The sequence below is a fragment of the Dethiosulfovibrio peptidovorans genome (assembly GCA_002748665.1).
GTDB classification, from domain to species: Bacteria; Synergistota; Synergistia; order Synergistales; family Dethiosulfovibrionaceae; genus Dethiosulfovibrio; species Dethiosulfovibrio peptidovorans_A.
This window is the reverse complement of record PDTB01000027.1, coordinates 1-54,019: the sequence shown is the minus strand read 5'-3', so window position 1 is coordinate 54,019 and position 54,019 is coordinate 1. Positions and strand designations below refer to the sequence as shown.

Sequence of the window (54,019 nt, the reverse complement as noted above, 5' to 3'; positions counted from 1 at the left end):
TCGGCATCAATACCGCGAATCGCCATATTCATCTTTGCCAGACGAAAGGTTGTATAGTTGGATTCCTGCCCGTAAATGGCAATATCCCGCTTCACGCCATTAGGGACACCGTTACCATTGCCGTTTCCGCCTGCATGGGCCTGAATGAACTTAATCGCCTGAACAAACATACCACCCGAACCGCAGCACGGGTCATAGACTCGCCCACTGTAAGGCTCCAGCATTTCAACCAACAGCTTTACCACACACTGCGGCGTATAGAATTCACCGCCGCCTTTGCCTTCTTTTTCAGCAAACCTGGCGAGAAAATATTCATATACGCGACCCAGAATATCTTTCTTTCTGCTCTCGGCATCACCAAGGCCAATAGTGGCAATCAGGTCGATCAGCTCACCAAGGCGTGATTTATCCAGCGCAGGCCGAGCATAATCTTTTGGCAGGACGCCTTTGAGGGTTTTGTTGTCCCGTTCAATGGCGGTCATCGCCTCATCGATCAACTGACCGATTTTCGGGTCTTTGGCCTTGCCCTGCAGAAAAGCCCAGCGGGCTTCTTCAGGCACCCAGAACACGTTGTCCGCCAGATATTCATCACGGTCTTCCGGATCAGCAAATTCTTCAGCCTGCAGTGCTCTATATTTTTCGGAAAAAGAGTCGGAGATGTATTTCAAAAAGATCAGGCCAAGCACCACATGTTTATACTCGGCAGAATCCATCGTGCCACGCAGCTTGTCAGCCGCCATCCACAGTTTATCTTCAAAGCCGAGATTTGCGCCTGTCTCTGTGTGTTCACGCACAGGCAGACCGGTATTATTGCTCATCATACTCTCCTGTAATTTTTATATTTTTACCGTTCCTCTTGCCGTATCGCTAATACTAGCTTCAATTGTATCATTAAACAAAACAATCGTATGCTACAAAAAATAACTGTTTATTTCAAACATAAACATAGCCCTATTATAAGTAGGGCATATGACTTCCTTTTACGGAGTCAATAAAAATCAGGATTGACAAAAGCCTTTCTGTTTCTCATAAAGCAGACCCCATAAAAACACCTTATCGGTTCCACCGTATTCGCCAGCTCAAAGTCTCATGGCTTTGGGCTCTGGATGCCATCGGTCTTGGGATATGCTTTTCTCAAAACCCCTGCCACTCTTCGTCTCTGTGAAGACTCCTTCCTCTTAATACAGGCCAACAAGATGTCTTGACGGGCCTCAAACCGCCAGGATTCTAAAGTCCTGGCTCAAGCCTTCAGAGAGGCGCACGGCTCCATCCTCCGTGACCAGGTAGTCATCCTCGATCCTCAGGCCTCCCCGATCAGGTATGTAGATTCCAGGCTCGATCGTCACAACGTCCCCGACTGCCAGGCTGTCAACGGATCGGGGAGACAGTCGGGGAGATTCGTGGATCTCCACGCCCAGGCCGTGCCCCAATCCATGGCTGAAGTACTGGCCATAGCCTGCTTCTTGGATGACTTTTCGTGCGGCTTGATCCACCTCCAGACACGAAGATCCCGGCACGATGGCCTGAGCTCCCTGAGCATGGGATTCTTGAAGTATGTCGTGGATTTTGAGAAATTCGGGGTCGGAGACGTACCCCAGAGCAAAATTTCGGGTCAGATCGGACATGTAGCCTTCGCAGGACGCCCCAAAATCGACGGTCACCCACTCTCCTTCGCAGACCTGTTTCGTGGAAGCCACGCCGTGAGGCATGGCGCTTCGCACCCCAGAGGCCACGATAAAAGGGCTCCTGGGCCATCCGCCCTCACCGCCAAGGGAGACTATATGGGCCTCCAGACGCTTGGCGATCTCCAATTCGGTCATTCCGGGACGAATCTCACGAAGGGTTCGGTCGTACGCTGCAGCAGCGATCCGACAGGTCTTGGTAATAAGGGCGACCTCCACGTTGTCTTTGGGTCTTCGGAGCAACGAAACGGCGCCTTTCATATCCTGTAAGGTAGCAGAGAGTTTTGACAGGCGCTGATACACGCTGTAGGTCACAGCATCTCCCTCGAATCCACACCGGGTGACACCACATCGGCGCAGGAGTTCCCCAACCATGTCCAGGAGAGTTTGTTTTTTGCCATGGGGGACAATTCGGAAGGGACTCTGGGCGGCTGCTTGTGCCACATATCGGCCATCGGTAGCGAGGACAGCGTCCTTCTGGGTGATCAGGAGGGCAGCGGAGCTTCCTCGAAACCCCGAGAAGTAAAAGAGATTTTCAATGCCGAAACTCTCGACACTTAAAAAGAGCACGCCGTCCACCGTATGTCGGAGCATCTCATCCCGAAGCCGGTCAAGTCTGTTCCATAGGTGATCGAAGGCCATGGTTATTCTCCTCTCGTCTCCATTCTGAGAATTCGCCAGAGTTCCTCCTCGGTGGAGACGGTCAGGTTTCCCGGCCCATCGGTGATCCGTCCTACCAGGGTTCCGGGGATGCCCTGCCTCGACAAAATCGACAGGGCCTCGTCTTCATGTTTTTGAGGGACAACCGCCAGGAGGACCCCAGATGAAATTAATTTCAATGGATCAAAGCCCAGCTTGTCGGCAACCCGACGGGTGAGATCGTCCACCGGGAGAGCCGAGACATCCAGGTCAACGGCGATACGACCAAGTCGGGAGAGCTCGGAGATCCCACCCATAAAACCGCCCTCCGTCGGATCGTGCATGAACGAGGCCAGATGGCGGATAGCCCGGGCCTCAGGTATCACCGAGATACGATCAAGCCACAAGCAAATCTCGTCGATCTCCCCCGGGGCAAGACACCCCAGCAAGTCAGGCCTGTCGTGGGCAAGGATGGCCATTCCCTCCAAACCGATATGTTTCGTGGCCAAAATAGCGTCACCCGGTGCCATGTTATCGGAGCAATACCGGTACTCGGTCGTTCCGATCATGGTCCCCATAACCACCGGGTTCACATGTCGATCGGTGATCTCGGTGTGACCGCCGACAACGGCAACGCCCAGGTCCCGACATTCTTCGTCGATCTCGGCCATGATCATCTCGGCAAAGGGACGGCCGAGAGCCACGGGGACCAGCAGGGTCACCACAAGATACGCGGGATCGCCGCCCTTGCAGGCGATGTCGTTGGCGTTGACGTGGACCAGGTATCGACCTGCCCCTTCCTGGGCACCCACGATGGGATCCGACGAGACGGTGAGCAGGCGTTCATCCGGCCACCGAATGAGAGCTGCATCCTCCCCGATTCCCGGCCCTACCAGGACCTCAGGACGTGACGCTCCTCGATAGCGAAGGATTTGACTTTCCAGCTCCTCGGGCGGCAGTTTGCCGATGTGACCGTCAGCGCTCATGGCTTTCCCTCCGTTCTCTCATACTGTACAGACAACCACAGTAGTCCTGGCGGTAGATACCCAGCCGACGGCTTTCCCGGACCGACCGAAGGAAACCATCTTTTTTTCTCCAGATCCGATCCTCCCACATAAGGCCCTCTGCCTCAGCCTCCATACGACCGATTCTGTTAATTTCATTGGGATTTTTGTGAGGGCTGATCGTCAAGGTCGTGGTGATTCGGCCAATTCCCAGCTCAACGGCAGCCCGAGCCGCAGCTCGGATCTGAAGTCCGTAGCAGAGAGAGCAGCGTCGGCCCCCTTCGGGCTCGTCCTCCAGTCCCTGCACCGCCGAAAGCCAGGGCTCTGGGGTATAGGAGGACGGAAGGAGGCGCCCATGGGAGTTGGTGTGTACGATTCGGACGGCTTCCAGGCGGCGGAGAAATTCGTCCATCGGATGAATGTTGCCGCCGTAGAAGAAAGCCGTCACGGCGTATCCCTCGTCGGTCAGATCCGGCCAGGGAATCGTAGCGTCAGGGCCGCAACAGACGTGAAGAAGGATCTCCTTACCAGTACTCATCCGGGGCCACCTCCTCAGACAGCGTGGACGCAAAGACGAGAAACCCCGTGTGCCCCACCATAGTATCGTCGGGGCGAAGCCGTTCCGGGTTGGTTCGCCACCGACGCTGAAAGGTCTCGATCACCGACAGATCGGCACAGCCCTGCTCTCTGAGGCAGGAGAGAGTACTTTCCACCTGGTTCACCGTGGGGACCAAAATCCCCACCCGGCCACCGGGTACAATGGACGGGAGGACCGACGGAAGCACCTTCCAGGGACACCGAACGTCCACAAAACAGGCGTCCATATCCTGCTCGGCGATGGGGGCCATCTCCAGGTCGGCCAGGCAAAACCGGACCCGGTCACCAACACCCCACCTGTGACAGTTTTCCCGGGCCACAGCCTGATGCTCCTCCCGAAGATCGTAGCTGACCACTGTCCCCTCGTCTCCCACCATGTGGGCCAGGACCACCGTCATTCCCCCGGAACCCGAACCGCACTCGAGAACCGACGCTCCCGGTCCCACGTTCAGGGAGAGGAGGACCGCCCCGATGTCCTTAGGGTATACCACCTGGGTCACTCGGCGAATCTTGGTACAGAAATCCGCCAGAGTCGGGCGAAGCACGAAAAAAACCGTTCCTTTAGATGAGATCACCTGACCGCCGTACCCAGCGGCCAGGATATCGTCGTGATAAATCGCCCCCAGTCGACTGCCGAGCGTACCACCGGAAGTCACACGAACCAAAAAGGCGTCACTTTTTTTATTGGAGGCCCAGAGTCGGGCGTATCCCCCGAGAGAGATGGTCCGACCGTCGATCACCGAATCAGGCTCTCCACAGCGGTAACCACATCCTCGGCGGTAAGCCCCATGGCTCGGTAAACGTCGGCACTGGGTCCCGAATCGCCATATCTGGTGACCCCCATAAAGCGCCAAGAAGACCGTGCTCCCAGCTCAGCGGCAGCCAAACTCCACAGAGCGCCCATGCCGGTTCTGGCACAGTGATCCTCCAGGGTGACAACCCTTCCCGTTGAGGTCGCGTCTGCAAGGGCCTTCTGATCGACCTCCAGAGGACAGGAGACGGCGTAGACCTTGACATGCACGCCCCTCTCGGCCAGACGATCTGCGGCCTCCAAAGCTCTGGCCGTCATGGCCCCCAGGGCCAGAACAGCCCCGTCGTCGCCGTCTCGAAGGCGAATCGCCTCGCCGTATCGGAAGGGTCGCTCCCCGAAAAAGGGCTCGCCGTCAAGACCGGCAACCGGAACCATGGTGCTTCGCCCCATGGCGAGGCACACGTTCCCCGGCTCGGTCAGGGCCCACCGGGTCGCCCGGTCGGTCTGGTTGGGATCGACTGGCACCACGAGCTTCCAGCCAAAGGTGTTGGCGAGAAGGGAGATGTAGTCGATGGACTGATGGGTCATTCCGTCCTCCCCCACGTCGAGCCCCACGTGGGTGAGGACGAGCTTAAGGTTCGTCCTGTTGATGTCGTTGAGGCGCTGCTGGTTATAGACCTCGGCCAAGCCGAAGGCACCGAAATCGGCCCACACGGGGACGACCCCGCAACAGCTGGCAGCTCCTGCCACCGTCGCGGTGCCGTGTTCCTGGATCCCGCACTGGACGAATCGGGCAGGAAGGGCCTTCGCAAAGGCAGCGGTCTTGACAGAACCGGACAGATCGCAGTCAAAAACCAGGATAGGCGTCTTGCCTGCCACTCCGATATTGAGCTCCCCCACGTCGGCCAGAGCGTTCCCGAAGGCAGATCTGTTATCAGTCTTTCCATCAAGGCCATAGGTGTTCGGGGTACCGAGCTCCAGGTTCACTAAAGGAAGCGGAATATCCTCATACCCGGTCACGACGGGCTCAGCACGATCCGCCACCCGAGACAACCAATCGGGCTGGTCAAGCTCCTCCATGGCCTGACGGTACAGGTCCCCCGTGGCAGCCTTGCCATGATAGTCCGGCTTGTCCTCCATAAAGGAGACTCCGTCACCCATGACGGTGGAACAGAAAATCACCGTGGGAGCTTCCTGGGCACGAGCCTGATCCATGCTTTCGTAGATGGACGCAAAATCGCGACCGTCGGCCTTGAGAACAGTCCAGCCGTCTGCCTCCCAGAGAGCCGGGATGTTCACCGGCATGACCTCCTCCACCCGACCGCTGATCTGAATATCGTTACAGTCCACCAGCACGGTGATGTTTTTGACCCCATGAGCCACGGCGATGCGTCGAGCCTCGGCCACCTGTCCTTTGGGCTGTTCGCCATCTCCCATGAGCACGTAGACCCAGCGGTCCGCCCCCCTGGCCTTCAACGCCAGGGCAAACCCCACGGCGGCGGCCAATCCCTGGCCGAGGTTGCCGCTTCCCCAGTCGATTCCGGGGACGGTGCGCTCTACGTGTCCCTGAAAGGCACTGCCGCATCTCCTGAAACCGGCGATAACGTCAAGAGGATCGACAAAACCGTGATATGCCAGGGCAGCATACGCCCCGGGAGACGTGTGGCCATGGCTGATGACAACGTGATCCCTGTCGATCTCCCGCCAGTTTTCGGGCGACAGATCCGCCTGCTCGTAGGCGGCCATGTACAATCTCATACTCGACAGGGAGCCGGCGGGATGCCCGCTTCCGGCTCGAGCTACCATGGACACAGCCCAGCCGGAACACTGCCGGAAACCTTCCTCCAACTCCCTCAATCGTTCATCAGTCATAACGGTTTTTTTCATGAATATTCGTCCCTCCCAACCCTTCGGGTCATCCTCGAACGTGAACGCCCCGAGCTCGAAGCCATGAGGCGATGCGATCCCGATTGTCCCCCTGCAAAACCACAGCGCCATCCTCCACGGAGGAGCCACACCCCAAAGCCTTGCGAAGCTCCCGAGCCACCTGAGCCAAAGCTTCCGGCAGGAGAACCAGCGCCTCGACCACCGTGACGGTCTTTCCCCGTCGCCCCTTTCTCTCGATCCGAAGCCCTGCACGCTGCCCCCGGAGGATTTCCGCTATTTCAGGACGTCCCGAAGACGGTGAGACCGATGGGGCCTCTTTATCCGGTTGGGCAATTGAAAATCCCAGGGCCTCGGCCGCCTCGGCAAAGTGGGACTCATGAACGACGCCGTCGTCCCATTGATCCGGGGAGCGTTTCTCCCTTTTGGGTCCTCTCGCCATCATCGAACCTCGTACCCACCCGAGACACAGATTACGGAAAAATCCTCACCGGGCTCGAACTGCACCGTCATCGACTGGCCCTCAGCCATGGCCAACATCCGCCAATATACCGACGCCGCAGTTTGAGCACCATCCAGAGGGCTGGTCTGAGCTGCGTCGTACATCTCCTGAATCAAGCGTCTGTCCAGCATGAGCGATCAGGACTCCCCCATATGATGCCAATTCACAACGTCGATATCCCGATCGGCGCAGAGGCCACGTATGGTGTCCTCTTCACCGCAGGGATATTCACAGGCCAACCCGCAGCTCGACGACAGGCTCCGGGGCACCGGGATGATCTTTACAGCAAGATCGGCCTTTCGACAGACACGCTCAAACAACAGAGCCATACTGGTGACATCAAAAGTGGCAAGGCAACGCATGTATTCCAACACCTCCAACGTAACTTCGTTATGATACCCCCACGGAAAGCCAGAGGCAAGGCGAAGCTTGCCAAAGAGGATCCCGCCCTTTGATCAGACCGTCAACGTACCAGCCAGGTTCAAACGGAAAAACTCCTCCCACGTCAGGCCAGAAGCAGCAAGACTTGACGTAGTCTTCAGCCCGCCGCCGGTCAGGATTACTGTATCCCTCTGATCCGGTCTCACAACTACGGGGACAGAGCCCCTGAGTCGATCCTTTCATAGCCATCCCTGAACAAATGACGTATTATTAGAGCCACACGAAAAACCCAACCTTGCATAGAAAGGGACTTAACGCTATGACGAAAGACGACAGGAGCCTGGACGATATCTCCTACAGGCTCTTTTTCGACCGAACATTCGACCCCATCGCCCTGTACCGGCTGGAGGGGGAGATCATCCGCTTTCTCGACGTGAATCCAGCGTACGAACGGGTTATGGGCGTCTCGAAAGACGACGTGGTGGGAAAAACCTTCCCCCAGGTCTGGCCCACAACGGAAGCATGCTGGCATCGGATTATCCTCGACAGCTTGGAAAAGGAGACGTCGGCCCACTGCGAAAGCTATTGCCGGGAGATCGACAAATACCTGGAAGCCATCGCCTTTCCCATCCCTCCTGACCGGGTGTCGGTGATCTTTCTGGATCGCACCAAATGGAAAAAATCCGAGGAAAAACTTCGGGAGAAACAGGAACTGCTTCTGGAATACAGAGAGGAGCTCCGAGGTCTCGCTGCCCAGCTGACCCTGTCGGAGGAGCAAACTCGACGGGCCATCGCAACCCAGCTCCACGACACCATAGGGTACTCGCTTGTCTCGCTCCTCCATCGTCTTCAGTCCTTTCGGGAGAACGGGATCTCCCCGGAAGCCATCGATCAGGCTATCCAATCGGTGGAGGCCCTCATTGAGGACAGCCGGGACCTCATGTTCCAGGTGAGTCCCCCTACCCTGTACGAACTGGGTCTCAACCCGGCACTTGAGGCCCTGGCAGAGCGGCTTCTCAAGCCAGAGGCAATCGCCTACGACTTTCAGGGAGGCAATCTGACCCATCAAGCCGACAACCAGATATGTATCCTCCTCTACCAGATGACCAGGGAACTCCTAGTCAACGTGATCAAGCACGCCCAGGCATCCCATGTATCCATTCGGGTTCACCGGGGACCGGGCAAAATCCAGGTCGTCGTGGAGGACGACGGCGTGGGCTTTCCTCACCCCTTTACGCTGAAATGGGGGCAGCTTAAGGGGTTCGGCCTCTTCAGCATCCGAGAGCGCCTTCATCCCATCGGCGGGTCCATCAAGATCATCTCCGAACCAGGAGCCGGAGCCACTATCGCCATGACCGCCCCCCTGTTCATGCCCCACCCACATGGGGCAGCGAAGGCACCGTCATGATCTCCCTGGTCCTGGCCGACGACCACGAACTGTTTCTTGAGGGCCTTCAAGACATCCTGAACAAAGAGCCGGATCTGGAAATTCTGGCTTTGGCCCGAAACGGCAGGGAGGCCCTGGAACACGTCCTCCGACTTCGCCCCAAAGTATTGGTCATGGACATCACCATGCCGGAGATGAACGGCGTCGAGACCGCACGGCGAATCAGATCATCGAGGAAGGATCTCCCCATCCTGGCCCTGTCGATGCACGCCGACAAACGCTTCATCGCAGAGATATTCCGGGCCGGTGCGTCGGGCTACGCCCTCAAGGAGGGCAGCTCCACCCAGCTCATCCAAGCAATCCGAACCGTGGCGTCTGGAGACGTGTACCTCTCGCCCAAGATCGCCTCCATATTGGTACAAGAATATATCAAGCTCCTGGACATGGACATCCCTTCTCCTGCATCCCTCCTCTCCGATCGGGAACGAGAGGTCTTGACAATGCTGGTGCGAGGTGACACCTCCCGGGCCATCGCCGAAGGCCTCCACATCAGCAAAAACACGGTGGACACTCATCGACGAAAAATAATGGAAAAGGTGAACTGCGGCAGTATCGCCGAACTCACCCGCTTCGCCATTCGGGAAGGCCTGGCCGATCTGACGTGACAAAACCACGGATGACCGAAGTGGGTCCCCAAACAAAAGTTGAAATGAATCAAGGGAGGGCTTCTGCCCTCCCTTGATTCATTTCAACGGCAAACCTGAAGATCTGAATCTGAGTCTCCAACGTTTCTCTCCAGAACAAGGGCCTTTGCAGCAGTTATACGCTCCTCGTCAGATTCATAGGGACATAAAAATCACGTTTTTCATGACGGAGGAATCACGCTCTTACCGATAGAACTGTACATCATACCCCTCTACAATAAAACGAACAAAAGGCGTTTTCCCGTCGCGACCTCATACGAAAGGGGACATGGTCTATGAAGCTTGAGATAGGTGAGTTTCACGTTAAAGATATCGTTTTCGGCGAGGCGCTCTCGTACGCTGACGGCATCCTGACCGTCAACAAAGAGGAGCTCCTCAACCACGTCAAGGAGGAGGAACCGGGCATCACGACAGCCGACCTCAGGATCGTCCATCCAGGAGACAGGGTTCGTCTGTGCCCCGTCAAAGAGGCCGTCGAGATGCGATGCAAGGTCTCGGGCAAGAGTCAGGGGATCTTTCCCGGGGTCACCTCCCCTCTGGGACAGGCCGGTCACGGTCGGACTCACGCCCTGAAGGGATGCAGCCTGATCGTTGTGGGCGAGCACATGGGCGGGTTCCAGGACGGCGTTATCGATATGGGCGGTCGCTACCAGGATCAGACCATCTTCGGCAACATGGTGAACCTGGTGTTCGTGGCCGATACCAACGAGGATTTCGAACGCCATGAGCAGCAGAAGAAAAACAAGGCTCTTCGCTGGGGTGGCATGAAGCTCGCCGAGTTCATCGGCCAGTGCGTCAAGGACATGGCGCCCGAGTCCATGGAGGTCTTCGAATTACCGCCGGTAACCGAACGCTCAGCCAAGGAGAACGAGCTTCCCGGGGTGGTCTATGTCCTTCAGCCTCAGACCCAGATGGAGGCTATGGGGTACAACACCCTGATCTACGGCTGGGACGGCAATCACATGCTGCCGACGTTCATGCATCCTAACGAGCTGTTGGACGGCTGCATGGTCTCGGGAAGTTTCATGCCCACGTCGTCCAAGATCTCCACGTACGAGTTTGGAGTGAACCCGGTGGTGAAACGACTCTTGGCCGAGCACGGCAAGACGATCAACTTCCTGGGCGTGATCATGTCAACCCTAAACGTGAAGATGACCGAGAAGGACCGGTGTGCCAAGATGCTTGCCCAGATGGCGTCTAACCTGGGAGCCGTGGGGGCGATCGTAGCCGAGGAAGGCTACGGAAACCCTGACGTAGACTACACCGCAGCCCTGGTCGAGCTGGAGAAGATCGGCATCAAAACCGTGGGCATTTCCGACGAGGCAACGGGCCGAGACGGCGGTTCCCAACCGTTGGTGTCCATGAACCCCATGACCGACGCCCTGGTATCGACGGGCAACGTATCACAGCTGTTCGAGCTGGAGCCCATGGAGGTTATTGGAGAACTGGAGGCCCTGGCCCGAGACGGCAGTTCCGGTGGATGGGAGGGCTGCGTTCGTCCCGACGGTTCGGCCACCATGGAGAACAACGGCATGTTCTGTTGCAATCACATCAGCGGGTTTTCCCGGAAGACCTGCGCCGATTTTTAGGGGTGGGGTGAGATATCATGGCGATGAAAGCTATTCACTATATCAATCAGTTTTTCGGTCAAGTTGGAGGCGAGGAAGCCGCCGATGCAAAACCGACTTTCCACACAGAGTTGGTCGGCTGCTCCAACATGCTCAACGGCATGATGCCCGACGTTCAGGTAACCCACACGATCATCTGTGGAGATAACTACGTCACGGGACACACCGACGAAGCCATGGCAGAGATCCTGGGATGGCTTGAGAAGGAGGAGTTCGACATATTCTTCGCCGGGCCGGCTTTTATGGCCGGACGGTACGGAGTGGGATGCGGCCTGGTGTGCAAGGCCGTCAAGGAGAAGTTCGGCGTACCGGTGATCACGTCCATGAACGAGGAAAACCCCGGCGTCGAGCAGTTCAGATCGGAGGCGTACGTGTTCCACGGTGGACGAAAGGCCACATTCATGAAGGACGATATGGAGAAGATGGCCGCCTTCGCCCAAAAGATCGCCAGGGGAGAGGATCTGAAACCCGCAGCCGAGGAGGGCTATTATCCCCGGGGCGTCCGTTTCGAAATCCCCCATCCCAAGGGGACCATGGCGGCGGACCGGGTCGTGGATATGCTCATCAAGAAGCTCAATGGCGAAGCCTTCCAGAGCGAGCTGGTGGTCCCCAAGACGGATTCTATCCCCCCTGCACCTCCCGTGAAGGATCTGAGCAAGGCGACCATCGCCCTCGTTTCCTCCGGCGGGGTGGTGCCAGTGGACAACCCTGATCATATCCAGTCGGCCTCGGCAACCAAGTGGGGCAAGTATGACATCTCCAAGAGGGACAATCTCCCCCAAGGGGTCTTCAAGACCATCCACGCCGGCTTCGACCCGGCTGCCATGTGTGCCGTGCCCGACCGGGGCGTGCCGGTGGATGCCATGAGATTCTGGGAAAAGGAAGGCAAGTTCGGCAAGCTCCACGACTTCTTCTACGTCACGGTAGGAACCGGGACCACCCAGGCCTACGCTGCCAAGTTCGGCAGGGAGATCGCTCAGGAGCTGAAGAACGCCGGCGTGGATGCTGTGGTTCTGACGGCCACCTGAGGAACCTGTACTCGTTGCGGTGCAACGATGGCGAAGGAGATCGAGCGTGCGGGATTCCCCGTGGTGGTGATGTGCAACCTTCTGGACGTGGCCAAGACCGTCGGGTCCAACCGGATGGTGCAGACCGTGTCGGTCCCCTATCCTCTGGGAGATCCCGAGCTGAGCCCCGAGGACGAATGGGCCCTGAGAAAACATCGGGTCGAGGTGGCCCTGGATTCTTTGAACAAAGAGGTCGAGGAACCCACCGTGTTCCCCACAAAACTCTAGTCTAAATCGATGGAAGCCGGGGAGGGGACACGCCACTCTCCGGCTTCATCCTTTCTCGTATTTCACACAAACCCATGAGAGGAGCTCTGAGCATGAACGAAAACAAGCATAAGAGCAATTCCGTTTTTATCGTATCCATCGGGATTACCCTGGGGGTAGTCCTGTGGGGTCTGGTCTCTCCTGAGAGCTTCGGGGCATTCGCTGAAAAGCTGTTCAGTGTCCTGACCGACAAGTTCGGGTGGGGCTATCTTCTGTCCATGAATATCTTCGTTATTTTCTGTCTGTTCATCGCCTTCAGCCGTTTCGGCAAGGTCAAGCTGGGGCCCAAAGACTCCAAACCCGAGTTCAGGAATCTGTCGTGGTTCGCCATGCTTTTCTCGGCTGGCATGGGGGTCGGTCTGGTGTTCTACGGTGCTGCCGAGCCCATCTACCACTTCGGATCAATGCCCTTTGGGGCTGAGCCTGGATCGGTACAGGCAGCCCGAGATGCCATTCGGATATCCTTCTTTCACTGGGGGCTTCACCCCTGGGCGGGATACTCGGTCATCGCACTGTCCCTAGCCTTCTTCCAGTTCCGAAAGAACGCTCCGGGCCTGATCAGCAGTATTTTTCTGCCTCTCGTAGGCGAAAAAGGCGTTCGAGGTCCCTTTGGAAAGACCATCGACGTGCTGGCCATTTTCGCAACTCTGGCGGGGATCACCACGTCTCTGGGGCTTGGGACCCTCCAGCTCAACAGCGGGCTGAGCCAGGTTTTCGGCCTTCCCAAGAGCACGGTTATCCAGATCGCCATCATCGTCGGTTTGGCCATTTTATACACCGGCTCAGCGGTACTCGGTATCGAAAAGGGCATCAAGAAGGTCGCCGACTTCAACCTCCTGATCTGTGGAATCCTCATGCTGGCCCTTTTCCTTGTGGGACCAACCCTGTCCATCATCGAATCCCTCATGACCGGAGTGGGCGATTATCTCTCCAACGTGGTCTCAGAGAGTTTCACCATGGCCCCCTACGGAGGGGAGTACAAGACGTTCCTGGGAAACTGGACCCTCTACTACTGGGCCTGGTGGATCGCATGGGCTCCCTTCGTGGGATCCTTCGTGGCCCGAATCTCCCGGGGACGGACCATCCGGGAATTCGTTGCCGGTGTATTTGTCGTCCCTGCTCTGGGAAGTTTCACCTGGTTCGCCATTTTCGGCACCTCCGCACTTAACCTGGAGATCTCCAAGGGGATCCAGATTTCCCAAAAAATTCTGGGGGACATGTCCACGGGCGTTTTCGAGATGTACGCTCATTACCCCCTTGGATCCGTGATGTCCATCCTGATGACCGTCCTGATCACCACGTTCTTCGTCACCTCGGCCAACTCCGCCACCTTCGTCCTCTCTATGTACTCCGCCCACGGGGACCTCAACCCACCGAAGAACAAGATGGCCGTCTGGGGCATCCTCATGGGAGCTCTGGCGGTGGTCCTTCTCATGACCGGCGGACTGCAAAATCTTCAAACCATCTCCCTGGCAGCAGCTCCTCCCTTCGCTATAATCATGGTGATGGCCTGCTGGTCTCTTTACAAAGGTCTTTTGGCAGAAGAGGTCGAGAAAACTCTGTGATACTGCTCATCCTCGGGTGACTTTCCCTAAGCGTGCCAGACACGAACATAAACCACTTTAGCTCGGTGACAACGTTCCACGATCGCCATTTCAAGAAACAGCCTGCGGAGCTTGAAACTCTCAACTATACTTTTACTGGAACAGAGAGCTACCCTTATATTTTAAGGAACATCGGACTTTTAACACAAAGATCGCTCCGTCTCACAATAGGGACGGAGCGATCTTTGTGTTTTGGGCTCTCGTGTAACTCCCTTAACGCTTCGGGACGAACGATTTCATGGCGGCTCTGAGCTCATCGTCGAGAAACGTTCGGATCGCTGCCCTGCCAATGACCTTCGCTCCAAGAACGAGGGCCCGATGGGCCTCTGGAGCGGTGACAGCGGCGGCAAAATCCACGGTGTGAAGCGGATACCTGTGGGGCATGATGGCCAGCAAAGGCTGGAGCCCCGGACACCGCTGGGAGACGTTCCCCACGTCGGTGGACCCAGACGGAGCCGTTGGAGGCTCGAAAGGAATATCAAGCTCCCGGTAGATCTCCTCGATCAAGGCCTCCCCCGGCGGATTAGGGACCATCTCGTCGAAGCTGGACTCGAAGGTCTCCCATACAACCTCCGTCCCAGTGGCGAGGGCAGCTCCCCTAGCGCAATCCAGACATCTGGCCGTCAGGCCATCCAGATAGTCTCTCCTGGATGCCCGGAACTCAAAGCGACAGATGGCCCTGTCCGGGACGATGTTCGGTGCAACTCCACCGGAATCCACCACGCCGTGAATTCTGGCCTCTGGAAGCGTGTGCTGCCGAAGCATATCCACAGCATGAAACATCAGTTGAACGGCGTTGAGGGCATTTTTCCCCTCCCAGGGAGTGGCGGCGGCGTGGGCGGCCTTGCCAGTGAAGGTAAAGCGATAGCCATCCATGGCCAGGGAGCGAAAGGCCGCCGAGCTTGAGCCTCCAAAGGAATGGATCATGATGGCCAGGTCGTAATCGTCAAAAAGCCCTGCCGCGGCCATGGCACACTTGGCACCGTCCGTCTCCTCCGCCGGTGTCCCGACGACATCGACTGTGCCAGCAATGTCGCCGACGATCTCCCCGATCGCCAGACCAGCCAAGACGGACATAGCTCCGTGGACACAGTGTCCACAGGCATGCCCCAGGCCTGGCAGGGCGTCGCATTCGACGAGAACAGCGACCTTCGGAGCACCCTCGCCTTTTCGTGCCAGAAAGGCCGTCGGAAGCCCAGCGTAAGGACGCTGAACCGAAAACCCCGCATCAGAGAGCAGTGCGACGATTCGATCCGTCGCCTGAAATTCCTCGCCGGAGAGCTCGGGGTGAGCTGCTATCCAGTCCGACAGACCTATAGCTTCGCTCTCGTAACGTAGGATGACACCGTCGAGCTTCGTCGAAAGCCGATCATAGAGGGGGTCAATCATCTAACTCACCCCCAGGGCCACAGCCGCAGCGACAAAGAGCCCCTGAAAGAGGAGGGCGATGAGGAAAAAGGGCACGAAGAACCGATACCACTTGGTGAGAGGCACGTGGGCAATGGCACACATGACCGGGATGAGGGCCGTCGGCCACATCAGGTTGGACAGGCCGTCGCCGAACTGAAAGGCAAGGACGGCAACCTGTCTGGATATGCCTAACACGTCGGAGAGAGGGGCCATAATAGGCATGGTCACCACGGCCTGACCGCTTCCCGAGGGGATCACGAAGTTGATCAGGTTCTGGACGACCAGCATCCCCTCGGCGGCCAGCCATCTGGGAAGACCTTGGAGGGGGAGCGAGAGATAATACACCACCGTGTCGATGATGTGCCCCTCGTTCAGAACGATGAGGACACCCCTGGAAAGCCCGATGAGCATAGCGCCGAAGACGATGTCCTTGAATCCCCGAACGTAGGCGTCAGCAAGCTTGTTGGGAGAGAAGCCCCCGATAAAGCCACAGACGACCCCCATGGCCACGAAAGTCCCGACGAGCTCGTTGAAATACCAGCCCTTCTGGGTGACGCCCCAGACAAGGATCGCGATCGCCACCACGACGACTCCACAGATGGCGCTGTTTTGTGCGTTGAACGGGGTGTTGACCAGTTCGTCGTGGTCGAGCTGGAGATCCCCCATGTCAAGACCCATCATGTAGCCCGACGAGGGATCCTTCCTGATCCTTCGGGCATACCGGACGATCCACCAGGAGGCCAGAGCCTCCATGACCACCCAGGTCACGATGCGGAACTGCCACCCCGACAAAAAGGGAAGCCCTGAGAAGTTCTGGGCCAGGATCACAGTGAAGGGGTTCATCACAGCCGCCGTATATCCGATGCCGATGGCCAATCCGACGGTGGCCAGCCCGACAATAGCATCGTACCCCATGGCGATGGCCATGCCAACGAAGAGGGGGATGAATCCGAAGGTCTCCTCAAACATGCCAAAAACAGAGGCCATCATGCCAAAGACGTAGACGAAGACGACGAGAATATAGTCGCTTTTGTCATCGAAGAGACGAAGCAGCCAGCCGATGAAGGCGTTGAGCGCCTTGGTCTCCAGGACGACGAACCAGGAGGCGTAGGCGAGAAAGACGAAGAAGACGATGGCTGCAGCGTCGATCATCCCCTTCTGGATGGCGATGAAGGTCTGGAAAGGTCCAACCGGAGTGGATTCAACAGGGGCGTACGACCCAGGAACCACGACGGTTCTATGGACGGCCTCACTCATCTCCCTCTTAAACTCCCCAGCCGGGAGCACCCAGCTGGCCAACGCCACGACGATGGTCAGAGAGATCAGCAGAACGTAGACGTGAGGCATGGCAAACCTCTTCTTCTGTTCGCTCGGTGTGCCAATCTGTTTCGACCTCATCTTTCCATTCCTCCTTCGAGAAAAATTTTTTCCTGACGTTCCTCCATCGAGATAATTGTGTTTAAAAATGTCCATTTCCCAGGCGAAGAAACGACAAGAATTGAGCAATTCTAACACAGTCCATGGTGACATGTCAAAGCGATAAAGGAAGAGCCGCCCTGGAAACTCTGTAGGTTTTCAATATATCCGTTACACAGAGAGGGCAAAGACACCTCGTCCCTGCTGTTGGCTCAACATCGGACTGGCCTCTTGGGGAAACAAAATGTCGGGAAAAAAGAGGTCTCCTCCGTGAGAAATGGGAGTGGTGACGGAAAACGGGACACGTGGACGTGTAAGGAGATGAGAAACGAGGAGAGAGATCTCCTCGGGAGTGCAGGAACAGGAGGCGAGGAGATACGTCGGTCATCCGGCCACACCGGAGTTCCCGGGGGATGCCGCTTCTAGGTCAGAGAAAGGCGATCGCCCCCCGGTAATGGCACCAACTCCAGCTTAGACAGACCTGTCAGCCATCATCGGGAGCAGTCGCATATGAGCATGTCGCAGATCGCAGCCCAGCAGGAGATTTCAGCCATCACCACGCACGTGGAGACCCAAAGGTCAGCGGCTCGAGTCCTCCTGAAGACGGTGCCTCAGGGCCTGAGCACCGGTTCGCCCCCTTTCGCAGGCTGTGACCACCCCATCGATAAGGGCGGTCCGAAGACCTCCGGCCTCGATGACCCGAAGGGCCTCGATGGTGGTCCCCGCCGGAGTACAGACCCGGTCCTTGTACACCGCCGGATGCTCGCCTCCCTGAAGGACCAGTTCCGCTGACCCGATGAGGGTCATGGCGGCCGCCTCGAGAGAGACGTCGGCCCTCAGCCCCGAGGCCAGGCCACCCTGGATGAACGCCTCCAGGACGGTAAAGACGTAGGCTGGCCCTGAACCGGCCACCCCGATGATCCCGTCGAGATCCGCTTCGGCCATGGAACGAACCAACCCCAGATGGGTCAAACTCTCTTCCAGGAGGGCCCGGTCGTCCTCTGACACTCCCTCGGTCACGGCATACCCCGTGAAGGCCCTGCAGACCCCGGCACATATGTTAGTCATGGCTCGGGCCCAACGGGCGTCAGGAGCGGCCTGGTCCAGGAGAGCCAGGTCGACGCAGGCCGCCAGAGAGCAGCAAAACCGATCGCTCAGGAGCGGAGCTTGTTCCCGAATTGCGGGAAGGATGAGATGAGGCTTCAAAGCCCAGAAGATCAGATCGGCCTCCTCTATGGCCTGAGAAACGGTCTCGGTCACAGTGGCACCCAGATCGGCCATGGCGCTCTGTCGCTCTGGATTCGTATCGAAGACAGTTACATCAACGTCACGACGGCGCAATCCCTCAACCACCGCTCCACCCAAAGCACCAGCTCCGATTACCGATATTTTTAACTCATTACTCATTTAGGTTGCTCCTTTCGTCCTGCCAAGATGTGGCGACGCCACTCGAACATGCCAAGCGCGGCCGCAACCCCGGCGTTCAGCGAACCGACCTGACCAGCCATGGGAATTCGCCTCAGGTCGTCACACCGTTCCGAAACCAGTCGGGACAAACCTTCGCCCTCTGCCCCGACGACCAGGAGCAGCCGCTCTGGCAGGGGCTCAGACCAAATATCGCTCCGAGCCCGGTGATCCAGTCCCACGACCCAATATCCGTCCTTTTTAAGCTCCTTCAGGGATCGGGTGAGGTTGACCACCTGATACAGGGGAAGCCGAAACGCCGCACCAGCACTGGTCTTAACGACCGTCCCCGTGACCCCCACGGAGCGCCGTCCCGGGAAGATCACCCCGGATGCCCCGGCGGACTCAGCGGTTCGGATCACGGCTCCAAAGTTATGAGGATCCTTCACGTGGTCCAGAGCTAGAAGCAGGTCGGTCCCATCCCTGTGAGGGCGTTTTCCCAGAGATCGAGCCTGAGGCATGAGGACCCGAGCCACCACCCCCTGATGTTTTTCTCCCCGGGTCATCTCGTCCAGAACGGAACTCCCCGTCTGGACGACCTCCACACCACCGATCCCGGCGGCCTCCAAGAGCCGAGTCCTAAAGGAAGACTCGGTTCCTGAAGCCAAAAAGATCTTCTCACAGGATCCCGGCGCGGCATCTAAAACGGCAAAGACCGGGTTCCGCCCCCAGCAAAGTTTGTCGGTATCCCGTCCCCCATCATTCGAGGATCCTCTACCGTACCGCCGTTTCACGGTCCAGACCTCCTCTCGTTCATATACCGATGGATATGGACGCCGGTATACCCCGACTTCCGATACGCCAGGTCCTCTGGAGACCCAGCGTCCACGAGGCGACCGCCTCCCAAGCCTCCCTCTGGCCCCAGATCGATAACGTAGTCCCCGGAACAGATCACGTCAAGATTGTGCTCTATGACGACCACACTGTTGCCCTGCTGAACCAGCCGACGGAGGATACGGATCAGCTTGAGCACGTCGGTATAGAACAGACCGGTGGTGGGTTCATCCAGAAGATACAACGTTCCCTGCCCTGTCCGTCGTCCCAGCTCCTTGGCCAGCTTGACCCGTTGAGCCTCGCCACCGCTCAGAGTGAGGGCCGACTGGCCCAGTCGGATATATCCTAAACCGGCGTCCTGGATGAAGGCCAACCGGGAGGCGATGGCCGGAATCTCACTGAAATGGTTTGCAGCCTCGTCCACGGTCATCTCCAGGACATCGGCGATATTCCTGCCCCGATGGGTGACCTCCAGGGTTTCCCGATTATACCGTTTACCACCACAGACGTCGCAGTCCACGTACACGTCGGGCATGAAGAGCATGGAGACCTTCTGGACCCCTGCACCACCACAGGCCTCGCATCGACCACCTCGAACGTTGAAACTGAAGCGGCCGGGACGAAAACCCCGGATCTTGGCCTCGGGAAGTTGGGCGAAGAATTCCCGAATATGGGTAAACAACCCCGTATACGTAGCAGGATTGGACCGGGGCGTCCTGCCGATGGGGCTTTGGTCCACCATGACCATTTTTTTAATCGATTCCCAACCCAGAATATCCCTATGCACGCCAGGACGAATTCGATAGGTCGGATCCATACGTCGACGAATGCCCCGATAGAGCACGTCATAAAGCAGCGTGCTCTTACCCGAGCCGGAGACGCCCGTGAGGCAGACGAGACACCCCGTGGGTATCGATACATCCAGGTCCGCCAGGTTGTTTTCCTCAGCCCCCAGGATCCTGATTTCGTCAGCCCCAGGTATAGTCCGCCCATCAGTGTATAGCCCCGAGACGTTTCCAGAGAGATAGGGCCCCGTCTGCCCCGCCGATCCGTCAAACTCGGACCGAGTTCCCTGCCGAACCACGTACCCGCCGCCCTCACCGGCATCGGGCCCCATCTCTACCAAATAGTCGGCGGCGTTCATCACATCCCGGTCATGCTCCACCACGACCACGGTATTACCCAGATCCCGTATAGCTGAAAGGGTACCGATGAGTCTGTCGGTGTCCCGAGGATGAAGGCCAATAGTAGGCTCATCAAGGACGTAGAGCACCCCGGTAAGTTTGGATCCTATCTGGGTCGCCAGACGGATTCTCTGGCTCTCGCCACCGCTCAGGGTATCGGCCCGACGGTTGAGGGAGAGATACCCGGCTCCCACCTGGACAAGAAAATCCAGGCGCTTGATCAGTTCCATAATGACCTGCCCCACCACCTGTCGTTCCCTATCATCGAGCTCCAGGGCTCGAACGGTCTCCAGAAGGCGGTCCACAGGCATGGAAACCAGATCTCCCAGGGTCCATACCCCAACGAAAACGCTCAAGCTCTCGGGACGAAGTCGAAGCCCAGAGCATCTCTGACAGATATCCTCCGCCTGATACTGACCAAGCTCGTCCCGAACGATCTCCGAGTCGCTCTCCCTCCAACGGCGCTCCAGCCATGGCAGAAGCCCCTCATATCGCCCCATATATTCCGACACCTCACCACCCCGCTCGTAGGTGAGCCGAAGCCGCCGATCTGAACCGTACAGGACCATCTCTCGAAGCTTCTTGGAGAGCCTGCCGTAGGGGCGAGTACCGTCGATTTTTTCAGACAGAAGCAAGGTCTCCAGTCGACGAGTCATGTAGTGGTTCTTCCTCCAGGGCAGAAGAGCTCCGTCCAACAGGGGACGATCAGGGAGTACGGCCAGATCCTCGGAAAAAGATCGATGGCTCCCGATACCGGAGCACTCAGGACAGGCGCCACTCGGACTATTGAACGAGAAAAGTCGGGGTTCCAGGTCAGGGAAGGGCGATCCGCAGTCGGGACAGACATACCGCTCGGTGAGCCGACGAGACTCGATGCCCTCGAACTCCAGAAGGACGAATCCCTCGCTCAGATCCAGACAGACCTGAATGGCCTCAGCCAAACGGCCTTGACGATCTTCCATGACTTTAAGGCGATCCACCACTACTTCAACGTCATGGGGCTTTTTTTTATCAAGCTCCAGGTCCTCCTCCAACCAGTACACCTCACCGTCCACCCGCACCCGAAGGAAACCTTTTTTCCGAAGGCCGACAAACAGGTTTCGGAAAGCCCCCTTTTTTCGCCGAACCACCGGAGCCATGACCTCAACCCGGCTTCCGCCATGCTCCCGAAGGACCATATCCACCATCTCATCCACGCTGTGACGATGAAGCTCGGCCCCACAGTCGGGGCAGCGAGGTACTCCGATCCTGGCGAAAATGAGCCGGAGGTGATCGTAGATCTCGGTAACGGTGCCTACCGTGGATCGAGGATTGTGGGATACCCCTTTCTGCTCGATGGATATGGCCGGGGAAAGCCCGTCGATATCGTCCACATCGGGTTTCTTCTGGACACCCAAAAACTGCCGGGCATAGGCCGACAGGGATTCAACATACCGCCGCTGTCCCTCGGCGTACAGGGTATCGAAGGCCAGGGAAGATTTTCCCGATCCCGATGGACCGGTGACCACCGTGAGTGTGTTCTTCGGGATATCGACCGTGACGTTTTTCAGGTTATGTTCTCTTGCGCCGGCGATTCGTATTCCGTGCGACACGAAGTGAGGTACCTCCTCTGATAGTCATCAACATGTCACGGAGGCTGGCAGCTCGCTCGAACTGAAGTTTCTCCACGGCCTCCCACATGAGTTGTTCCAGATCCCGTTCCTCAAGGCCCTCCAGAGATTCTTCCCAGACGTCGGGGTCCTTGGGCAGGGCGTCTTTCATCAGCTCTTCGGGCAACAGGGTTCGGATCTCCCGTCGAACCGTCTCCGGCACGATACCGTGACGCTTGTTGTAAGCGATCTGGAGCTCTCGCCGTCGGCTCGTCTCGTCCACCGCCCTGGCGATGCTGTCGGTGGTCACATCAGCATAGAGAACCACCGTCGAGTTCACGTTACGCGCCGCACGCCCCATGACCTGGATCAGGGACCGATAGGACCGGAGGAATCCTTCCCGATCAGCATCCAGGATGGCAACCAGGGTAACCTCCGGCAGATCCATACCCTCACGGAGAAGGTTGACGCCCACGAGAACCGAGACCTCGCCGGATCGAAGTTCTCGAATGAGATCAGCTCGTTCAAAGGTGTTCAGCTCCGAATGGATGTATTTGGCGTTGATCCCCAGATCCTTCAGATACCCGCCCAGATCCTCCGCTCCTTTTTTCGTCAGGGTGGTCACCAAAGCCCGCTCGTCCTTGGCCACCACAACCCGAAGACGCTCAAGCAGGTCGTCGACCTGCCCCGTGGCCGGAACGACGAAGACCTCAGGGTCGGGGATCCCGGTGGGACGGATGACCTGCTCCACGACCTGCAGAGAGACGGAGCTCTCGTAGTCACCGGGCGTAGCGGATAAAAAGAGGGTCCGCCCCATGTACCTGGTGAACTCCTCCCACCGAAGGGGACGGTTGTCCAGACACGACGGGAGTCTGAACCCATGGGTCACCAGGGTCTCTTTTCTGGCCCGGTCGCCGTTAAACATGCCCCGAACCTGTGGCAGGGTGATGTGAGACTCGTCCACCACCAGAAAGAAATCGTCGGGAAAGAAATCGATGAGGGTTCCGGGCGGCTCTCCCTCGGATCGTCCATCCAGATAGCGGGAGTAGTTCTCGATCCCCGAACAATACCCGGTCTCGGAGAGCATCTCCATATCGTATCTGGTCCGGCTCTCGATCCGCTGAGCCTCCAGAAACTTTCCCTGGGCCACGAACGCCTCCACCTGAGCCCTCATCTCGTCGGTAATGGCTTCCATCGCTCCAGACACCGCTTCGTCTGTGGTGACGTAGTGCTGCGCCGGATAGATGGCCGCCCGGTCTTTTGACAGGAGCGACTTCCCCGAGACGGAATCGGTCTCCTCGATGGACTCGATCTCGTCGTCGAAGAACACCACACGAAGACACGTGTCGCTGTAGGATGGAAAGATCTCCACCACATCCCCCCGGGCCCTAAATGTCCCCGGAGACAGGGAGACGTCGTTTCGGCGGTAGTACCCGGCAAGGAGGGCCTCGAAAAAGGTCCGACGATCCCAGACGTCACCCACGGCGAAGGGGATGACAGCATCCTCGTAGGTGGCCCGTTTACCCAGACCGTAAATACAGGAGACACTGGCCACCACCAAGACGTCCCGCCTCTCGATCAGAGCCTTGGTGGCCGCCAGTCGAAGTTTCTCGATCCGGTCGTTTACCGAGGCGTCTTTCTCGATGTAGGTGTCCGACGACGGCACGTAGGCCTCGGGCTGATAATAGTCGTAGTAGCTGACGAAATAGTGGACGGCGTTATCGGGAAAGAAGTCCCGGAACTCACTGTATAGCTGCGCCGCCAGGGTTTTGTTATGGGCCAGAACCAGGGTCGGTTTTTGAAGCCTCTGGACCACGTTGGCCACGGTAAAGGTTTTTCCACTGCCGGTGACACCCATTAAGGTCTGAGCGGCCATCCCCTTATCGAAGCCATCCATCAGTTTTTCAATGGCCTGCTCCTGGTCCCCCGAAGGGCCCCAGGGGGACGTCAGGTTAAAAAAACCGCTCACACATAGTCACCTCCCCCAAAGAGACAGAAGGAGCGCCGATAAAATCACCGTCGCTCCCGCCCGTATCACGCTTGCAGATCAACCTCAGTCGGCTCCCCCTCCGGCGGGGATACGGCGACATCCTCCAAGGGAGTGTCCTCATCGGGGCTCGCCTTGTCGTCCTTCGGTCGCTCGGGTTCAGGCTCGTCCTCGGCTTCTCCCAGCAGAGCGTTTAGTTCCTTGCCGTCCAGGACCTCCCTTTCAAGCAGGGTCTCGGCCACGAGCTCCACCTTCTCCATATTCTCCGTGAGAATAGCTCGAACCCGCTCGTAGGCATCCTCCATTATGGTTCGAACTTCCTGATCGATAGCGTAGGCGACTTCCTCGCTGTAGTTTCGGTCTTCAGCGATGTCGCGACCTAAAAATATCTCGTGTTGTTTTTTCCCCAAGGTAACTGGCCCCAAGGTATCACTCATACCATACTGGGTGACCATTTGACGGGCTATCTGGGTTGCCCTCTCCAGATCGTTGGACGCTCCAGTAGTGATATCGCCAAAGACAAGTTCCTCGGCCACCCTACCGCCCAGAAGCACCGAGATATTGTTGATCAGTTCTTTCTTCGACATGAGGAATCGATCCTCTTCGGGAAGCTGCAAGGTATAGCCCAACGCCATACTTCCCCGGGGGATGATGGAGATCTTGTGGACCGGATCGCATCCCGGAATGTATTTTGCCACCAGGGCATGCCCCGTTTCGTGGTAGGCGATGGTCTTTTTCTCCTTCTCACCTATGAGACGGCTGCGGCGCTCAGTTCCGGCGATCACCCGATCAATCCCCTCCTCGAACTCATCCATCGAGATTCGATCCTTGCCAAACCGAGCGGCCAGGAGGGCAGACTCGTTCACCAGGTTGGCCAGGTCGGCCCCGACAAACCCTGGAGTTCTGCGGGCAATGACGTCCAGATCTACCTCATCGTCTAATTTTTTCTCTTTTGTATGAACGTCCAGAATAGCCCGACGCCCTCGAACATCCGGTCGATCCACCACCACGTGACGGTCAAACCGACCAGGACGAAGCAGAGCGGGGTCCAGAACGTCGGCTCGGTTTGTGGCTGCGATGAGGATGATCCCCGTCTTCTCGTCAAATCCATCCATCTCGACCAGGAGCTGGTTCAGGGTTTGCTCACGTTCATCATGACCGCCACCGAGCCCGGCACCTCTCTGGCGTCCTACGGCATCGATCTCGTCGATGAAGACGATGCAGGGCTGAGTTTTCCTGGCCTGCTCAAATAAATCCCGAACTCGTGAGGCCCCTACCCCCACAAACATCTCTACGAAGTCAGAACCACTGGTGCTGAAAAAAGGCACCTCGGCCTCGCCGGCACAGGCCCGAGCGAGCAGAGTTTTTCCCGTCCCAGGCGGCCCCAGAAGGAGAACGCCTCTGGGCACGGTGGCTCCCAGTTTTGTAAACCGCGTGGGGTCCTTCAGATATTCGATGACCTCCTGAAGCTCCTCCTTAGACTCATCACAGCCCGCTACATCGTCGAAGGTGACCTTGGGCCGATTGTCCATGAACATTTTCGCCTTACTCTTGGCAAAACTCATCACCTTGCCTCCACCACCCTGCATGTGGTAGATGAAGAATATCCACACACCGACGAGAAGCAACGTCGGGAACAAGGACGACATCATGGTAACCCACCACGGCGTCCTCTGAGGAGGCATAACCGTGACGTCCACCCCTTTGGCCGCTATGTCTTTGGCCACGTCGCCAACTCCGACTACGTACGTGGAGAACGATTTGCCATCCACCGTCTTGCCCGTCAGGGTAGACTCGTTCACCACTACCGACTTGATCCTGCCGCTATCCGCTTCGTTAAGAAACTGGGTATAGCTCAGGTTCTTAACGTGAGCATTTCGCTGTTCTGGGGACAAGAAGACATTGACAAGGCTCACTACCAGAACGATCAGGATAAGATAGAGTCCAAGATTTTTTACTAACCGCTGCAACCCGCCGCCTCCTTCCGGTTACACCTGAGATACGGGCTGAACCGAGTACACCGACCGCAGGTTACGCCAACGCTCAGCGTAATCCAGGCCGTACCCCACAACGAACAGGTCGGGAATGTCGAAGCCCACGTAATCCACAGCGATATCGACAACCCGCCGTTCCTTTTTGTCCAACAAAGAACACAGGGCTAGGCTCCGAGGCTGGCGCTCCAGAAGAACCCTTTTGAGGTACGACAGAGTCAAGCCCGTGTCCACGATGTCCTCAACGATAAGGACATCCTTGTCTCGGATGTCCTTATCCAGATCCTTGGCGATGCGGACCACTCCGTTAGATTGGGTGGAGGCACCATAGGACGAGACACTCATAAAATCCATGCTCACTCGAACACAATCTTCGATACCCCGAACGAGGTCAGCCATAAAAATCACCGCTCCCCGAAGAATACCAACGACGACCAAGTCCTTACCCTCGTAGTCTTTGCTGATCTGGGCACCCAGTTGGGCAACTCGAGCGGCGATGCGATCCTCCTCAAGAAGGATCTCAGAAATCTCATATTCCATATACGTACAGCGCTCCTTCCTTCTCCCTTTTAGGGACAGGTGAACCGTATCAGGCAAACACCATCACATTTTACACTATTCGAGGGAAAATCCCACCCATTTTTCCACACATGGAAAGATGGAGACCAGACAGGTCTCTCATCGACAGCGAGGACGGGCACGGAGTCCGCCAACCACCAAGGGCCACCCCATTTTTTCCTCTCGGGAACCTGAGACGCAGAAAACAGAGTACACGCATCGCCATCGGAAATCGGGATAGCGGCTTCCATAGGAGCTCGAAAGGAACGAACGTCCCTTTTGTACGACCACGCCACATCCCAAATTCCCCACCGCGTTCGTCCCCTCGGCCTTTCCAGGTTTACAGACTGAGGAGGAGATTCCTCCAAAAGAGATCGATCGATCCACGCAAGAAAATTTTTGTGAGAACAGAGCTCCACCGTTCCGCCCCACTGAAACCGCCATCGAGATGACTTCTTCGCCAGCTCAAGGAGACCCTCAGTCCGATTTCGAGACAGAACAGGTAATCCCAGAGAACGCCCCATGTGTCGAAACAGCGACGCCTGACGCTCTCGGGCCAGCGCCAGAACCCCAGTTCGGCTCAGAGCTGCCAGGCTCCGCGGCAGAGAAAGAGTCAGACGTTCCGCCAGAAGCGACGCCTCTGTCTCCTCCTGGTGACGCCATCGCCTCATATCGGAGACCAGATCCAAAACGTGACGACGGACACCTTGGTTAATCCGATTTTCTAACAGGGGCAATAACTCGTGACGGACACGATTTCGAAGATATCTATCCTGGTCGTTGGTATGATCCTCTACCCAGGGCCACCGCACCTCCCGAAGAAGCTCTCGAAGCCGTTCCCGGGAGGCCTCCAAAACGGGACGAACCAGATCTCCCCGGACATCTGGAATCCCAGCAAGTCCGTAGAGACCCGTTCCTCGGGACAGGTTGAGGAAAAAGGTCTCCACCACGTCATCGGAGGTATGAGCCAAAGCCACCGCCGAGGCTTTCCACTCCCGGGCCGCATCGATCAAAGCCTGATGACGGATTCGACGGGCCGCAAGCTCCATCGATTCGCCCTTTCGTGCCTCAGCAGGAACATCCCGACGAAGGATACGAACCGGAATAGACGCTCCCCTGCACCATTCGGCCACGAAAGCAGCATCGGCATGTCCTTCGTCGCCACGAAGCCCGTGGTCCAGATGTACAGCCAACACCATCCCAGGCCAACGATGAACCATGAGCCACAACAAGGCCATCGAGTCGCTCCCGCCAGAGCACCCCACCGCCATACTCTCGACACCCCACCAGCCTTGCCGACGCCCGGCTCGCTCCAACATCGCCGAAAGCTCATCCAGTACTGACACGTCCATCACCTCTACTTTATTCGTGGACCACAGAAGTTGGATCAATCACGGAACTGTAGGACGAGCCCGACTATATCATACGATTCTGAAGGAAACGGGGTAAAAAAATAATCAAATAAAAGATCATAAAGATTGAAGGGTGTAGGAGGATGACTTTCTGTTGTTCAGAGAAAGCGCTGTAAATTCGGTCACAAAGGAATCCATGTACTCAGTCAGAGTATCGAGGATAGCTTGCCCTATCTGAGCAGAAGCGTCTTCTGGAGCATCTGAGCCACCGTACGCTCCGTTAGAGGAAACATCCCAAGCATCCCGGATAATACGCACCGATCCTTTCCCGTAACGTACGGAACTGATACGGGTGTTTCGCAGACATTCCGAAAGATTGCTAATCTCTGAGGAAAAACAATTCTCCTTGACTACCGATGAGGGGGCCAGCGCCATCATGACCGACCCCGCACCATGCCCCCCAATCCACTCCGAATTGATCTGCCCCGCAAGAACCCACCAATCCACGATAGCGACAAGGCCTCCCGCCTGATACACCTCAAGAGCGACCTTGTCCAGGATGGGGCCGTTACCACCATGACCATTAAGGATGATAAATTTTTTCATGCCGTGTTGAAGAAGAGAACGAGTAATTCCTCGAACAACGGCATACAATGCCTCATCTCCAATGTTGACGGTTCCTGGAAAACCCAGTCGCGTTTATACGTATCAGTGGATCGTTCACCTACTCAAGGCTGTCACAGGCGATTTCTCCCGCAAGGAAACTTCGCCGTTCTAAGGGAATCCCATTCCTTTTCAGGTGTTTAGGGACCTCTAAAAACTCAGAAACTCGCCTCAGGTCGTTCCACCAGAGCCCATTCGAGGTTCGTATTTTTGACCTGCCGTCGTGAAGTGTCGACTGAGGCGAGGCGGACGTCGTCCCAAGCCGAGACAGTACAGGAGGTACCTTTTAGTTAGTTATAATCGGTATTGTAGCCGTTCTATCTCGGGGAGGAGCAGCCCCTCCATCTTCTCTCAGGGGTAGGACGTTTTGAGAGGTGCTTCTTAGACATCCCTTGTATAAACGAGCAGAAGTGCGCCGAAATACGGCGCACTTCTGCTGAACTTCCTCAACGTTAACTATAAAGCACATCAATGTGTTTACAGATCGTCCTGGGGGTTCCACTCTTTCCAGACGTTCCCTACAAGATCAGGGCCAGGTTTCAGGGTTTTCTTCCCAGGAACCCAACTGGCAGGGCAAGCCTCGACTCCCTGAGTCTCTCGGACATGTTGAAAAGCCTGAATCTGACGGAGAGTTTCCTCAAAACGACGTCCTACAGGCGGCGTCAGAACCTCCATCGCCTGAATGACGCCATCAGGATCAATGATGAAGCGACCTCTTATATCAACCCCCATCTTCTCGCTGTATACGTTGTACAGGGTGCCGACAGATCCTGAGCTATCCGACGCCATGTAGAAAGGCACATCTTTCTTCGCCATCTTGCTGAGCTCCTGATCGTTCCATACCTTGTGGACAAAGGCGCTGTCCACACTGATGGCGATAACCTCGACACCAAGTTTCTGAAGTTCCTCATATTTGTCAGCGACCGCTGACACCTCAGTGGCTCAGACGAACGTAAAATCCCCCGGATAAAAACACAAAAGGACCCACTTCCCCTTGAAGTCCGACAGTCGTACCGATGTCATCGGATTACCCTTGTAGTATGCAGGAAGCTTAAAGTCCGGTGCACGACCTCCCGCAACAGCTCTTAGTTCATCACTTGTACAACATTCCTTCTCCTTACTCATGTTACATCCCTCCTTCTATAGTATGTTCCATACCGATTCAACCATATCCCATTATAATAAAACATTCTTTTAATATTAATTTTAGTAGCCACTTTTGATACGAAAAACAGCGCACTTGAACATCTTCGACCCCACGATCTTAGTATAACAAGAAACTCGTCTTTCTGTCAATTTTAGTAACTACTACTGTTTATATAGTGTAAAAATGGCGCGCCCGGCGGGATTCGAACCCACGACCTCTGGCTCCGGAGGCCAGCACTCTATCCAGCTGAGCTACAGGCGCGCAACGGAACTCAGATACGATACATCGAAAAGCCCATCTGGTCAAGCCCTGTGTCGTCGTGTTTCACGGGACGGTGTAGGTGTTCAATACATCCGTCACATGGCGCCGGATCTGAAAAAGGAAAAACAAACCACAACCATCTTCAGATCACTACAGAACGGGGGTGATAGGTTTGTCTATCCACTGACCTTTAAACATGTGACTCACGAGGAACACGGATCATGGCGTCCACCTCTTTTCTAACCGGCATGATCAGGGATACGGTCAAGAGCGTCGCCAAAACATCGGCCACAGCCTGAGAGTAGATAACCCCATCCAATCCAAAGAAAGCATGAAGAAGTATAAGGGTCGGTATGAGAAACAGGCCTTGACGGCTTACTGTGAGGAGCGTTCCCTCACGAGCGTGCCCAAGCGCCAGACAGAGAGTCGCGTAGGTAAACTGAAAACCGAACGTGAAAAAGAGCAAGGTTTGAACCTGAAGGGCTTTCCGACCGATCTTCAGCACCGACGGATCTGTGCTGAACCACGACATAACCTGATTCCCAAAGAAAGCTATGACACCCATCCATAGGAGGCAAAAACTCGTGGTCCATATCAAGCATACCTTTTCAGCCTTTCGAACTCTGGACCCATTCCCCGCTCCATAGGAATAACCTGCCAGAGGCTGAAGGCCTTTGACAAACCCAAAGACGACAAAAGAGCCAAGAGCGACGATCCTCAGGACGACTCCCATGGCAGCCACGCCCGACGGTCCGTAGAGAGACGCTTTATTAGAGATAAGCGCCATCGAGAGGGCAGACAGAATTTGAGAGACAAACATAGAAAGCCCGATTTTCAGGATAGCCACGTAGTCGCCAACTGAGGTCGAGCATCGGGAGAGGTCGATGTTCACAGAGGTTTTTGGGCCTCGATAAAACCGTACGTACAGCCCCAGGCTCAGAAACTGGGAAAGGACCGTTGCGATGGCGGCTCCTCGAACGCCAAACCCAAAAACATAAATAAACAGAGGATCTAAGACCATGTTGCTCAGAGCACCAATGGACATCGCCGTCAGTGTCATAACAGGAGCACCCTGGGAAACGGTCACGTTCCCCAAAGCTACGTTGACGGCGCTGATAACCAAAGCCCCTGAAAACCACCGTCCATATCCCATGGCGACGGGCAGAACCACTCCCCTGGCTCCAGCGACTTCAAGAAGATCGGGCAAAAAAATCTGAAAAGCCACGGCTATAATACCGGCAACAGCGCCTGATGCCACCACTGCCGTTGATGCATAGATCACGGAACGTTCAGGATCACCCGATCCGAGAAAGCGAGAGATGAACGAGCCACTTCCAAACCCAAAGGACAGACCAATTCCCGTAAAGAGCAGAGAAAAAGGGAAGGCTACCGACACAGCAGCGACAGGAACCGTACCCAACCCCGATACGAAGTACGTATCAACCACGTTATACAGAGCCATAACCACCATACTGAAGACCATAGGAACCCCTAATCGGAATAAAGCTTTGGAGACACTGCCCTCCCCCATCATTTTTATTCGCTCCTGTCCGTTCATCTCGATTCAGTCTCCTTTCGTCTTTCGTCGACAGCCACCAAGGGAGGCATTGTGGACACAAGTATAGGCCCACTACCGCCCCCAAGCACCGAGACCAGAAAAACGATCAAATACAGGATACCGTTCCCTTCAGGACAACGTTTTCTGCTCTTTTGAGACGAGGCAATTGGAGAAAAAAATGACAGAAAAAGAGAGGTATTGGACAGGTTCTTCCGATACAATAGCTTTATCAGGGAGGTGACTTTTCATGACGGATTTTTTTGCGGTGCCCCTGGCATCCATGACATCTCAGTCGAGAGACGGTGACGGAGTGCTGCGGTACGACTTCCATCCCGAGATAGGAGAGGGACAGGTCGTTCGATGGGACGGCGAGGGATACTCGGTTCTCGTGGCCGACTTTACGCCCAAAAGGCCCTTGTGGCTGTCTCTGCAACATCGACGGGAATACATGGAAATCAGCCGTTTCGACGCCATCTCCTCATCGATTTATATCGGAAAGGGATACCCTGTTCGTGCCCCACTTGGTCTGTCCGGCTATACCGGCACAGAGAAACCCGTACGGGTTTTCTCCCCAGCCAATCGACCTGTCCGATTCGTCAAGCTCAGGCTGATGCATCAATACTGGAATCACATCCTAAGCCACCGATACGGAGCGAAACTGACGGTATCACGAAAAGACGTACGGACTCTTGCACACTCATCCAGGCGACGAAATCTGGCCCTGGCCTTCGATCAACTGAGGGACCTCCCCGTAAACGGGGACACTCGGGGAGCTTATATCGATGCGAAAACGCTCGAAATTCTCTCGCTTATCGCCGGATGCAGCAACGAACACAAAAAAAGAACCTCCTCAAAGATCACCGCAAGAGATCGACATCTCGTGCAAGAAGCCTGGGAGCATATGATCCGTACCCCTGCCGATCCCCCATCGACAGCTGATCTGGCGAGATCCATTGGGATGAGCGTCTCTCGTTTTTATCGGGTCTTTCGAGAGCTTCAGGGCGGATCGCCCTACGAACGATTTCAGGATTTTCGAATGGATAAAGCCCTGCTCCTTCTGAGGGAGGATGAGGCCTCAATCCAGCAAATTGCCGAGAGCCTCGGATACCGTAATCCCGGCTATTTCGCCGGACTCTTCAAGAAGACTCATGGTCTGAGCCCCCGAGACTATCGAGCCTTGATCATGTAGAAGCCTCTGAAAACACATATCGCTAAAAACTAGGCCACCTCAGAGAGGTGGCCCAACGCATAAGCTACGCTACGATGGAAGCAAAGCGTTACCCTGGGAGTCATCCAACTGAAATTGTCCTATGAGAGAATCCAACCGTTCAGCACCGGATGCCAAGCCCTGTGCTTCCTTAGCTACCTGCTCCGACGCAAAGGCCGTTCCATCGCTGCTATTCTTCACGTTATGCAGAATCTCCGTCGCTTGTACGGTACTTTTTGTGGCCTGGTCGATGCCGAGCGCCATCTCATGGCTGGATGCCGCTTGTTCCGCGGCAAGGGTTGCAATACTCTGCATGGTTCCCTCAACGGATGAAATCTGCTTAAGTGCTTCACCAAGGTTCGTTATGGCCTCACCTGAGGCCTTGATGATCTGCTCCACTAACTGATCGACATCCTTCATCGAGGAGGTAGACGATGTTGCATTGTCTTTAAGGGAAGCTATAAGATCCGCAACCTCTCTGGCAGCCTTGTTACTCTCCTCGGCCAGTTTACGCACTTCCTCAGCCACCACAGCGAAACCTCGACCATGTTCTCCAGCACGTGCTGCCTCAATAGCAGCGTTTAAGGCTAAAAGGTTAGTCTGGTCTGCGATAGACGTGATGGTAGTGACAAAGGCCGCGATAGCTTCCACAGAGCTCCCCACCTGAGTCATGCTCTCCATGGTATGGGAAGAACGATCCCCCACAGATCTAATCATTTCGACCATAGCCTTGACATTTTCAGCAGCATCCTGACTGATGTGACTCATCTCAGCTGACGCTTCGGTTCCTTTAGTGGCGCTACTTGCAGTTTCAGAGGCACCGCTCGAGACTCCTTCAACACCAACGGTGGTCTGCTCAAGCGCAGCAGCGTTCGCCTCAGAGAGCAATTCCACCTGGTTCACAGAAGCCTGAACCTCTTCAATAGAAGCCATGTTTTCCTCTGCCAAAGCAGCTAGTGACTGGGAAATACTTGATAGATGCCCCGATTCGTCCTGGACGGATCGGACAAAAGACGCTATCGACAGCTTCATCTTTAGAAGGTTTTGAATTATATCGGCTATTTCATCATGTTTGTCTTTGTACGTATACATCCATCGCTTAGATTTATCGGTTGAGAAATCCAACGAAGCATATCGTTCGAGAAGAGCCGAAACAGCAAGGAATGGCTTGACAATCGAGCCACTAATTACGAAGATCACAACTCCAAGGAGGATCATTCCCACAAGAGATATAAGGCTCAAATTGCGGGTTAATCTATCAGCAGCAACCGTCACGTCCGATAAAGGCACTGTGATAGCAAGACTCCAGGGATCAAACGCACCGCCTAAAGAAACAGGATATTGCGTTTTAAGGGCCTTCTCTCCCAAATTCTCGGAGTACTCTACAGAAATCTGCTCACTTCCCGATGTTGCTGCCTCAATAACCTGATTCTTATTGCCAATATCTCCCTCGGATGCCTCTGCAAGGTTCTTGCCTGCCAGTTCCTTATTGGGATGGGACACGATATTTCCTTTGCTTGTGTAGAAAGCAGCAAAGGAGTGATCTGTCGGAACAATTGAAGAGACTAGCTCCTGGAGAGGCGGCACATCCAAGTCAATGCCAGCTACGCCAATAACTTCTCCGTTGTTCTTGATGGGAATAATGACGCCGATAATGAAGAGGTCATCGCCTTCGTTTCCGAAGGAATACCAATGAGGATCGTTAATATAAGACTGCCCCGATCGAAGTGGCTTTTGATACCAATCCATCGCAAGGCTTTCTTCGGTTATGTCGTAGGTTCGAACGATACTATCGCCCACCTGCCGGACAAAGCTTCCCACGAAACGCCCCGATTCCGGGAATCCATTGATCCCGGAGAAATCGAGGTCTTTGCCGTCGAAAGCGTTGGGCTCGAAGACAAACCAGGTCGAACGAATCCCTGGTGTTTCAACCAAGGTTTGGCGCACGATATCCATGGTTTTTTGCCGAGCTCCCGGCATGGATCTGCCTATGACACCCAAGGTTTTACTCAATTGCTGAGTTGTCATAATTAATCTGCTTATTGTCTGAGATATCTCAATGGCACTTTTCTCCGACACATTGATCAGTGCCTGAGTTGCTTTGTCCACAGAGTTAGAGCGTACTGTCACTGCTGTATAGGCTACAATAGTTCCCTGAATGATCACCAGAGCCCCCAATAGAAGAACCAGCATTTTCCCTCGAATTCGTAGTCTCATATTTCCACCTCAGTTTGAATTTTTAGGTCATTGAATGTCGAGAACTTTTCCAACTCTAAGATTATACACTACCAGAAGGAACCTGCTGAACATGACTTTTAAACAAATATCCCCAAATAGCCGAAGGTTACAGCCAGCCCCTCATACTCTTCATGCAATTCTGAGCTCTCTCATCAGATCAACTGGACTTTTTCGCCAATCTCTGCCATCATAACTATAATGGGTCGCGTACGAACCAGTACCAAGGAGGGAGAGTATGTCCATGCAAAAAACTCCGGGTTTCGATACCCCACAGTTGAGATGGAACCGCCGCCTTGGATCTCTCATATCCAAGAACCTGATTGATCGGGGTCACGACGCCCGATACGTGGACACCAAGCAGGAGGCCAAACAGACCGTACTTGACATTATCCCGGCGAATGCATCGGTCGGTGTTCCCGGAACGGTAACAATCCGGGAGATCGGGGCAGTCGATGCCCTGATTGGTCGAGGAAACCGTCTCGTGCAACATTGGCTTCCATCCTCCAGCAAAGAGGAAAAAAACGCTCAGCTCAGTGGCGAGCTCACCTGTGATTTCTTTTTGACCAGCTCCAACGCTATCACTAAGGACGGCATTCTCGTCAACATGGACGGTAGGGGCAACCGCCTAGCGGGCATGTGTTGGGGAACGGGAACGATCGTCTACGTTATCGGGCTCAACAAAGTCTGCGAAAATCTGGAATCGGCGATTCTTCGGGTTCAAAACTACGCCTCACCCTTGAACGCCCTTCGCCTGGGTGTTGATTTTGCCGAGGAAAACGAGATCTCGTTTCGGAAGAATAAAGCCCTCCAGAACATCGGACGGATCCTTTTGATCACGGAACAGGCTCCCATGGGGCGAGATTCCCGAGTTATCCTCGTCGGAGAGTCCTGTGGATACTGACCGATTGGAGGAGTCCCATGCCTAACCGGGGAAAGATCGCCTTGGTTGTCGCCGGAGGGGAGCTCTGTACACGATGGGGCTCCAAGAAAGACGGTCAACCGACGGAGGTCTCTGCCGAGGAGATGCTTCAATGGCTTCCAGAGGAGATCACCCAGGATGTTCATCTTGTGAATTGGAGCTACCAGGCGAGTAGCCATTACACAATCCGCATGACATCCGACCTCATGGGGGTTATGGCAAAACTGGTCGTCGATGGAATCCAGGGCATCGTGGTCACGTGTGGATCGGACACTGTCGACGAGATGTCCTACTTAGCCGATCTCACATGGGCCTATCCCCAACCGGTTATATTCACTGGTGCCGTTCATCCGTCAAACGTCATGGGCTCGGATGCCGTCATCAACCTGTACCAAGCGTTTTTGGCGGCCCGGTCTCAGGCATGCTGGGGTGCGGGCGTGTTGATTTGTTTTCAGGATAAGATCTTTGCCGCATCGGAGGTCAGCCTCGTTAATAACCACCGGCGAGATTGCCTTGTCGCCGTGGATCGAGGTCCTATCGGCGAGATCGTCTGCGACGACGTCATCCTTCGGAGAGCCCCTAAACGAGGGAAAACCCTTGAAGGCGTCACTCCGGCAAAAAACGTGGAGCTTGTTCAAGCCTCTCTGGGTGGCGGCGAACGTCTTTTGGCTTCTCTGCTTTCCTCTCCTGAAGATCTGCCTGATGGCGTGGTTTTGGGGGCCTTCGGCAACGGGAACGTGTTCCCTGGCTGGCTCCCGTCCATCAAGGGGCTCATTAAGTCGGAGGTTCCGGTTCTCTTGACCTCTCGGTGTCCTTCGGGGCGTGTCCTTCCCTCATCAAACATCGAGGGCTCAGCTCAACGTCTGCTTGAGATTGGCGTTCTGGATGGTGGAGACCTCTCACCCCTGAAGGGACGCCTCAAGCTCGCCGTAGCCGTCGGAGCCGGCTTGAGTGGAGACGAACTTCAAGAATACATCATATACAAATGACAAGAAAGATCGGGGAGAGCTGATGTGCTCTCCCCGATCTTTCTTGTCCACCTTTCAGGCATCAATGCAGGGCCTGAAGCAGCATTTTGAAAGCGCTGATCGTGACGACACAGGCCAGAATGATTCGCACCCACCGATTGCCCCGGGCCACGGAGAACCGTGCTCCCACATATCCACCGATCATGGATCCCGACGCCAGAGTGAGCCCAACGGGGATGTCGACCAACCCCTTGGCACTGAAGATGGCCAGGCTCACAGCTGTGTACACCAAAACCACGGTTACCTTGAGCGCGTTAGAGTGGATCAGGTCGTGCCCCACCACCCCAGACAGGACCCAGAGAAAGAGAAACCCCACTCCTGCCTGGACAAAACCTCCATAGACACCGATTGCAAAGAAGATCAGTATAACAAGCGCTTTGGGCAACTTTTTTTGTCGTTCGTTCTCCCACATAGAAGGACGAAATACGAGGAAGAAGGCCATGATTGAGATGAGCGTGGCGATGACGATCTGAAGCACCTTCGGGTCCAACTCCACCGCCAAAAATGCTCCAGCCACCGATCCTGCGGTCGTTGGGATAGCAAGGATAAGGGCCTCTTTCAGGGAGAGGACGCCAAGTCGATGAAATTTGCTCGTCGCTACAACGTTCTGACAAAGAATTGATACCCTGTTGGTCCCATTAGCGACGGGCATAGGTAATCCTGCAAAGACAAGGATAGGAAGGGTAATCAGGCTGCCCCCTCCGGCCAGGACATTGATGAAGCCCGCAGCGATTCCCGAGAGAAACACAGCTATCAGAGACAGATTCATGGCACTCGATCCTCCTTGAGGTCGACCATGCGCCCTTTGGTGTAGGCGATCAAGGTATCAGGGGCAATGGGGAAAAAATCATGATCGGATCCAGCAGCAGCCCAGACCACGGAGAATCTGGCGATATCCTGGTCGATGAGAGCGGGAAGCAGGGTATCGTATCCCACGGGCGGAACTCCTCCCACTCGATATCCGAAGGTCTCCAGAACGTACTCGGGCTGTGCCATCCTGATTTTCGACTTGGACACCCCGGCAGCGAGGGCAATCTTTTTAGGAGCTACTTTGTTGCTCCCGGACATGAGGACCAGCGTGGGTTCTCGGTTGACCAGAAAAATCAAGCTCTTGAGGATTTTATCTGGGGCAACTCCCACCGCAACCGAGGCATCTTCTACCGTGAAAATGGTCTCCTCGGTGTGACGAATAGACCCCTCATATCCCTGTGCGTCCAGAAACGCTCGAACTTTGTCCACTCCCTGCACGTCCATCTTTAACCAAGCCTCCTCAAGGGATATAGTGAGACCGTTCGGTCAAAAAGGCAACCAAGGTCTCGGCAGCACGGGTTTCACAGAGCCCAAAAACCAGAAATAACGGTCGTTTAAGAGGGGGGGCGAAGCTCACGGATACGACCCCTGGATGCCCGGCGGCGGCCACTCGCGAGACGATGCCAGCCTCGGCTCCCTCGGCAATTGCGTTGACCACAGCCAGTGCGTGTCCTAACTGAAGAGGGATATCCTTCGCCGTTCCCTCAGCTCCCCGATAGGCCTTCTCCCAGACCTGACGGGTACCCGATCCGACGCTACGGCCGACCAATCGAAGGGAAGCCAGATCCCTCAGGGGAACGGACGATCGATTGGCTAATGGGTGTCCCCTCTTCAGGATCAACACGAGCTCATCCTCGGCAAAGGGGACGCTTTTGAAACCAGGTGGCGTTCGATCAATCCCTACGATAGCGAGGTCGGATTTACGATCCACCAAGGTCTCAAGAGCCGATTGAGAGTCGCTGATCCTGACGTGAACGCTCACGCCGGAATACCGCTCGGCAAACTCCACCAGCATGGGAGGCAGGAGATAATCTCCGGGAATGGAGCCCGCGCTGATGACGACCGTTCCCGAAAGGTCTCGTGATATCTGGTCGATCTGACGTTGAACCCTGGCCCGACACTCCAGCATGGACAGAGCAGCCCGATAAAAAAGCGTTCCTTCGGGAGTGAGATCCGAGTGACGATGACCTTTGGCGAACAAAGAGGCCCCCAACTCATCCTCCAGACGCCTTACCCGTTTACTCGCCGTTGGCTGAGAGACTCCCAGGGCGGCTGCAGCCGCTGAGATGCTTCCCTTCTCCACGATGGCGATCAAGGTCTCCAGTTCTTTCAGGTCCATGCCCTTTTCGTCCTTTCCTCGTACAAGCAGCCCCGTGCCGAATTGACGAATCGGTCGGGCAACTATAAACTATACTAAACACATTTGCTCATTGATTTCCAGGAGGTGATTTTCTTGGAGATGCAAAAACTCCAGGAACTACTGCGGTCTCGTGTGAACACCATGCCGACGAAAGCTCGAAGAGTTGTAAACTATCTTCTCACTCACATGCGAGAGGCTGCATTTCTCTCAATTGGCGAAGTGGCCAACCATCTGGACGTATCCAAAGCTCAGTTGGTTCGGGTCGCCCGAATACTTGGGTTCAAGGGCTATGCCGACCTCAAAGAGGCCCTCAAGGAATCGGTCCTCGAGCAGGTGAACCCAGCGGCCCTGCTGAACCGGGTGATCAACGACGAGAGCGATCTTCCCCAAAAAATCCATAAAATGGAGCACGCCAACCTGGACGACACGTGGAACCAGCTTTCTCAAAACAAGATAAACCTTTTTTGCGAGCTCATCAAGAAAACCCACAACATCTACTGCACCGGTTGGGGCATTTCGTCCATGGTTGCCGAGGCGCTGTTCTCCCGATTCCGAGAGATGGCCATCAACGGTATTCTGATGAAACGAGGCTCCCTCACCCTCATCGAGCAGGCCAGGGGAATCAAGGCCGAGGACACGATTATAGCGTGCGACCTGCCAGGCTACGCCATTCAAATCACCGAGGCGGTTGAACGTGCGCAGCTCAACGGCGCATCGGTGGTCACGATCACCGACAGTCCGGCTGCACCGATCTGCCGTTTTGCCGACCTATCGTTTTTCGTGAGCGACAACAGCCCGACCTTCGGGAGCAGTCTCATCGGCCCTATTTTTTTGGTACATGTCTTAACCTCTATCCTCTCTATCAGCTTAGGAGAACAGGCCAGGAAAGCGCTGGAGGATCAGACCAGATGCCTCCACGATGAACGGATCTACCACCCGGTCTTCGGCCTTCGATACTGACATGTACCTCCCAGCAAAAAATTTAGCCTTGTGATGAGTATAACAGAAGGCGAGGTCCGAAAATCGGACCTCGCCTTTATCGTGTTTCGTCGAGCTATTTGGGCAAAATAACAGAACGGATGTGAAGTTCCTCCAATTGAGATGGTTCAACCTCCGACGGCGCTCCAGACATGAGGCTCTGAGCCTTGGCCGTTTTAGGGAAGGCCATGACGTCCCGGATAGACTGCGACCCAGTCAGGAGCATGACCAATCGGTCGAATCCCAAAGCGATTCCACCGTGAGGCGGTGTTCCAAAACTCAGGGCGTCCAGCAAAAAGCCGAAACGCTCCCGGGCCTGAGTTTCGTCGAACGACATGCAACGAAAGACCTGGGTCTGGATGGCCGGATCGTGAATCCGGATGGAGCCACCTCCTACCTCGTTGCCGTTGAGCACGAGATCGTAGGCCCGGGATCGAACCGATCCCGGGTCGGATTCGAGCAGGTAAAGATCTTCGACAAGGGGCATAGTGAAGGGATGATGAACTGACGTCCAACGTCCGTCGTCCTGATCCCACTCGAAGAGGGGGAACTCGGTCACCCAGAGGAACTCCCAACCGTCTCGAACATGGCCGTATGTACGGGCAATCTCCAGACGAATCTGTCCCAAAACGGAACAGATCAGGTGCCAGTCCGAGTGACCCATCACATAGAGCACGTCGCCACAGGCAGCCCCGGATATTCGTTCCAGATCGGCCAGATCCGAGGGTGAGAGAAACTTGACCAGAGGCCCTTTGATCCCATCCTCCTTGAACTGGAAGTACGCCATCTCGGGAGCTCCCAAGGCTTTGCCCTTCTGACAGACCTCCTCCACCAGCCGCCTCGACAGGCCTGCTCCACCGGGAAGGACCACCCCTCGAACATATCCACCCGATGCGATCAGGTCTTTGAAAGGAGCGAAGACGCTGCTTTCAAAGGCATCTCTCAAATCCACGATCTCGAAGGGAATTCGAAGATCGGGCTTGTCGCTTCCGAAGCGATCCATGGCCTCCTGATAGGAGAGGATACGAAATGGGGTTGGAAGGTCCACAGCCAGCTGTTTACGAAAGAGTCCTGCCATGTATTCTTCCATCAGGGCATAGATGTCACCCTCGGTTAAGAAACTGAGCTCGATATCCACCTGAGTGAACTCGGGCTGACGATCCGCACGAAGATCCTCGTCCCGAAAGCACTTGGCAATCTGAAAATATCGGTCCGTTCCGCTGATCATGAGAAGCTGCTTGAAAATCTGGGGAGACTGAGGCAGGGCAAAGAAAGTCCCGGGATTTACCCGACTGGGCACCAGATAGTCCCGGGCACCCTCCGGCGTGGACTTGGTGAGTATGGGAGTCTCCACCTCACAGAATTCCCGATCACTCAGGAAGTCTCGAGTGTATCGAGCCACATCGTGCCGGATCCGGAGGTTTCGCTGCATGGCGTTCCTTCGAAGGTCAAGATACCGATGGCTCAGCCGCAGGTTTTCGTCCACTTTTGAGGTCTCATCTCCCACCTCAAAGGGAAGAGGGCACGAGGGAGCCAGGAGAACGAAGTCATCCGCCAGAAGCTCCCAGTGGCCCGTGTCCATCTGGTCGTTTTCGGTTCCCTCCGGACGACTCTGTACCGATCCCGTCACCGCAACGACGAACTCACTCCGAAGATCCTTGGCACGATCATGCGCCTGAGGACAACGATCGGGGTTGAACACGACTTGAACCTCTCCCGTGGCGTCCCACACCTCGATGAAGATGATCCCACCCAGGTCACGGCGTTTCCGGACCCATCCGTTTACGGTGACGGTCTGTCTCTGATGTTCCTCTCGAATCTCTCCACATCGAACCGACCGTTTCCACTCTTTTGAAAAAATCCCCGTCTCCATAATGAACGTCATCCCGCCTTATTATTCATCTATACTCAAATCGACATCTTTATCGATCAATGACGGCCATCACCTGAGCAACAGCCTGATCCCTGGGTGCCTCTATCTGTTCCGATGTCATGAGATTTTTCAACGTAACGATCCCCTTGGAGACCTCGTTTCCTCCGAAAACACAAGCCACAGACGATCCGCTGCCCGCCGCTTTGAACTGCGCCTTCAAGCTTTTGCCCATGTAGTCCATGTCGGCAGACACACCAGCTCGCCTCAATGCGTATAAAAGCTCCAGCGCCTCTGGGCGAGCCGTCTCATCGGCACAGATCACGTAGGCCTGAGGCATCGGTTCCCGGCCGAAAGAACAGTTCTGCTGTTCCATGGTCAGAACGATACGATCCAACCCAGCGGCAAATCCGACCCCTGGAACGTGGGGACCACCGATGGCCTCGGCCAGGTTGTCGTAACGGCCACCGCCGCACACGGCGTTCTGAGCCCCTAAGTCCCCGGACTGAACCTCAAAGGCCGTCTTGGTGTAGTAATCAAGCCCCCGAACCAGTCGCTTATCGATATGGTAAGCCACCCCAAGGTCGTCAAGACCGGACGTCACGGCCTCGAAATGCCGGGAGCAGCTTTCACAGAGGGATTCGAAGATAGCCGGTGCCTCATCGGTGATCCTTTTGCATTTCTCGTCCTTACAGTCCAGAATTCTCAGAGGGTTTCGGTTGAATCTATTTTCGCAGGTGGGACACAGATCGCCCCTGTGATCCCCTATGAACTCCGTCAGGGTCTTTCGATAAGCTGGCCGACAGACGGGACATCCCACCGAGTTGAGCACGACCTCCAGGTTGGACATCCCCAAGGTTCGGAAGAGTTCCACGGCGGTCATGATGGTGTCTACGTCCACCAGGGCATTTTCCGATCCCAGAGACTCGAAATCGAGCTGCCAGAACTGACGATATCGCCCCTTCTGAGGCCGCTCATATCGGAACATGGGACCGACTCCCCAGAGTTTTACCGGCTGACGCCCACCGGACATGGAGTGTTCAAGATAGCTTCGGACCATGGACGCCGTCAGCTCAGGACGAAGTGTTATGCTTCGCCCCCCCTTATCGGTAAAGGTGTACATCTCCTTCTCAACCACGTCCGTGGCCTCGCCGATCCCCCGGGCGAAGAGCTCGGTGTGTTCGAACACAGGAAGGTGAATTTCCCTGTAGGCGTACAGTTCAGCCATCTTCTGGGTCACAGCGAGAACGTGTCCCCACTTCCACGAATCCTCGGGAAGGATATCCCGAACTCCCCTGGGAGCCTTGATGCTCTCGGCCATACCAGTCCCTCCTCTTTTCTATCCTTTGGGGACGACAAAGGCCGAGCCCCACAAGCGTTATCAGGAAATTATACATCGACTTCTACAGCTATGCCACCTATAAAGCTCTGCCCCTAAACAAGGAACCGCCCTCTGAATTGATGGACGGTTCCTTGAAAAATGTACCAATATGTCATGTGCTGATTGACTTCATCTCATCACTTCAGAGGAATGGAGTTGCTCTCTTTGGAAGCCTGATAGATCGCTGAAAGTCGGTCGTATTCCTCCTGAATGGCATCGATCCGTCGTCGACCTGATTCGGGCTCCTGAAGGCCATCGATCATCTCAACCAAGGGATGGGATGTGTAGAAGGAATTAGAGCGTGACGGCGCCCGGCAGTCAAAAACCTCCCGCAGCATCTTGATGTCATGAGGGATGTCGAAGGCATCCTTGGTGTCCTCATAGCTGAAGAGGAAGTAGAACTCAGGAAAACCAGCCCAGGCGATGGACGACAGGCACATGGAACAGGGTTCGTGAGTGGAGAGAAAAAGGCACTCACTCGGGTCAGGACGCTCGGCCATCTCGTAGAAACTCTTAATGGTGTACACCTCGCCGTGCCACAAAGGGCATTGAAGCTCGTGGTTCGTCCCGGCCACAACCAGGGACAGGTCTTTCTTCAAGAGAACCGCAGCACCAAAGACTTTGTGGCCTTCGGTCACACCAGTCCTGGTGAGAGGAACGATGTCCCTCTCGATAACGTCCAGCATACGATTAAAAATCCTGTCAACGCTCACGTCGGTCACCTCCTCAGCTGTAGGATCGATTGAGATCGCTCAGAAAACGAGCCACCATGTTGCCCGTTACGTTCTTGCGATATTCCTTCGAGGTTCTGGGATGGACGACGTCCCGTGTGGTCTCCCGTGCCATCTCGATACACCTGTCGGTCAAAGCCTTTCCCTCCAGAAGGTCGGAGACCGGATCCAGGAGAGTTGGCAACACCGACATGGTGCCGGCAACCCCTCTGAAATCACGAACAACACCGCCTTCTAATCTGGCGGAACAGGCCACGTTGACCCGGGAGATCGTCAGAGACTTTCTGGAACCCCTCTTGAAGAACGCCTGCGACGTGCCTGGTTCCGGGATCGGGATGATCACCGATTCCAGAAGTTCGTCGGAACGACGGTCGGTTGTTCGATATCCCTTGAAGAAGGAATCCATAGGGACTTTCCTTCGACCGCGGAGACTCCGAAAGACTACCGTAGCCCCAAGCATGAGGAGAACCGGCGGCATATCAGCAGCGGGAGATGCCGTCATGAGGTTACCGCCCATCGTGGCCTTGTTCTTGATCGCAATGGCAGCCGACTGATCGGCAGCCGACTGAAGAGCGGGAAAGTACTGCCGGATCAGGGGATGATCGGCCAGTCTCTGGGTGGTGACCCCACTCCCTACGATGACGGCCCCCCTCCCCAAACGTTCGATTTTTTTCAGGTCACACAGATGGGTCAGGTCCATAATCCGCTCGGGGGCTTTGGTACCTTTTTTCAGGTCGGGATACATGTCCGTGGTGCCAGCCACCATATACACGTCGTCGAAACGATCCAACACCTCGCAGGCATCGTTCACCTCGTAGGGCAGAAACACACGATCTCGCTCATCAGATGAGAGAATCGCAGAAAACTCAGGCCGAACCAGATCCAGGTCGGCCAGGTCCGCCCTGGCGATCTCACCATAGCCCTCATCCGCCGCCTGGGTGACGGCTTTGATGATCTTCTCGTATCCGGTACACCGGCAGAGGTTGCCAGCCAGCCCCTGTTTGATCTGCTCTCTGGTCGGATGAGGGTGACGGGCCAGAAGCGCCCGAGACGCCATCACCATGCCGGGAATACAGAAACCGCACTGGACGGCTCCCAGTTCCACAAAAGCCCGTTGAAGGGGATCGTCCTTGCCTTTCAACCCCTCCACGGTGACGACCCGGCTCCCATGAAGTTCCACAGCCGGAACCATGCAGGCATTTACCAAAAGGCCGTCCAGAATCACGGCACAGGCGCCGCACTCTCCCTCTCCACATCCTTCCTTGGTTCCGGTCAGGCCCCTGTATCGCCGAAGGATGTCCAGAAGACGGTCCAGAGGTCGGGCCTCAATCTCAAATGGATCTCCATTGATATGGACGGTGAGCTTCATAGCCGTTCCTCCTTTGCGGCCAACATAGACGTCATCCTCTCCGGGGTAACGGGAATATCCAAGGGGAACACGTCCAGAGCATGGCCGATAGCAGCGGCCAGAGCAGGAGCTCCTCCGTCATGTGGAAGTTCCCCCAATCCCTTGGCTCCATATGGTCCGTGAGAGTAGGGAATTTCGACAAACTCCACGTCGAAACGAGGGGAATCCATCGTTGTAGGAATCAGGTATTTGCTCAGGGAACCAGCATCGATTCGGTCGCCCTTGACTGCCATATCCTCAATCCATCCGTACCCCAGAGCCTGAAGGGACCCTCCTTCGAACTGCCCCTCAGCCAGGATCGGATTGATCACCGTCCCTATATCAACCACCGCGCACAGATCGGTGGGAACGACCTCCAGGGTATCCCGATTCACCTCGACCTCCACAACGTCGCAGGCCCAGGAGTAGGACGGGTAGGCATCTCCTGTACTGGTATCGTCGTCCCAGTGGCTGCCAGTGGAGACGTACTCGCCCCATCCCACAAGCTCGCCTTTCTCTTCGGCATAGCCATGAGCGACCTCCCAGAAAGTCAGACATCTATCGCCAACACGGAACACTCCCTCCCCATATGATGGATCAGAGCCCAGTTTCTCCGATACATAGCCCGACAGTTTGTCCAGCATGTCCCTGGCGGATCGGGTAAGGATAGCACCGACAACCACCGTAGTCCGAGATGCCACGGTGGGACCACTGTCGGATGCTTTAGACGTATCGGGGGCGAGATAGTCGACCCTGTTCAGAGGCACCTGAAGCCCCTGGGCCACGATCTGAGACAGCACAGTGGCCGCCCCCTGTCCCATCTCGGTATTACTGATCCGAAGCTCCAGCCGTCCCTCTTCGGACGTCCGACCAGGCACGAAGACCACTTTTGTCTTACCTAAAATATGGTCCTCCCCCGATCCGGTGAACCCTCCTCCGTGGAGGAACAAAGACAAGCCTATGCCTTTCAGGATCTGTCCACCTTGCTCGTTCTCTCGGCTATACCGCTCGACCTTCTCATAATATTCTGACCTCTCCAGAGCCCGATCCAATACGGTCTCAGCGGCCACTTGGTCGAGCACCTGACCACAGGGCAGGAGGTCACCCACCGTCAACAGGTTTTTCCTACGGATAGCCACGGGATCCATGCCCAGTCTCCCGGCAGCGAGGTCCATGTGGCGTTCCATGGCAAACAGGGATTGAGGTACGCCGAATCCCCTATACGCGCCGCTGGGCGGAAGGTTCGTGGCAACGGCCCGCCCCAGAACCCGAACGTTGGGTACTCGATAACAGCTGGTGGCGTGAAGTACCCCCCGCTGAAGGACCACAACGCTCAGAGTGGTGGTAGCACCTCCGTTCAGGATAAAATCCACGTCGATAGCGGTAAGCGTTCCGTCCTTCAGGAACCCCGCACGGATCCTGGTCACCGACGGATGACGCTTGGACGTAGCTGCGAGGTCCTCGTGACGATCGAAGACCATTTTCACCGTGCGCCCCGCAGCCAGGGCCAGGATGGCCACGTGGAGGGCCACCAGGGACGGATAGAACTCCTTGCCTCCAAAGCCACCGCCGGTGACGGTCTGACGAATCACCACCCGATCAGGGTCGAAGTTCAGTCCCTGTACCACGGAGTTATGGACATAGAATGGACACTGAGACGAGATATCCACAGAGACCCCTCGACCGTCGGGATCCGGCGTGGCAAAAGCTCCCTGGGGCTCAAGGTACACCTGTTCCTGATGCTGCGTCGTATACGTCTCGTCCAGTATAAGGTCAGCCTGGGCAAATCCCTCGTCCAGATCACCCCGGCCGATGTCGAAGGTCTGAAGCACGTTGTCGTGCCCCCAGACCAGCCGCTCGCCCTTCAGCGCGTCGTAAACGTCGATGACAGGCTCACCGTCAGGCTCGATCACCGGAGTCAGAGCTGCTAAAGCAGCTTTCAGAGTCTCCCGATCGGGAGCGGCAACCAGAGCCACCGGTTCGGTCACGTAGGATACCCGATCCTCAGCCAGGATAGGGCAGTCGTTCCGAACGGAGGCCACCATATTGGGTCCAGGCAAATCGGCAGCACTCACCACCACGACCCGAGACCAGTCAAAACCTGGATCCCGTTCGATACCTTTTAGCCACCCTCGAGCCGACGGCGAGCGAAGGACCCCTCCATACCAACAACCATCAAGTGGAATGTCGTCGACATACTGGGCCCGACCGGTGACCTTCTCCCAGCCATCCTTTCGAACCTCCGGGCATCCCACGACGGAATACTGGTTCATCACGAAAAATCCCCCCTCAATACACACATGCCCGACCTAGGCCCGACCGTAGAGCCCTCGAATCTCGTCTATGGACCGATACCCCTTCTCGTCCATCCATTGAGACATCCCTGAGGCAATCCGACCATAAGTACCGGGCCCCTTACGAATAGCCTCGGAACACACCCCAACCAGAGAGGCCCCAGCCATGATGAATTTCACAGCATCCTCACCAGTTCGGATGCCCCCCACCCCTATGACCGGTTTCTCCTGAACGTGGGCGATCTGATAGACGGCGTAGAGAGCCACACCCGTGATAGCGGGTCCAGACAGCCAGCCATGACCGTCCTCCGTGCCCAGCCTTGGCCTGGGTTTTTCGATATCGAAATCCAGAGCTGGCCCCACCGAGTTGACCGCCACAAAGCCATCCACGTACTGGGACATAATTCTGGCCATCTCAGGAATATCCGGTGTACTAGGCGAGACCTTCATCCAGACAGGACAGGAGACCGCCCCCTTCAGAGCCTCGGCCACCTTTTTTAAAGGATCGAGAGTCTTGCCCACGTAGTGAGTGGAGAACTCGATGGCGTGAGGTCCCACCTCGGCCTCCAGAGCTCGACCAAGTTCGGCAACGTCCTCCGGGCTATAGCCGATGGAGCAAATCAGAGGAACACCGGTTTGCTTCACAGCTCTGTAATCCTCCAGATACTCCCTCCATGGACGGTCCGACCAGGTCTCGCAGTTGAGGTACCCTTCACAGGGACCCTTTGCGATGCAGGGTTTAGGATAGACCGCCGGCTCTCGGGAGATGGTCTTGGTCACGATGCCGCCGGCCCCTTTATCGACAGCGCCCAGCATCTGAGCCCGTTGCATCACGTTAGGGCCAGCTGCCGGGAGAACCGGGTTTTTGAAGGTCATGTTGCCTAAGGTCACAGACAGATCAGCCATACAGAATCCCTCCTAAAATGTACATGCGGTTATTCATCTTCCGTGTAGGTCGACCACGGATTTCTGCCGAAACGGTCGTGAAGACGACGAGCAGCCGAACGAGCCAGGATTCCGCTCTCCCGGCGGTTCAGCTCCTCATCGGCGAAGACCCCATCACGCCAGAGGATCTTCCCTCCGACCACGGTCATAAAGGCATTTCCACCTCTGGCTCCAAAGACCAGGTGTCCCAAGACGTTGTTTGCGTCTATGGGCGAGGTGGGGACGTAGTCGAGAACCGCCACATCGGCGGCGGAGCCTATCTCAAAACATCGAAGGTCTGGAAAAAATCGTCGAACATAGGGGTACCGATGGGAAAAAAACGATCTGTGCAGTCCTCCCCAGATATCCGGGGACTGACGACCCAGGAGAAAGGCCGACCGGAGGGAGGCCACCATGTCGCCGGTCATGCCGTCGGTCCCAAGAAGAAAGGAGGGGATCCGTCCCCGATCCAAGCTGCCCACCTGGTTGTTGGCGTTGGACTCGGGGTTTGTCACAACCGCCGGGGACAGTTCTTCCAAGATACGATGGTCTTCGTCAGAGAGATGGATACAGTGGGCCAACAGCGCCGACGAGGAGAGAAGACCGAAAGCCTCAAGACGATGGACCGGTCCATGATAGCCCATCGCCCTGCAATAGTCGTAATCGGCTCGTCCTTCCCCGCAATGAACATGAACGGCCATGTCCCTGGGCTTATGCCCTCCAATATACGCCATGGATTCATCGGAAATAGTGAAGTTTGCATGAAGCCCCAACATTCCTCGTCTCATCGGATCACTCCGATGAGACTCCCAAAAACGGAGGTTTTCGTCAAACTGGGAAGTGAGCTTATCCCGTCCCAATCGATCAGAGAGTTCCAGACAAAGGACGGCCCGAATACCGGCTCGTTCGATGCCTTCCGAGACGGCATCCAGGGCACCCGAGACGAACGTCATGGATGCATGGTGATCAAAGACGGTGGTCACACCATGCCGCAAGCAATCCAAAGCCCCCCACAGGGCAGACCAATACACGGCCTCCCTGTCCATCGCAGCATCCAGGGGCCACCACAGCTCTTTCAGAATACCGATAAAATCCTCTGAGCTCCCATGAGGCGCGATACCCGGAGCAAAACACGAATACAGATGGTGATGCATGTTGGTCAGTCCTGGTAGAATCAAGCGACCTCCTACATCAACCCACGGAGAGTCCCCTTTTTTTTTCAGCTCATCCGACGCCCCCACAGCAACGATGTGCCCATCGTCGATCAGAAGCGCCCCATCGGGGTAGAAAACCCCCATCCCGTCGGTCACCACGCCGTTTCCAACGACGTATCTCCTCTCGTTCATCTCTATATCCCCTCCCCTCACGGACACCGACTCTCTCTCCCCTTCACTTTTTCAGTTTTTTCAGAGCCTCCAGGATTTTTTCCGGTGTCAGGGGCAGGTCGAAGATTCGGACACCAACGGCATCGAAGACCGCGTTGGCTATGGCCGGAGCCGGACCGTTGATGCAGACCTCCGAGACCGACTTGGCTCCGAAGGGACCGGTCTCCTCGTAGGAGTCCACCAGTATGGTATCTATTTTAGGCACGTCTAACGATCCAAAAATCTTGTAGTTGCCAAAGTCGGGGTTGGTCATACGTCCCTTGCTATCGAAGAGGTACTGCTCCCGAAGGGCATAGCCAATACCGTTGAGCACCCCGCCCTCCACCTGTCCCTCCGTCATCCGGGGATTCAGAGCGTGCCCACAGTCCACGGCGCTGACGAAGTGCAGCACCTTGACGTCGCCGGTCCTGGTGTCCACCTCCACCTCCGCGAACTGGGCGATAAATGGCGGCGGCGAAACGGGAGACGTATAGGATCCGTAGGCCTGGATCTGGTGAAGATTCTCACCGGCGCCGTACATGGCAAATCGGGCGATAGCGCCAAAATCGGTGCAGCTATCCCGATTTTCCCTATCCCAGACGGTGCCATGAGCGGTCTCAAGCCGATCCCTCGGCACCTCCAGCATCATGGAGGCCGCTTTCAGGATGTTCTCCAGGAATTTCTCGGCACAGGTTCGAACGGCACCGCCGGAGACGTAGGTACCAGAGGAAGCGTAGGCCCCATCGTCAAAAGGGGTTACATCCGTATCGGATGCCAAGGGCACGACCATGGTCGGAGCAACGCCCAACACTTCGGCCGCGATCTGGCACATGATGGTGTCCGACCCCGTTCCGGTGTCTGTGGCCCCCATGAGGAGGTTACACGAGCCATCCTCGTTGAGCTTCATATAGGCACTTCCCATGTCGATCAGGGGGATTCCCGAGCCCTGCATAGACGCCGCCATTCCAACGCCCCGAACCTTGTCGGGGCCGCCGGAGAGTTTTTTATCCCGTTTCTCGTACCACCCGATAGCCTCAGCCCCTCGGTCGATGCACTCACTCAGCTTACAGCAGGTGATAACCTGTGGAACGCCGGCCTTCCCCTCGCCTATGGCCTCGAATACGGGAGAGCCTTCGCCCTCCTTGATATGCCACTTCTTTATGTATTCCAACATATCCTGACCTGTCCGACGGGCGATTATATCGACGTGCTGCATAAACCCGAACGTCGCCTGAGTGACCCCATACCCCCGATAGGCGCCTCCAACCGGCTGATTCGTATACACGGTTCGTCCGATAAACTCCACGTTCTCGACCTTGTTAAACAGAGGAAGGACCTTGGAGGCAGCGTTACACAAGACCGTGAGGCCGTGGGAGCCGTACGCCCCGGCGGTCATCAAATCGTCCATCCGCAATGCGGTGATGGTGCCGTCCTCCTTGAGACCGGTGGTAATGTGAACCCTCATGGGATGCCTCGTACGAGCAGCCATGAAGACCTCCTCCCGTGAGAAGATGAATTTGACGGGACGACCGGTACGCAGGGCAAATTTGGCCGCAAGAGGTTCCAGTAGAACCTCTTGCTTTCCGCCGTAGGCCCCGCCAACCCGGGGCTTGATCACGTGAATTTTGCGAAGGGGAATGCTCAGAACCTGGGCCAGAATCCGCCTGGTGTGAAAGGGGACACTGGTGGACGTGTACACCACCAACCGTCCAATATCATCAAAGGTGACGAAGGTCGAGTGCGGCTCCATCATGCAGTGATGGGCATAGTGGGTATGGTAGACCTGATCGAGGATGAAGTCAGCCTCGGCCAACCCCTTATCCACATCACCAATGGTGAAGATTTTCTCGGCCATCAGGTTTTTACCCGGTTCGTAGGGCACCGGGATGGGCATGTACTCGTCCCGATCATGAACCACTGGCGCCCCGGGAGTTAAAGATAGCTCTGGATCGAACAGAGGCTCGAGAACATCGTAGGTAACCCTGATCTTCGAGATGGCCTCCCTCGCGATATCCAAGGTCTCGGCAGCCACTGCTGCTACCCGATCACCCACGAATCGAACCTTGTCGTCGAAAAGCCAGGAATCATAGGGTGACGGCTCAGGAAATCCCTGCCCCGCAGTAGTGTGAACGACCCTGGGCATGTCCTCGTAGGCATTTTTGTATGTGAGGACATCCACTACGCCAGGAAAGGCCTGGGCCTGGGAGACATCGATATCGGTGATAAGCGCATGAGCATGGGGCGAACGCAGAACCGCCACGTGCAGCGTTCCCGGAGCGTCGAAATCGTCGGTGTATCGCCCTGTTCCCGTGGCCAGGGAGAGCCCGTCCACCTTCTGAACGTCGTGTCCCACCGATGCGAAGGTTTTATCCATGGTCTCTCATCCTTTCAGCAGCCAAATGGACAGCGTCAAAGATTTTCACGTATCCGGAACATCGGCACTTATTGCCGTCCAGAGCCTTTCGGATTTCCTGATCCGACGGATCGGGGTTTTGAGAGAGAAGACTGTACGTAGCCAGGATCATGCCAGGTGTACAGAATCCGCACTGCACGGCTCCAGCGTCCACGAAGGCCTGCTGAATCACGTGAGGCCTGTGAACCGTACCCAATCCCTGCACAGTCACGATCTCGGCACCCACAACGGATGCAGCGAAGACCTTACAGGAATTGACCAACTCCCCGTTCAGAACCACAGCACAGGCACCACACTCACCGGTATCACACCCGCGTTTGACCTCCGAGTGTCCTCCATCCCGAAGGACCTGTAGCAGCATGGCATCGGGCTCAAAGGTACATTTTTTCTCGATACCGTTGATGACGAAACATCCTTCCATCATCTTCCCCCCCTATCTCTCGAGAAGCTCTGCCAGGCCACGCTCAATCCAGACAGCCGTTACCTGGCGAAAATACTCGCTGCTTCCCGACTTCTTATCGGGGAAGGCCAGATCCAGTTCATCACCGAGACCGGCTACGACCACATCACCGCAAGGGCAGTCCTTCACGAGTTGAGCGATCTGATCAAGGATCATGAAGCGGTTCTTGGTCCCAACGACGACGCCTCGAAAATCCTCCACAACACGACCGTTCTTCCGAAGAAGAAGGGTAATGGTACAACCCGGATAATCGAAGCCGACCCGAACCTCCCGGTAATACCAACTGAGCCATTCTTCGTCGGGAATCAGAACCGACCGGATCACCGTCTTTTTGAAACGCCCCCGATTGGAGACAAAATCCTCCAGAGGATAGACGCCACCGCAAGTTCCAACGAGATCCACCGATGCTCCAAGAGCCAGAAGAGGCCCCATAAGATCGGACCAGACAGGAAAGAACGTCACGCTTCCTCCCACGGTAATCCTGTTTCGCAGAGCCGTGGATGCCGCCGCATTCAGGGATTTGGTCAATATGTGTCCGGGACGAAGCTCCCCCAACTCCCGAACGACCTGATTGAAGGTACACATAGCCCCAATTCGAATGAATTCACCATCTCGAACGCATCGGTCCCAGCCTATACGGGAAAGGTCCACGACTGTCCGAACGGATCGAACCCGATTTCTGGGAATTCCCGTACCTCCTCCGTGAATCAGAATTTGTCCCTCCGCCACAAGATCCTCAAGTTCCTGAACCTCCGACGGGAAAAGCCATTTTGATTCCACACTACCCCCTCCTCTGCACACTGTCTTTCCAGATGATCGTCGATCAGAACAGGCAACCAGCCCCAGAGATATATAAACATTTATTTTTTAATGTCAATATCGTATGATTTTATCGAGACAATGTCAAGAAGAGGAGCGTACAAGCTCATAAGGATTCCCAATAAACTCCCCAACTCTTTTCGATGCTTCTATAAATAAGTAAGGCCCCCTGCAATGCATACAAGGAGTATCGACACGTCTGATGAAATTTCGTGTATATCCTAATCCAGTAAGGACGGAACCGTGCATACGTGGAAATCGGAAGCAACGTGATGACAATGAGGAGGAGCCGCCCCGATTGGGAGCGGCTCCTCCTTTCGTTATGCTGTTTACCTCTATACCCTCGGCCCATACACCCTTCAGCGCCTCAGGAAAACAAGTGGCA

The 54,019-nt window shown here is 55.9% G+C and carries 47 protein-coding genes and 1 tRNA gene; 10 read left to right on the top strand and 38 right to left on the bottom strand.

All coding sequences use genetic code 11. The features are described 5' to 3' along the window. The 9 genes from CSA35_08255 to CSA35_08215 all read right to left on the bottom strand — a co-directional run. Positions 1-818: N-6 DNA methylase (locus tag CSA35_08255; protein ID PIE54049.1), on the bottom strand; the 818-nt coding region annotated here is incomplete at its 3' end. Between the two features lie 393 nt (positions 819-1,211). Next, a complete protein-coding gene (locus tag CSA35_08250) occupies positions 1,212-2,324 on the bottom strand; it encodes a Xaa-Pro dipeptidase (protein PIE54048.1) in 1,113 nt (370 codons plus the stop codon). Positions 2,325-2,326: 2 nt separating this feature from the next. Continuing rightward, positions 2,327-3,307: a hydrogenase expression protein gene (locus tag CSA35_08245; protein PIE54047.1), complete on the bottom strand. Its 981-nt coding sequence runs from the start codon at positions 3,305-3,307 to the stop codon at positions 2,327-2,329. Next, positions 3,297-3,863: a hypothetical protein gene (locus tag CSA35_08240; GenBank protein ID PIE54046.1), complete on the bottom strand. Its 567-nt coding sequence runs from the start codon at positions 3,861-3,863 to the stop codon at positions 3,297-3,299. The genes CSA35_08245 and CSA35_08240 overlap by 11 nt, the downstream gene beginning before the upstream one ends. Further along, on the bottom strand, positions 3,850-4,644 hold the full coding sequence (locus tag CSA35_08235) for a tRNA (adenine-N1)-methyltransferase (protein ID PIE54054.1): 795 nt from the start codon (positions 4,642-4,644) through the stop codon (positions 3,850-3,852). The genes CSA35_08240 and CSA35_08235 overlap by 14 nt, the downstream gene beginning before the upstream one ends. A gap of 14 nt (positions 4,645-4,658) precedes the next feature. Further along, entirely contained in the window at positions 4,659-6,560 is a 1,902-nt protein-coding gene (locus CSA35_08230) for a transketolase (GenBank protein ID PIE54045.1), read from the bottom strand. Between the two features lie 28 nt (positions 6,561-6,588). After that, complete coding sequence (locus tag CSA35_08225) at positions 6,589-6,999, bottom strand: translation initiation factor (GenBank protein PIE54044.1); 411 nt, start codon at positions 6,997-6,999, stop codon at positions 6,589-6,591. Continuing rightward, positions 6,999-7,190 (bottom strand): hypothetical protein, encoded by a 192-nt coding sequence (locus tag CSA35_08220; protein PIE54043.1) that lies wholly within the window; start codon positions 7,188-7,190, stop codon positions 6,999-7,001. Before CSA35_08220 ends, CSA35_08225 begins: the two co-directional genes overlap by 1 nt. Positions 7,191-7,196: 6 nt before the next feature. Further along, positions 7,197-7,421 (bottom strand): hypothetical protein, encoded by a 225-nt coding sequence (locus CSA35_08215; protein ID PIE54042.1) that lies wholly within the window; start codon positions 7,419-7,421, stop codon positions 7,197-7,199. 338 nt (positions 7,422-7,759) lie between these two features. Between CSA35_08215 and CSA35_08210 the strand changes: the two genes are divergently transcribed. The 5 genes from CSA35_08210 to CSA35_08190 all read left to right on the top strand — a co-directional run bounded on the left by CSA35_08210 (position 7,760) and on the right by CSA35_08190 (position 14,058). Continuing rightward, positions 7,760-8,848, top strand: coding sequence for a histidine kinase (locus CSA35_08210; GenBank protein PIE54041.1), 1,089 nt, complete (start codon positions 7,760-7,762; stop codon positions 8,846-8,848). Next, positions 8,845-9,492 (top strand): DNA-binding response regulator, encoded by a 648-nt coding sequence (locus CSA35_08205; protein ID PIE54040.1) that lies wholly within the window; start codon positions 8,845-8,847, stop codon positions 9,490-9,492. Before CSA35_08210 ends, CSA35_08205 begins: the two co-directional genes overlap by 4 nt. A 314-nt stretch (positions 9,493-9,806) precedes the next feature. Beyond that, on the top strand, positions 9,807-11,120 hold the full coding sequence (locus CSA35_08200; protein ID PIE54039.1) for a betaine reductase: 1,314 nt from the start codon (positions 9,807-9,809) through the stop codon (positions 11,118-11,120). A 17-nt stretch (positions 11,121-11,137) separates the two neighbouring features. Next, positions 11,138-12,454 (top strand): glycine/betaine/sarcosine/D-proline family reductase selenoprotein B, encoded by a 1,317-nt coding sequence (locus tag CSA35_08195; GenBank protein PIE54038.1) that lies wholly within the window; start codon positions 11,138-11,140, stop codon positions 12,452-12,454. A gap of 92 nt (positions 12,455-12,546) precedes the next feature. Continuing rightward, positions 12,547-14,058, top strand: a complete 1,512-nt coding sequence (locus tag CSA35_08190) for a glycine/betaine ABC transporter permease (GenBank protein PIE54037.1) — start codon at positions 12,547-12,549, stop codon at positions 14,056-14,058. A 252-nt stretch (positions 14,059-14,310) separates the two neighbouring features. On the opposite strand, the gene CSA35_08185 is transcribed toward CSA35_08190, so the two are convergent. Together CSA35_08185 and CSA35_08180 are read right to left on the bottom strand one after the other, a co-directional pair. Further along, positions 14,311-15,486, bottom strand: a complete 1,176-nt coding sequence (locus CSA35_08185) for an amidohydrolase (GenBank protein PIE54036.1) — start codon at positions 15,484-15,486, stop codon at positions 14,311-14,313. Then, complete coding sequence (locus CSA35_08180; protein ID PIE54053.1) at positions 15,487-16,854, bottom strand: C4-dicarboxylate ABC transporter; 1,368 nt, start codon at positions 16,852-16,854, stop codon at positions 15,487-15,489. A 276-nt stretch (positions 16,855-17,130) separates the two neighbouring features. Here CSA35_08180 and CSA35_08175 point away from each other — a divergent pair, with 276 nt between their 5' ends. Continuing rightward, entirely contained in the window at positions 17,131-17,349 is a 219-nt protein-coding gene (locus CSA35_08175) for a hypothetical protein (GenBank protein ID PIE54035.1), read from the top strand. Between the two features lie 153 nt (positions 17,350-17,502). Here the strand turns inward: CSA35_08175 and proC are convergent, their stop codons facing one another. The 13 genes from proC to CSA35_08110 form a co-directional block, all read right to left on the bottom strand. Then, the gene (gene proC / locus CSA35_08170) at positions 17,503-18,330 is read right to left on the bottom strand and encodes a pyrroline-5-carboxylate reductase (protein ID PIE54034.1); all 828 of its coding nucleotides are present in this window, start codon (positions 18,328-18,330) and stop codon (positions 17,503-17,505) included. Continuing rightward, complete coding sequence (locus CSA35_08165) at positions 18,327-19,121, bottom strand: 23S rRNA (guanosine(2251)-2'-O)-methyltransferase RlmB (GenBank protein PIE54033.1); 795 nt, start codon at positions 19,119-19,121, stop codon at positions 18,327-18,329. Before CSA35_08165 ends, proC begins: the two co-directional genes overlap by 4 nt. Continuing rightward, positions 19,118-21,937, bottom strand: coding sequence for an excinuclease ABC subunit A (locus CSA35_08160; GenBank protein ID PIE54032.1), 2,820 nt, complete (start codon positions 21,935-21,937; stop codon positions 19,118-19,120). The genes CSA35_08165 and CSA35_08160 overlap by 4 nt, the downstream gene beginning before the upstream one ends. Beyond that, positions 21,897-23,903, bottom strand: a complete 2,007-nt coding sequence (locus CSA35_08155) for an excinuclease ABC subunit B (GenBank protein ID PIE54031.1) — start codon at positions 23,901-23,903, stop codon at positions 21,897-21,899. The genes CSA35_08160 and CSA35_08155 overlap by 41 nt, the downstream gene beginning before the upstream one ends. A 65-nt stretch (positions 23,904-23,968) precedes the next feature. Beyond that, positions 23,969-25,891, bottom strand: coding sequence for a cell division protein FtsH (locus CSA35_08150; GenBank protein ID PIE54030.1), 1,923 nt, complete (start codon positions 25,889-25,891; stop codon positions 23,969-23,971). Positions 25,892-25,909: 18 nt separating this feature from the next. Next, a complete protein-coding gene (gene hpt, locus CSA35_08145; GenBank protein PIE54029.1) occupies positions 25,910-26,452 on the bottom strand; it encodes a hypoxanthine phosphoribosyltransferase in 543 nt (180 codons plus the stop codon). Between the two features lie 29 nt (positions 26,453-26,481). After that, entirely contained in the window at positions 26,482-27,822 is a 1,341-nt protein-coding gene (tilS, locus tag CSA35_08140) for a tRNA lysidine(34) synthetase TilS (GenBank protein PIE54028.1), read from the bottom strand. Positions 27,823-27,939: 117 nt separating this feature from the next. Further along, on the bottom strand, positions 27,940-28,515 hold the full coding sequence (locus CSA35_08135) for a creatininase (protein PIE54027.1): 576 nt from the start codon (positions 28,513-28,515) through the stop codon (positions 27,940-27,942). Between the two features lie 447 nt (positions 28,516-28,962). Further along, complete coding sequence (locus tag CSA35_08130) at positions 28,963-29,418, bottom strand: alkyl hydroperoxide reductase (protein PIE54026.1); 456 nt, start codon at positions 29,416-29,418, stop codon at positions 28,963-28,965. Positions 29,419-29,427: 9 nt separating this feature from the next. Beyond that, positions 29,428-29,610 (bottom strand): hypothetical protein, encoded by a 183-nt coding sequence (locus CSA35_08125; GenBank protein ID PIE54025.1) that lies wholly within the window; start codon positions 29,608-29,610, stop codon positions 29,428-29,430. A gap of 206 nt (positions 29,611-29,816) precedes the next feature. Next, positions 29,817-29,893 (bottom strand) — tRNA-Arg (locus tag CSA35_08120). Positions 29,894-30,083: 190 nt separating this feature from the next. Then, a complete protein-coding gene (locus CSA35_08115) occupies positions 30,084-31,451 on the bottom strand; it encodes an MATE family efflux transporter (protein PIE54024.1) in 1,368 nt (455 codons plus the stop codon). After that, complete coding sequence (locus tag CSA35_08110; GenBank protein PIE54023.1) at positions 31,448-31,672, bottom strand: hypothetical protein; 225 nt, start codon at positions 31,670-31,672, stop codon at positions 31,448-31,450. The genes CSA35_08115 and CSA35_08110 overlap by 4 nt, the downstream gene beginning before the upstream one ends. Positions 31,673-31,698: 26 nt before the next feature. On the opposite strand from CSA35_08110, the gene CSA35_08105 reads away from it, so the two are divergent. Continuing rightward, positions 31,699-32,640 (top strand): hypothetical protein, encoded by a 942-nt coding sequence (locus CSA35_08105; protein PIE54022.1) that lies wholly within the window; start codon positions 31,699-31,701, stop codon positions 32,638-32,640. 69 nt (positions 32,641-32,709) lie between these two features. On the opposite strand, the gene CSA35_08100 is transcribed toward CSA35_08105, so the two are convergent. Next, the gene (locus tag CSA35_08100) at positions 32,710-34,875 is read right to left on the bottom strand and encodes a chemotaxis protein (protein ID PIE54021.1); all 2,166 of its coding nucleotides are present in this window, start codon (positions 34,873-34,875) and stop codon (positions 32,710-32,712) included. A 256-nt stretch (positions 34,876-35,131) separates the two neighbouring features. Between CSA35_08100 and CSA35_08095 the strand changes: the two genes are divergently transcribed. Both CSA35_08095 and CSA35_08090 read left to right on the top strand, forming a co-directional pair. Then, positions 35,132-35,797: a lactate utilization protein gene (locus CSA35_08095; protein ID PIE54020.1), complete on the top strand. Its 666-nt coding sequence runs from the start codon at positions 35,132-35,134 to the stop codon at positions 35,795-35,797. A gap of 17 nt (positions 35,798-35,814) precedes the next feature. Beyond that, positions 35,815-36,804, top strand: a complete 990-nt coding sequence (locus tag CSA35_08090; GenBank protein PIE54019.1) for an L-asparaginase — start codon at positions 35,815-35,817, stop codon at positions 36,802-36,804. Between the two features lie 61 nt (positions 36,805-36,865). On the opposite strand, the gene CSA35_08085 is transcribed toward CSA35_08090, so the two are convergent. From CSA35_08085 to CSA35_08075, 3 genes are read right to left on the bottom strand one after another with little or no spacing between them, the layout of a single operon-like run. Then, positions 36,866-37,612 (bottom strand): integrase, encoded by a 747-nt coding sequence (locus CSA35_08085; protein ID PIE54018.1) that lies wholly within the window; start codon positions 37,610-37,612, stop codon positions 36,866-36,868. Next, positions 37,609-38,091: an aminoacyl-tRNA deacylase gene (locus CSA35_08080; protein PIE54052.1), complete on the bottom strand. Its 483-nt coding sequence runs from the start codon at positions 38,089-38,091 to the stop codon at positions 37,609-37,611. Before CSA35_08080 ends, CSA35_08085 begins: the two co-directional genes overlap by 4 nt. A 22-nt stretch (positions 38,092-38,113) precedes the next feature. Continuing rightward, positions 38,114-38,992 carry a transcriptional regulator gene (locus tag CSA35_08075; protein PIE54017.1) on the bottom strand — a complete coding sequence of 293 codons (879 nt, stop codon included), beginning with the start codon at positions 38,990-38,992 and terminating at the stop codon, positions 38,114-38,116. 114 nt (positions 38,993-39,106) lie between these two features. Here CSA35_08075 and CSA35_08070 point away from each other — a divergent pair, with 114 nt between their 5' ends. Beyond that, a complete protein-coding gene (locus CSA35_08070) occupies positions 39,107-39,973 on the top strand; it encodes an RpiR family transcriptional regulator (protein ID PIE54016.1) in 867 nt (288 codons plus the stop codon). 94 nt (positions 39,974-40,067) lie between these two features. Here the strand turns inward: CSA35_08070 and CSA35_08065 are convergent, their stop codons facing one another. The 10 genes from CSA35_08065 to CSA35_08020 form a co-directional block, all read right to left on the bottom strand. Next, complete coding sequence (locus tag CSA35_08065) at positions 40,068-41,864, bottom strand: aspartate--tRNA ligase (protein ID PIE54015.1); 1,797 nt, start codon at positions 41,862-41,864, stop codon at positions 40,068-40,070. 49 nt (positions 41,865-41,913) lie between these two features. Next, positions 41,914-43,182: a histidine--tRNA ligase gene (locus CSA35_08060; GenBank protein PIE54014.1), complete on the bottom strand. Its 1,269-nt coding sequence runs from the start codon at positions 43,180-43,182 to the stop codon at positions 41,914-41,916. A 197-nt stretch (positions 43,183-43,379) separates the two neighbouring features. Further along, positions 43,380-43,928: a cytidine deaminase gene (locus tag CSA35_08055; protein ID PIE54051.1), complete on the bottom strand. Its 549-nt coding sequence runs from the start codon at positions 43,926-43,928 to the stop codon at positions 43,380-43,382. A 40-nt stretch (positions 43,929-43,968) separates the two neighbouring features. Further along, positions 43,969-45,342 carry a molybdopterin dehydrogenase gene (locus CSA35_08050; protein ID PIE54013.1) on the bottom strand — a complete coding sequence of 458 codons (1,374 nt, stop codon included), beginning with the start codon at positions 45,340-45,342 and terminating at the stop codon, positions 43,969-43,971. After that, positions 45,339-47,633, bottom strand: coding sequence for an aldehyde oxidase (locus CSA35_08045; GenBank protein PIE54050.1), 2,295 nt, complete (start codon positions 47,631-47,633; stop codon positions 45,339-45,341). The genes CSA35_08050 and CSA35_08045 overlap by 4 nt, the downstream gene beginning before the upstream one ends. A 36-nt stretch (positions 47,634-47,669) precedes the next feature. Next, complete coding sequence (locus tag CSA35_08040; protein PIE54012.1) at positions 47,670-48,560, bottom strand: diguanylate cyclase; 891 nt, start codon at positions 48,558-48,560, stop codon at positions 47,670-47,672. Between the two features lie 29 nt (positions 48,561-48,589). After that, positions 48,590-49,951 (bottom strand): hypothetical protein, encoded by a 1,362-nt coding sequence (locus CSA35_08035; protein ID PIE54011.1) that lies wholly within the window; start codon positions 49,949-49,951, stop codon positions 48,590-48,592. A 16-nt stretch (positions 49,952-49,967) separates the two neighbouring features. After that, complete coding sequence (locus CSA35_08030; GenBank protein ID PIE54010.1) at positions 49,968-52,316, bottom strand: aldehyde oxidase; 2,349 nt, start codon at positions 52,314-52,316, stop codon at positions 49,968-49,970. Further along, the gene (locus tag CSA35_08025; protein PIE54009.1) at positions 52,309-52,776 is read right to left on the bottom strand and encodes a ferredoxin; all 468 of its coding nucleotides are present in this window, start codon (positions 52,774-52,776) and stop codon (positions 52,309-52,311) included. The genes CSA35_08030 and CSA35_08025 overlap by 8 nt, the downstream gene beginning before the upstream one ends. Positions 52,777-52,788: 12 nt before the next feature. Continuing rightward, positions 52,789-53,679 carry a hypothetical protein gene (locus tag CSA35_08020; protein ID PIE54008.1) on the bottom strand — a complete coding sequence of 297 codons (891 nt, stop codon included), beginning with the start codon at positions 53,677-53,679 and terminating at the stop codon, positions 52,789-52,791. Positions 53,680-54,019: the final 340 nt, after the last annotated feature.

Excerpts from the sequence above, each read along its gene's own strand:
- CSA35_08250 (PIE54048.1), bottom strand. The coding sequence starts at position 2,324 with ATGGCCTTCGATCACCTATGGAACAGACTTGACCGGCTTCGGGATGAG.
- CSA35_08245 (PIE54047.1), bottom strand. The coding sequence starts at position 3,307 with ATGAGCGCTGACGGTCACATCGGCAAACTGCCGCCCGAGGAGCTGGAA.
- CSA35_08240 (PIE54046.1), bottom strand. The coding sequence starts at position 3,863 with ATGAGTACTGGTAAGGAGATCCTTCTTCACGTCTGTTGCGGCCCTGAC.
- CSA35_08230 (PIE54045.1), bottom strand. The coding sequence starts at position 6,560 with ATGAAAAAAACCGTTATGACTGATGAACGATTGAGGGAGTTGGAGGAA.
- CSA35_08225 (PIE54044.1), bottom strand. The coding sequence starts at position 6,999 with ATGGCGAGAGGACCCAAAAGGGAGAAACGCTCCCCGGATCAATGGGAC.
- CSA35_08220 (PIE54043.1), bottom strand. The coding sequence starts at position 7,190 with ATGCTGGACAGACGCTTGATTCAGGAGATGTACGACGCAGCTCAGACC.
- CSA35_08215 (PIE54042.1), bottom strand. The coding sequence starts at position 7,421 with ATGCGTTGCCTTGCCACTTTTGATGTCACCAGTATGGCTCTGTTGTTT.
- CSA35_08210 (PIE54041.1), top strand. The coding sequence starts at position 7,760 with ATGACGAAAGACGACAGGAGCCTGGACGATATCTCCTACAGGCTCTTT.
- CSA35_08205 (PIE54040.1), top strand. The coding sequence starts at position 8,845 with ATGATCTCCCTGGTCCTGGCCGACGACCACGAACTGTTTCTTGAGGGC.
- CSA35_08200 (PIE54039.1), top strand. The coding sequence starts at position 9,807 with ATGAAGCTTGAGATAGGTGAGTTTCACGTTAAAGATATCGTTTTCGGC.
- CSA35_08190 (PIE54037.1), top strand. The coding sequence starts at position 12,547 with ATGAACGAAAACAAGCATAAGAGCAATTCCGTTTTTATCGTATCCATC.
- CSA35_08185 (PIE54036.1), bottom strand. The coding sequence starts at position 15,486 with ATGATTGACCCCCTCTATGATCGGCTTTCGACGAAGCTCGACGGTGTC.
- CSA35_08180 (PIE54053.1), bottom strand. The coding sequence starts at position 16,854 with ATGCCTCACGTCTACGTTCTGCTGATCTCTCTGACCATCGTCGTGGCG.
- proC (PIE54034.1), bottom strand. The coding sequence starts at position 18,330 with ATGAGTAATGAGTTAAAAATATCGGTAATCGGAGCTGGTGCTTTGGGT.
- hpt (PIE54029.1), bottom strand. The coding sequence starts at position 26,452 with ATGGAATATGAGATTTCTGAGATCCTTCTTGAGGAGGATCGCATCGCC.
- tilS (PIE54028.1), bottom strand. The coding sequence starts at position 27,822 with ATGGACGTGTCAGTACTGGATGAGCTTTCGGCGATGTTGGAGCGAGCC.
- CSA35_08125 (PIE54025.1), bottom strand. The coding sequence starts at position 29,610 with ATGAGTAAGGAGAAGGAATGTTGTACAAGTGATGAACTAAGAGCTGTT.
- CSA35_08115 (PIE54024.1), bottom strand. The coding sequence starts at position 31,451 with ATGAACGGACAGGAGCGAATAAAAATGATGGGGGAGGGCAGTGTCTCC.
- CSA35_08105 (PIE54022.1), top strand. The coding sequence starts at position 31,699 with ATGACGGATTTTTTTGCGGTGCCCCTGGCATCCATGACATCTCAGTCG.
- CSA35_08100 (PIE54021.1), bottom strand. The coding sequence starts at position 34,875 with ATGAGACTACGAATTCGAGGGAAAATGCTGGTTCTTCTATTGGGGGCT.
- CSA35_08095 (PIE54020.1), top strand. The coding sequence starts at position 35,132 with ATGTCCATGCAAAAAACTCCGGGTTTCGATACCCCACAGTTGAGATGG.
- CSA35_08090 (PIE54019.1), top strand. The coding sequence starts at position 35,815 with ATGCCTAACCGGGGAAAGATCGCCTTGGTTGTCGCCGGAGGGGAGCTC.
- CSA35_08085 (PIE54018.1), bottom strand. The coding sequence starts at position 37,612 with ATGAATCTGTCTCTGATAGCTGTGTTTCTCTCGGGAATCGCTGCGGGC.
- CSA35_08075 (PIE54017.1), bottom strand. The coding sequence starts at position 38,992 with ATGGACCTGAAAGAACTGGAGACCTTGATCGCCATCGTGGAGAAGGGA.
- CSA35_08065 (PIE54015.1), bottom strand. The coding sequence starts at position 41,864 with ATGGAGACGGGGATTTTTTCAAAAGAGTGGAAACGGTCGGTTCGATGT.
- CSA35_08060 (PIE54014.1), bottom strand. The coding sequence starts at position 43,182 with ATGGCCGAGAGCATCAAGGCTCCCAGGGGAGTTCGGGATATCCTTCCC.
- CSA35_08055 (PIE54051.1), bottom strand. The coding sequence starts at position 43,928 with ATGCTGGACGTTATCGAGAGGGACATCGTTCCTCTCACCAGGACTGGT.
- CSA35_08050 (PIE54013.1), bottom strand. The coding sequence starts at position 45,342 with ATGAAGCTCACCGTCCATATCAATGGAGATCCATTTGAGATTGAGGCC.
- CSA35_08045 (PIE54050.1), bottom strand. The coding sequence starts at position 47,633 with ATGAACCAGTATTCCGTCGTGGGATGCCCGGAGGTTCGAAAGGATGGC.
- CSA35_08040 (PIE54012.1), bottom strand. The coding sequence starts at position 48,560 with ATGGCTGATCTGTCTGTGACCTTAGGCAACATGACCTTCAAAAACCCG.
- CSA35_08030 (PIE54010.1), bottom strand. The coding sequence starts at position 52,316 with ATGGATAAAACCTTCGCATCGGTGGGACACGACGTTCAGAAGGTGGAC.
- CSA35_08025 (PIE54009.1), bottom strand. The coding sequence starts at position 52,776 with ATGGAAGGATGTTTCGTCATCAACGGTATCGAGAAAAAATGTACCTTT.